Source organism: Amycolatopsis sp. NPDC114503, from assembly GCF_055633655.1.
Genome location: NZ_JBVKDT010000007.1, coordinates 344,130 through 399,626 on the forward strand (window position 1 = coordinate 344,130; position 55,497 = coordinate 399,626).

53 protein-coding genes and 1 pseudogene (1 of these 54 cut by a window edge) are annotated in these 55,497 nt (G+C 69.5%); 32 read left to right on the plus strand and 22 right to left on the minus strand.

From position 1 onward, the window contains the following. Positions 1 to 118: 118 nt before the first annotated feature. The gene (locus tag ACZ7OI_RS29770; protein ID WP_470267436.1) at positions 119 to 466 is read right to left on the minus strand and encodes a dihydrofolate reductase family protein; all 348 of its coding nucleotides are present in this window, start codon (positions 464 to 466) and stop codon (positions 119 to 121) included. Positions 467 to 741: 275 nt separating this feature from the next. On the opposite strand from ACZ7OI_RS29770, the gene icmF reads away from it, so the two are divergent. Then, entirely contained in the window at positions 742 to 3,981 is a 3,240-nt protein-coding gene (icmF, locus tag ACZ7OI_RS29775) for a fused isobutyryl-CoA mutase/GTPase IcmF (protein WP_470267437.1), read from the plus strand. 4 nt (positions 3,982 to 3,985) lie between these two features. On the opposite strand, the gene ACZ7OI_RS29780 is transcribed toward icmF, so the two are convergent. Further along, positions 3,986 to 4,690: a class I SAM-dependent methyltransferase gene (locus tag ACZ7OI_RS29780; protein WP_470267438.1), complete on the minus strand. Its 705-nt coding sequence runs from the start codon at positions 4,688 to 4,690 to the stop codon at positions 3,986 to 3,988. Positions 4,691 to 4,797: 107 nt separating this feature from the next. Here ACZ7OI_RS29780 and ACZ7OI_RS29785 point away from each other — a divergent pair, with 107 nt between their 5' ends. Further along, positions 4,798 to 5,634: an LLM class F420-dependent oxidoreductase gene (locus ACZ7OI_RS29785; protein WP_470267439.1), complete on the plus strand. Its 837-nt coding sequence runs from the start codon at positions 4,798 to 4,800 to the stop codon at positions 5,632 to 5,634. Between the two features lie 49 nt (positions 5,635 to 5,683). On the opposite strand, the gene ACZ7OI_RS29790 is transcribed toward ACZ7OI_RS29785, so the two are convergent. Beyond that, entirely contained in the window at positions 5,684 to 7,684 is a 2,001-nt protein-coding gene (locus ACZ7OI_RS29790) for an acyl-CoA dehydrogenase family protein (RefSeq protein WP_470267440.1), read from the minus strand. Between the two features lie 159 nt (positions 7,685 to 7,843). Here ACZ7OI_RS29790 and kstR point away from each other — a divergent pair, with 159 nt between their 5' ends. From kstR to ACZ7OI_RS29820, 6 genes are all read left to right on the plus strand, one after another. After that, positions 7,844 to 8,482 (plus strand): cholesterol catabolism transcriptional regulator KstR, encoded by a 639-nt coding sequence (gene kstR / locus ACZ7OI_RS29795; RefSeq protein ID WP_470267441.1) that lies wholly within the window; start codon positions 7,844 to 7,846, stop codon positions 8,480 to 8,482. 269 nt (positions 8,483 to 8,751) lie between these two features. Further along, positions 8,752 to 11,487, plus strand: coding sequence for a DEAD/DEAH box helicase (locus ACZ7OI_RS29800; protein WP_470267442.1), 2,736 nt, complete (start codon positions 8,752 to 8,754; stop codon positions 11,485 to 11,487). Further along, positions 11,487 to 12,641, plus strand: a complete 1,155-nt coding sequence (locus tag ACZ7OI_RS29805) for an SWIM zinc finger family protein (RefSeq protein WP_470267443.1) — start codon at positions 11,487 to 11,489, stop codon at positions 12,639 to 12,641. Before ACZ7OI_RS29800 ends, ACZ7OI_RS29805 begins: the two co-directional genes overlap by 1 nt. Before the next feature lie 170 nt (positions 12,642 to 12,811). Continuing rightward, positions 12,812 to 13,633 (plus strand): SDR family NAD(P)-dependent oxidoreductase, encoded by an 822-nt coding sequence (locus tag ACZ7OI_RS29810; protein WP_470267444.1) that lies wholly within the window; start codon positions 12,812 to 12,814, stop codon positions 13,631 to 13,633. Between the two features lies 1 nt (position 13,634). Then, positions 13,635 to 14,183 (plus strand): TetR/AcrR family transcriptional regulator, encoded by a 549-nt coding sequence (locus ACZ7OI_RS29815; protein WP_470267445.1) that lies wholly within the window; start codon positions 13,635 to 13,637, stop codon positions 14,181 to 14,183. Between the two features lie 10 nt (positions 14,184 to 14,193). After that, positions 14,194 to 14,535, plus strand: coding sequence for a hypothetical protein (locus ACZ7OI_RS29820; RefSeq protein ID WP_470267446.1), 342 nt, complete (start codon positions 14,194 to 14,196; stop codon positions 14,533 to 14,535). On the opposite strand, the gene ACZ7OI_RS29825 is transcribed toward ACZ7OI_RS29820, so the two are convergent. Next, positions 14,524 to 15,231: a helix-turn-helix transcriptional regulator gene (locus ACZ7OI_RS29825; protein ID WP_470267447.1), complete on the minus strand. Its 708-nt coding sequence runs from the start codon at positions 15,229 to 15,231 to the stop codon at positions 14,524 to 14,526. The genes ACZ7OI_RS29820 and ACZ7OI_RS29825 overlap by 12 nt on opposite strands. Positions 15,232 to 15,372: 141 nt before the next feature. Between ACZ7OI_RS29825 and folE the strand changes: the two genes are divergently transcribed. Next, positions 15,373 to 15,975, plus strand: coding sequence for a GTP cyclohydrolase I FolE (gene folE, locus ACZ7OI_RS29830; protein WP_470267448.1), 603 nt, complete (start codon positions 15,373 to 15,375; stop codon positions 15,973 to 15,975). On the opposite strand, the gene ACZ7OI_RS29835 is transcribed toward folE, so the two are convergent. Further along, complete coding sequence (locus ACZ7OI_RS29835; RefSeq protein WP_470267449.1) at positions 15,939 to 17,192, minus strand: alpha/beta hydrolase; 1,254 nt, start codon at positions 17,190 to 17,192, stop codon at positions 15,939 to 15,941. The two genes, folE and ACZ7OI_RS29835, sit on opposite strands and share 37 nt — an antisense overlap. 59 nt (positions 17,193 to 17,251) lie before the next feature. Between ACZ7OI_RS29835 and ACZ7OI_RS29840 the strand changes: the two genes are divergently transcribed. Further along, positions 17,252 to 18,646 carry a WS/DGAT/MGAT family O-acyltransferase gene (locus ACZ7OI_RS29840; RefSeq protein WP_470267450.1) on the plus strand — a complete coding sequence of 465 codons (1,395 nt, stop codon included), beginning with the start codon at positions 17,252 to 17,254 and terminating at the stop codon, positions 18,644 to 18,646. Here the strand turns inward: ACZ7OI_RS29840 and ACZ7OI_RS29845 are convergent. Beyond that, on the minus strand, positions 18,643 to 20,286 hold the full coding sequence (locus ACZ7OI_RS29845; protein WP_470267451.1) for a TIGR04141 family sporadically distributed protein: 1,644 nt from the start codon (positions 20,284 to 20,286) through the stop codon (positions 18,643 to 18,645). The genes ACZ7OI_RS29840 and ACZ7OI_RS29845 overlap by 4 nt on opposite strands. Before the next feature lie 491 nt (positions 20,287 to 20,777). Between ACZ7OI_RS29845 and ACZ7OI_RS29850 the strand changes: the two genes are divergently transcribed. Further along, positions 20,778 to 21,320, plus strand: coding sequence for a Uma2 family endonuclease (locus ACZ7OI_RS29850; RefSeq protein WP_470267634.1), 543 nt, complete (start codon positions 20,778 to 20,780; stop codon positions 21,318 to 21,320). A gap of 34 nt (positions 21,321 to 21,354) precedes the next feature. On the opposite strand, the gene ACZ7OI_RS29855 is transcribed toward ACZ7OI_RS29850, so the two are convergent. Then, on the minus strand, positions 21,355 to 22,335 hold the full coding sequence (locus tag ACZ7OI_RS29855; RefSeq protein WP_470267452.1) for an alpha/beta fold hydrolase: 981 nt from the start codon (positions 22,333 to 22,335) through the stop codon (positions 21,355 to 21,357). Positions 22,336 to 22,423: 88 nt separating this feature from the next. Here ACZ7OI_RS29855 and ACZ7OI_RS29860 point away from each other — a divergent pair, with 88 nt between their 5' ends. From ACZ7OI_RS29860 to ACZ7OI_RS29880, 5 genes are read left to right on the plus strand one after another with little or no spacing between them, the layout of a single operon-like run. Continuing rightward, the gene (locus ACZ7OI_RS29860) at positions 22,424 to 23,491 is read left to right on the plus strand and encodes an acyl-CoA dehydrogenase family protein (protein ID WP_470267453.1); all 1,068 of its coding nucleotides are present in this window, start codon (positions 22,424 to 22,426) and stop codon (positions 23,489 to 23,491) included. 2 nt (positions 23,492 to 23,493) lie between these two features. After that, entirely contained in the window at positions 23,494 to 24,666 is a 1,173-nt protein-coding gene (locus ACZ7OI_RS29865) for an acyl-CoA dehydrogenase family protein (RefSeq protein ID WP_470267635.1), read from the plus strand. Continuing rightward, the gene (locus ACZ7OI_RS29870) at positions 24,663 to 25,571 is read left to right on the plus strand and encodes a bifunctional MaoC family dehydratase N-terminal/OB-fold nucleic acid binding domain-containing protein (protein WP_470267454.1); all 909 of its coding nucleotides are present in this window, start codon (positions 24,663 to 24,665) and stop codon (positions 25,569 to 25,571) included. Before ACZ7OI_RS29865 ends, ACZ7OI_RS29870 begins: the two co-directional genes overlap by 4 nt. Beyond that, positions 25,568 to 25,966, plus strand: a complete 399-nt coding sequence (locus ACZ7OI_RS29875; RefSeq protein ID WP_470267455.1) for a MaoC family dehydratase — start codon at positions 25,568 to 25,570, stop codon at positions 25,964 to 25,966. The genes ACZ7OI_RS29870 and ACZ7OI_RS29875 overlap by 4 nt, the downstream gene beginning before the upstream one ends. Further along, a complete protein-coding gene (locus ACZ7OI_RS29880; protein WP_470267456.1) occupies positions 25,963 to 27,135 on the plus strand; it encodes a lipid-transfer protein in 1,173 nt (390 codons plus the stop codon). The genes ACZ7OI_RS29875 and ACZ7OI_RS29880 overlap by 4 nt, the downstream gene beginning before the upstream one ends. Here ACZ7OI_RS29880 and ACZ7OI_RS29885 read toward each other — a convergent pair. Continuing rightward, complete coding sequence (locus ACZ7OI_RS29885) at positions 27,123 to 27,686, minus strand: dihydrofolate reductase family protein (protein ID WP_470267457.1); 564 nt, start codon at positions 27,684 to 27,686, stop codon at positions 27,123 to 27,125. The genes ACZ7OI_RS29880 and ACZ7OI_RS29885 overlap by 13 nt on opposite strands. A gap of 159 nt (positions 27,687 to 27,845) precedes the next feature. Between ACZ7OI_RS29885 and ACZ7OI_RS29890 the strand changes: the two genes are divergently transcribed. Continuing rightward, complete coding sequence (locus ACZ7OI_RS29890; RefSeq protein WP_470267458.1) at positions 27,846 to 28,403, plus strand: DUF5134 domain-containing protein; 558 nt, start codon at positions 27,846 to 27,848, stop codon at positions 28,401 to 28,403. A gap of 352 nt (positions 28,404 to 28,755) precedes the next feature. On the opposite strand, the gene ACZ7OI_RS29895 is transcribed toward ACZ7OI_RS29890, so the two are convergent. Genes ACZ7OI_RS29895 through kstD form a run of 6 tightly spaced genes read right to left on the minus strand, consistent with a single transcriptional unit; the run spans position 28,756 to position 34,252 of the window. Continuing rightward, a complete protein-coding gene (locus ACZ7OI_RS29895) occupies positions 28,756 to 29,223 on the minus strand; it encodes a riboflavin kinase (protein ID WP_344267730.1) in 468 nt (155 codons plus the stop codon). Between the two features lie 27 nt (positions 29,224 to 29,250). Further along, the gene (locus ACZ7OI_RS29900; protein WP_470267459.1) at positions 29,251 to 30,111 is read right to left on the minus strand and encodes a MaoC/PaaZ C-terminal domain-containing protein; all 861 of its coding nucleotides are present in this window, start codon (positions 30,109 to 30,111) and stop codon (positions 29,251 to 29,253) included. An 11-nt stretch (positions 30,112 to 30,122) separates the two neighbouring features. Next, on the minus strand, positions 30,123 to 31,148 hold the full coding sequence (locus tag ACZ7OI_RS29905) for a 2Fe-2S iron-sulfur cluster-binding protein (RefSeq protein WP_470267460.1): 1,026 nt from the start codon (positions 31,146 to 31,148) through the stop codon (positions 30,123 to 30,125). Beyond that, positions 31,141 to 31,407, minus strand: coding sequence for a hypothetical protein (locus ACZ7OI_RS29910; RefSeq protein WP_237598713.1), 267 nt, complete (start codon positions 31,405 to 31,407; stop codon positions 31,141 to 31,143). The genes ACZ7OI_RS29905 and ACZ7OI_RS29910 overlap by 8 nt, the downstream gene beginning before the upstream one ends. Next, positions 31,404 to 32,579 (minus strand): Rieske 2Fe-2S domain-containing protein, encoded by a 1,176-nt coding sequence (locus ACZ7OI_RS29915; RefSeq protein ID WP_470267461.1) that lies wholly within the window; start codon positions 32,577 to 32,579, stop codon positions 31,404 to 31,406. The genes ACZ7OI_RS29910 and ACZ7OI_RS29915 overlap by 4 nt, the downstream gene beginning before the upstream one ends. Continuing rightward, positions 32,576 to 34,252 (minus strand): 3-oxosteroid 1-dehydrogenase, encoded by a 1,677-nt coding sequence (gene kstD / locus ACZ7OI_RS29920; protein ID WP_470267462.1) that lies wholly within the window; start codon positions 34,250 to 34,252, stop codon positions 32,576 to 32,578. The genes ACZ7OI_RS29915 and kstD overlap by 4 nt, the downstream gene beginning before the upstream one ends. 100 nt (positions 34,253 to 34,352) lie before the next feature. On the opposite strand from kstD, the gene ACZ7OI_RS29925 reads away from it, so the two are divergent. The 5 genes from ACZ7OI_RS29925 to hsaB are packed head-to-tail and all read left to right on the plus strand — an operon-like array spanning position 34,353 to position 39,478. Further along, complete coding sequence (locus ACZ7OI_RS29925) at positions 34,353 to 35,939, plus strand: FAD-binding protein (RefSeq protein WP_470267463.1); 1,587 nt, start codon at positions 34,353 to 34,355, stop codon at positions 35,937 to 35,939. 32 nt (positions 35,940 to 35,971) lie between these two features. Beyond that, a complete protein-coding gene (gene hsaA / locus ACZ7OI_RS29930; RefSeq protein ID WP_470267464.1) occupies positions 35,972 to 37,150 on the plus strand; it encodes a 3-hydroxy-9,10-secoandrosta-1,3,5(10)-triene-9,17-dione monooxygenase oxygenase subunit in 1,179 nt (392 codons plus the stop codon). Beyond that, complete coding sequence (gene hsaD, locus ACZ7OI_RS29935) at positions 37,150 to 37,995, plus strand: 4,5:9,10-diseco-3-hydroxy-5,9,17-trioxoandrosta-1(10),2-diene-4-oate hydrolase (RefSeq protein WP_470267465.1); 846 nt, start codon at positions 37,150 to 37,152, stop codon at positions 37,993 to 37,995. The genes hsaA and hsaD overlap by 1 nt, the downstream gene beginning before the upstream one ends. Further along, positions 37,995 to 38,894, plus strand: coding sequence for an iron-dependent extradiol dioxygenase HsaC (gene hsaC, locus ACZ7OI_RS29940; RefSeq protein ID WP_470267466.1), 900 nt, complete (start codon positions 37,995 to 37,997; stop codon positions 38,892 to 38,894). The genes hsaD and hsaC overlap by 1 nt, the downstream gene beginning before the upstream one ends. Further along, positions 38,891 to 39,478: a 3-hydroxy-9,10-secoandrosta-1,3,5(10)-triene-9,17-dione monooxygenase reductase subunit gene (hsaB, locus tag ACZ7OI_RS29945; RefSeq protein ID WP_470267467.1), complete on the plus strand. Its 588-nt coding sequence runs from the start codon at positions 38,891 to 38,893 to the stop codon at positions 39,476 to 39,478. Before hsaC ends, hsaB begins: the two co-directional genes overlap by 4 nt. 19 nt (positions 39,479 to 39,497) lie before the next feature. Here the strand turns inward: hsaB and ACZ7OI_RS29950 are convergent, their stop codons facing one another. Continuing rightward, entirely contained in the window at positions 39,498 to 39,752 is a 255-nt protein-coding gene (locus tag ACZ7OI_RS29950; RefSeq protein WP_009075408.1) for a Smr/MutS family protein, read from the minus strand. Positions 39,753 to 39,831: 79 nt separating this feature from the next. On the opposite strand from ACZ7OI_RS29950, the gene ACZ7OI_RS29955 reads away from it, so the two are divergent. Continuing rightward, on the plus strand, positions 39,832 to 40,425 hold the full coding sequence (locus ACZ7OI_RS29955) for a PadR family transcriptional regulator (RefSeq protein ID WP_470267468.1): 594 nt from the start codon (positions 39,832 to 39,834) through the stop codon (positions 40,423 to 40,425). Further along, positions 40,422 to 41,600, plus strand: a complete 1,179-nt coding sequence (locus tag ACZ7OI_RS29960) for an FAD-dependent oxidoreductase (protein WP_470267469.1) — start codon at positions 40,422 to 40,424, stop codon at positions 41,598 to 41,600. Before ACZ7OI_RS29955 ends, ACZ7OI_RS29960 begins: the two co-directional genes overlap by 4 nt. Here ACZ7OI_RS29960 and ACZ7OI_RS29965 read toward each other — a convergent pair. The 5 genes from ACZ7OI_RS29965 to ACZ7OI_RS29985 all read right to left on the minus strand — a co-directional run bounded on the left by ACZ7OI_RS29965 (position 41,597) and on the right by ACZ7OI_RS29985 (position 45,655). After that, positions 41,597 to 41,833: a hypothetical protein gene (locus ACZ7OI_RS29965; protein WP_470267470.1), complete on the minus strand. Its 237-nt coding sequence runs from the start codon at positions 41,831 to 41,833 to the stop codon at positions 41,597 to 41,599. The two genes, ACZ7OI_RS29960 and ACZ7OI_RS29965, sit on opposite strands and share 4 nt — an antisense overlap. Beyond that, positions 41,815 to 42,864, minus strand: coding sequence for an MBL fold metallo-hydrolase (locus tag ACZ7OI_RS29970; RefSeq protein ID WP_470267471.1), 1,050 nt, complete (start codon positions 42,862 to 42,864; stop codon positions 41,815 to 41,817). The genes ACZ7OI_RS29965 and ACZ7OI_RS29970 overlap by 19 nt, the downstream gene beginning before the upstream one ends. Positions 42,865 to 42,874: 10 nt before the next feature. Next, positions 42,875 to 43,909, minus strand: coding sequence for a fatty acid desaturase family protein (locus ACZ7OI_RS29975; RefSeq protein ID WP_470267472.1), 1,035 nt, complete (start codon positions 43,907 to 43,909; stop codon positions 42,875 to 42,877). 263 nt (positions 43,910 to 44,172) lie between these two features. Next, positions 44,173 to 45,054: an NAD(P)-dependent oxidoreductase gene (locus ACZ7OI_RS29980; protein WP_470267473.1), complete on the minus strand. Its 882-nt coding sequence runs from the start codon at positions 45,052 to 45,054 to the stop codon at positions 44,173 to 44,175. Positions 45,055 to 45,088: 34 nt separating this feature from the next. Then, a complete protein-coding gene (locus ACZ7OI_RS29985) occupies positions 45,089 to 45,655 on the minus strand; it encodes an NADPH-dependent FMN reductase (RefSeq protein WP_470267474.1) in 567 nt (188 codons plus the stop codon). A gap of 92 nt (positions 45,656 to 45,747) precedes the next feature. On the opposite strand from ACZ7OI_RS29985, the gene ACZ7OI_RS29990 reads away from it, so the two are divergent. From ACZ7OI_RS29990 to ACZ7OI_RS30010, 5 genes are all read left to right on the plus strand, one after another. Then, positions 45,748 to 46,212 carry a MarR family winged helix-turn-helix transcriptional regulator gene (locus ACZ7OI_RS29990; protein ID WP_470267475.1) on the plus strand — a complete coding sequence of 155 codons (465 nt, stop codon included), beginning with the start codon at positions 45,748 to 45,750 and terminating at the stop codon, positions 46,210 to 46,212. A gap of 279 nt (positions 46,213 to 46,491) precedes the next feature. Next, on the plus strand, positions 46,492 to 46,689 hold the full coding sequence (locus tag ACZ7OI_RS29995; protein ID WP_470267476.1) for a hypothetical protein: 198 nt from the start codon (positions 46,492 to 46,494) through the stop codon (positions 46,687 to 46,689). A gap of 2 nt (positions 46,690 to 46,691) precedes the next feature. Beyond that, a complete protein-coding gene (locus ACZ7OI_RS30000) occupies positions 46,692 to 48,125 on the plus strand; it encodes a sodium:solute symporter family protein (RefSeq protein WP_470267477.1) in 1,434 nt (477 codons plus the stop codon). Next, positions 48,122 to 49,324, plus strand: coding sequence for a metal-dependent hydrolase family protein (locus ACZ7OI_RS30005; protein ID WP_470267478.1), 1,203 nt, complete (start codon positions 48,122 to 48,124; stop codon positions 49,322 to 49,324). Before ACZ7OI_RS30000 ends, ACZ7OI_RS30005 begins: the two co-directional genes overlap by 4 nt. 34 nt (positions 49,325 to 49,358) lie before the next feature. Beyond that, entirely contained in the window at positions 49,359 to 50,528 is a 1,170-nt protein-coding gene (locus tag ACZ7OI_RS30010; RefSeq protein ID WP_470267479.1) for a low temperature requirement protein A, read from the plus strand. 114 nt (positions 50,529 to 50,642) lie between these two features. Here the strand turns inward: ACZ7OI_RS30010 and ACZ7OI_RS30015 are convergent, their stop codons facing one another. Beyond that, positions 50,643 to 51,458 (minus strand): alpha/beta fold hydrolase, encoded by an 816-nt coding sequence (locus tag ACZ7OI_RS30015; RefSeq protein ID WP_470267480.1) that lies wholly within the window; start codon positions 51,456 to 51,458, stop codon positions 50,643 to 50,645. 82 nt (positions 51,459 to 51,540) lie between these two features. On the opposite strand from ACZ7OI_RS30015, the gene ACZ7OI_RS30020 reads away from it, so the two are divergent. Then, positions 51,541 to 52,029, plus strand: a complete 489-nt coding sequence (locus ACZ7OI_RS30020) for a pyridoxamine 5'-phosphate oxidase family protein (protein ID WP_470267481.1) — start codon at positions 51,541 to 51,543, stop codon at positions 52,027 to 52,029. 560 nt (positions 52,030 to 52,589) lie between these two features. Further along, positions 52,590 to 52,967: pseudogene (locus tag ACZ7OI_RS30025) on the plus strand (VOC family protein); the annotation flags it as partial. 200 nt (positions 52,968 to 53,167) lie between these two features. Here ACZ7OI_RS30025 and ACZ7OI_RS30030 read toward each other — a convergent pair. Further along, on the minus strand, positions 53,168 to 54,298 hold the full coding sequence (locus ACZ7OI_RS30030) for a steroid 3-ketoacyl-CoA thiolase (RefSeq protein ID WP_470267482.1): 1,131 nt from the start codon (positions 54,296 to 54,298) through the stop codon (positions 53,168 to 53,170). 255 nt (positions 54,299 to 54,553) lie between these two features. Between ACZ7OI_RS30030 and ACZ7OI_RS30035 the strand changes: the two genes are divergently transcribed. Beyond that, positions 54,554 to 55,497, plus strand: the 5' portion of a protein-coding gene (locus ACZ7OI_RS30035; protein WP_470267483.1) for a cytochrome P450. It continues 283 nt past the right edge of the window; the window shows 944 of its 1,227 coding nt (coding positions 1-944); the start codon lies at positions 54,554 to 54,556; the stop codon falls past the right edge of the window.

Here is a 55,497-nt window from a genome sequence, read left to right on the forward strand (position 1 = left end):
GCGAGGGTGTACGCGGGGCGGTGGTCGGGGGGGAGGTGTGTGTCTCGCGCGGGCGCACCGAACACCCCCCCCCCCCCCAACCCCCGACGCGATCCCGCGGTTGGGTCGGGTTGAGTGGTCAGCGCTTCGTGCGGTGATGCAGCAGGACGACCGTGTGGTCGAAGGTGCGGGGTTCGATTAGCTGTAGTTCTGTGCGGTCGGTGTTTTCGGTGAAGGGGCGTTTGTCTCCGCCTCGGATTACTGGGTGGATGCAGGTCAGGTACTCGTCTATGAGGTTGCGGCGGCCTCGTTCTGCGGCTAGGGCGTAGCCGTCTATCAGGACGATGTCGCCAGCTGCGGCTGCTTTGTGTTTGGTGACTTCTTCGGTTAGGTCGCGGCGGCGATTTGGGTGTTCCAGGCGGCCGTAGGCGAACATTCCGGCGCGGTTGGACAGTTCGTTCGCGTAGTCCGAGAGTTCCGGGCCCATGTGGGGCCAGTCGAATTCTCCGGCGGGGCTTCGACGCAGCCGTCCAGCGACGTGTGGGCGAGGTAGATCAGGTCGGCCATGGCGGGTTGCTTTCGTGTGGGTGAGGGTCACCAGGGGGGTCGGAGCGGGCCTGGTGGGCTGGGCATAGGGCGCGGAAATTTTCACTGGACCAGGGCGGGTCCGAGCAGGGGGAAACCAAGTGGGCGGGCAGCCTGAGAGCCGGGTCACTTCGGGCTCGGGTTTCCAATAGTAGGAAGTCCTAGTAAATTGAGAGGATGAGCGGCAGCGATCTGTACCGTCCTGCGAACCCGGTCCGGTTCGTCACGGCGTCCAGCTTGTTCGACGGCCACGACGCCTCGATCAACATCATGCGCCGGATCCTGCAGTCCCAGGGCGCGGAGGTGGTCCACCTCGGCCACAACCGCTCCGTCGACGAGGTGGCCACGGCCGCGATCGCCGAGGACGTCCAGGGCGTCGCCATCTCCGCTTACCAGGGCGGGCACGTCGAGTACTTCAGCTACCTCGTGGAGCTGCTGAACGAGCGCGGCGCGGGGCACATCAAGGTGTTCGGCGGCGGCGGTGGCGTCATCGTGCGCGAGGAGATCGACCTGCTGCATTCCCGTGGTGTGGCGCGGATCTTCTCGCCGGAAGACGGCTACGAGATGGGCCTGCCGGGCATGATCAACATGATGATCAAGGCCTGCGACAGCGACCTGTCCGCGCAGCCGCCCGCCTCGGTCGAGAAGCTGCTGTCGGGCGACGTGCCTTCGCTCGCGCGGGTGATCACCCAGCTGCAGCGCGAAAACCTGCCTGCCGAATGGCTGTCGGCGATCACTGAGGCCGCCGGGAAGAAGCATGTGCCGGTGCTGGGCATTACCGGTACCGGCGGGTCCGGCAAGTCCTCGCTGACCGACGAGCTGATCCGCCGTTTCCGGCTCGACCAGGAAGACAAGCTGCGCATCGCGGTGCTCGCGGTGGACCCGTCGCGGCGCAAGGGCGGCGGTGCGCTGCTCGGCGACCGGATCCGGATGAATTGCCTTGACGGCTCGCCGGTGTACTTCCGCTCGCTGGCCACTCGTACCACCAGCGGCGAGATTCCGGCGGGGCTGAGCGAGTCGATTCTCGCCTGCAAGGCGGCCGGGTTCGACCTGGTGATCGTGGAGACGCCGGGCATCGGCCAGGGCGACGCGGGCATCGTCGACTACGTGGACGAGTCGCTGTACGTGATGACGCCGGAGTTCGGCGCCGCGTCGCAGCTGGAGAAGATCGACATGCTCGACTTCGCCGATGTGGTCGCGATCAACAAGTTCGAGCGTCGCGGCGCCGAGGATGCGCGGCGTGACGTCGCGCGTCAGATGGTGCGCAACCGCGAGGCTTTCGGCTCCGCGCCGGAGGAAATGCCGGTGTACGGCACGAGCGCGGCGAAGTTCAACGACGACGGCGTGACCGCGCTGTACCAGCACCTGCGCGATATGCTCGCCGACCGCGGGTTGTCGGTGTCGGCCGGTACGCTGCCGGCGGTGTCGGGCAAGGTCTCGACGGACGCCAGCACGATCATCCCGGGCAACCGGGCGCGCTACCTCGCCGACATTTCCGAGACGGTGCGCGGATACCACGAGCAGACCGAGAAGCAGGTCGCCGCGGTCCGCAAGCACGAGCACCTGGCCGAGGCCAAGGCCGCGCTGTCCGAAGTGGACGCGAACACCGATGCGCTGGACGGCCTGCTCGCCGCCGCGGAGTCCGATGTGGACGGAGAATCGACAAAGCTCCTCGAACGGTTCCAGGCGCTCGCCGCGGAATACCGGCAGGACGAGCTGGTGGTGAAGATCCGGGACAAGGAGCTGCACACCCAGCTGTGGCGGGAAACCCTGTCCGGCAACCGGATCCCGCGCGTGGCACTGCCGCGCTACACCGAGTCCGGCGAGCTGCTTTCCTTCCTGCGCAGGGAAAACCTGCCCGGCTACTTCCCGTACACCGCGGGCGTCTTCCCGTTCAAGCGCGAGGGCGAGGATCCGGCGCGGATGTTCGCCGGCGAGGGCGACGCGTTCCGCACCAACCGCCGGTTCAAGCTGCTGTCAGCCGATTCCGAGGCCAAGCGGCTGTCGACGGCGTTCGACTCGGTCACCCTCTACGGCCACGACCCGGACACCCGCCCGGACATCTACGGCAAGGTCGGCACCTCCGGCGTCTCCATCGCGACGCTGGACGACATGAAGGCGCTCTACGACGGCTTCGACCTGACCGCGCCGAACACCTCGGTGTCGATGACGATCAACGGCCCCGCGCCGACGATCCTCGCGTTCTTCCTCAACACCGCGATCGACCAGAAGTTCGCCGCGTTCCGCGAGGAGCACGGGCGCGAGCCGTCCGCGGCCGAGGCCGCCGAAGTGCGCGAGTGGGCGCTGAAGAACGTCCGCGGCACCGTGCAGGCGGACATTCTGAAGGAAGACCAGGGCCAGAACACCTGCATCTTCTCCACCGAGTTCAGCCTCCGGATGATGGCCGACATCCAAGAGTGGTTCATCCAGCACGGGGTGCGCAACTTCTACTCGGTGTCGATCTCGGGCTACCACATCGCCGAGGCCGGGGCGAACCCGATCTCGCAGCTGGCCTTCACGCTCGCCAACGGGTTCACCTACGTCGAGTCGTACCTGGCGCGCGGCATGGACATCGACGATTTCGCGCCGAACCTGTCGTTCTTCTTCTCCAACGGGATGGACGCGGAGTACTCGGTGCTCGGCCGGGTCGCGCGGCGGATCTGGGCCGTGGCGATGCGCGAGCGCTACGGGGCGAACGACCGCTCGCAGAAGCTCAAGTACCACGTGCAGACCTCCGGCCGCTCGCTGCACGCGCAGGAGATGAGCTTCAATGACATCCGCACCACGCTGCAGGCGCTGTGCGCGCTGTACGACAACGCGAACTCCTTGCACACCAACGCGTTCGACGAGGCGATCACCACGCCTTCGGAGTCCTCGGTGCGCCGTGCGATGGCCATCCAGATGATCATCAACAAGGAGTGGGGCCTGTCGAAGAACGAGAACCCGCTGCAGGGTTCGTTCGTGATCGACGAGCTGACCGACCTGGTCGAGGAAGCCGTGCTCACCGAGTTCGACCGGATCTCCGAACGCGGCGGCGTGCTCGGCGCGATGGAGACCGGCTACCAGCGCGGCCGGATCCAGGACGAATCGCTGCTGTACGAACGCAAGAAGCACGACGGCTCGCTGCCGATCATCGGCGTCAACACCTTCCGCAATCCGAAGGCGGGGGAGGACGACGTCGAGGTGGAGCTGGCCCGCGCGACCGAGGACGAGAAGCAGTCCCAGCTGCGCCGGCTCGCCGAATTCCAGCAGGGGCACCGCGAGGAGGCCCAGCAGGCGCTCAAGGCGCTGCGCGACGCGGCCACCCGCGGCGGCAACCTGTTCGACGTGCTGATGGATGCCGCGCGGGTGTGCTCGCTCGGTCAGATCACCGAGGCGTTCTTCGAGGTCGGCGGCCAGTACCGGCGCAACGTCTGACGCCTCACGCGCGCCGCGCGGCCAGCCGCCACATCGGGACGAGGACCCGGCCCTGCTCGTCGACGTCCAGCGCGTCGAGCGCGGTCGGGTCCGGCTGTTCGTCCTGGGAGACGGCGGCGACCGCGGCGATGAGGCCCTCGCGGCTCATCGCGGTGGTGTAGACGGCCGGTTCGAGCACGGTGATCGTCCAGCCGTTGCCGACCGTTTCGCGCAGATTCTGCTCGGTGATCCGGTACGGCACCGGGAAATTCGCCGGCACCGCGTCGGAGAAGCAGAACACGTTCAGCTGTGCACCGGGCTTGGTCGCGCGCACGAGCGCTGCCACGTACGCGCGCCGCTGTTCTTCGTCGAGACAGTGGTAGAGCGCGCTGTCCAGGACCGAGTCGAAACGGTCTTCGTACCCCTCGAGCCGGGTTGCGTCCGCTTGGTCGAAGGTGAGGTCCAGGCCTCGCTTCGCGGCAGTTTCGCGGGCCCGCGCGAGTGCGGACGGCGCGCCGTCGAGACCGGTCACGCGGTGCCCGCGAGACGCGAGGTACATCGCGTTTTCGCCGAGGCCGCAACCGATGTCGAGCACGTCGCCGTGGAATCCGCCGTCCGCTTCGAGCGCGACCACCGCGGGCTGCGGGCCCTCGATGTCCCACGGAACCTTCTCCCCGATCGGGGTCTTGCCCTGGTACATCTCCTCGAAGTCGACGTCCGTCACGTCCATCCGGGGCCTCCTATTCAACGGGTGATGATTTAACGCTAGCGGACGAGGCCGGTGATCTGTCAACCGTCCGCGGGAATACTTGCCCGATCCGCGGAGTAGAAGGAGGCATGGATTTCGGCATCTCGACGTTCGTGACCGACGAAGGCATCCGGCCCGACGTGCTCGGCGAGGCGGCGGAGGAGCGCGGCTTCGCGTCCCTCTTCCTCGCGGAGCACTCGCACATCCCGACGAGCCGCGAAACGCCGTACCCCAGCGGGGGCGAGCTGCCGCGGGTCTACTACCGCACGCTTGACCCCTTCGTGGCATTGACCGCCGCCGCGGTGAACACCTCGAACCTGGTGCTGGGCACCGGTGTCGTGCTGCTGATCCAGCGCGACATCATCCACACCGCGAAGGAGGTGGCCTCGCTCGACCTGGTGTCGCGCGGCCGGTTCTCCTTCGGCGTCGGGGCAGGGTGGAACCGGGAGGAAATGGCCAATCACGGCACCGACCCGAAGACCCGGGGCGCGCTGCTGAACGAGCAGATCGCCGCGCTGAAGGCGATCTGGACGCAGGAGGAGGCCGAGTTCCACGGCAAGCACATCGACTTCGACCCGATCTTCGCGTGGCCGAAGCCGGTGCAGACGCCGCATCCGCCGATCCTGGTCGGCGGCGCGAGCGACGCGGCGCTGAAGCGGCTGATCGAGCACGGCGACGGCTGGATCCCGAACCCCGCGGTGTCGCCGGACGGGGTGCGCCGCGTGCGTCAGCAGCTCGCTGAGGCGGGGCGCGGGGACATGCCGTCGACGCTCTTCGGCGGACCGGCCGACGCGGACGCGATCAAGCAGTACGCCGACGCCGGACTGGACCGGTACGGGTTCATGCTGCCGACGCTGCCGGAGGCGGAAACGCTGGCGCTGCTGGACGAATACGCCCGCCTCGCCGCCGCTTTCCGAGCCGAATAACGTTCCGTGAGGGGAGCCCGGAGTCCTTCGGGTTCCCCTCACGGACTTCTCAGCGCGGCAGGCCGAGCACGCGTTCCGCGGCGGCCGACAGCAGGACTTGCGTGGTGCCGCCCGCGATGGACAGGCAGCGGGTGAGCAGGAACTCTTGCGCCGCCGGGGTTTCCGCGACCAGCTCCGGGGCGAGGTCGAGGGCGAACTCGGCCGTTTCCTGCCGATGCCGGACCCCGAGCAGCTTCGCCACCGACGATTCCGAGCCTGGCCCGAGTCCGTCCAGTCGCCGCAGTGTCGCTCGCAGGTCGAGCACCGAACACGCGCTGCCCTGGCCGATCAACGCACCGAGCCGGTCGCGATCCACGTCCTCCGGTGCAGATTCCAGCAGCGCTTCGACGTTCTCGCCCACCGCCGAACCCCGGCCCAGCGCGACGCGTTCGTTGGCCAGCGTCGTGCGCGCCAGCTTCCAGCCCGCGCCGGGTTCGCCGACGACATCAGCGTCCGGAACGAACACGTCGTCCAGGAAGACCTCGTTGAACACGCTCCGCCCGGTGATCTCGCGCAACGGCCGCGTGGTGATTCCGGCCGCGCGCATGTCGACCAGGAAGTACGTGATTCCCTTGTGCTTCGGCACGTCCGGGTCGGTGCGAGCGAGGCAGATCGCCCAATCCGCCTCGTGCGCGAGCGACGTCCACACCTTCTGCCCGGTCAGCAGCCAGCCGCCGTCGGTCCGGCGCGCCACCGTGCGCAGCGATGCGAGATCCGAGCCGGCACCGGGTTCGGAGAACAGCTGACACCACGTCACCTCGCCGCGCAGCGTCGGCTTGGCGAAGCGTTCACGCTGGTCGTCGGTGCCGTGCGCGAGAATCGTCGGCACCGCCCAGCCGCCGATCACCAGGTCCGGCCTCCGGAGGTCGGCGGCGGTCAACGCGGCGTCGATCCGCAGCTGCGTCGCCGCGTCCGCGCCCATGCCGTACGGCTGGGGCCAGTGCGGGGCCAGCAAACCCGAGTCCGCGAGCGCGGTGCGCCGGTTTTCCTCTGGCAGCGCGGCGATTTCCGCGACCAGCCGGGTCACCTCGGCGTCCTCGCCGACGTTCACCCCGAGCGTCCGCCGCTTCCCGGCCAACGCCAGGTCCGCGGCCCGCTTCCGCCACCGCTGCGAACCGCCGAGCCACTGCCGCAGCGCCAGCGCGCGCCGCAGGTACAGGTGCGCCTCGTGCTCCCAGGTGAACCCGATCCCGCCGAGCACCTGGATGCAGTCCTTCGCGTTCTCGACGGCGGCGTCCAGCGCCACCGCCGCCGCGCTCGCGACGGCCAGCGGATCGCCTGCCGACGAAGCCGCGTCCCAGGCCAGCGCCTCGGCGGCTTCGGTGCGGCACAACATCTCCGCGCAGAGGTGTTTCACTGCCTGGAAAGCGCCGATCACCTGTCCGAACTGTTCCCGGACCTTGGCGTACTCGACGGCTGTCGTCAGGCACCAGCGCGCGACGCCTGCCGCCTCCGCGACCGCGAGCGTCGCCGCGAGATCGCGGACGTCCGGCAGGTCGAGGACCTCGCCCGGCAGTTCGGGCTTGACGCGGCCCAGCGACCGGGAAAAGTCGAAGGGGGCCAACGGTTCCACCGCTGCCCCCGGCGGTACCAGGACGTACTGCTCGCCCCGGCGCGCGAGCAACCACGACCCAGCGTCCGCGCCGGGTACGGTCGCCGATTCGTCCAGTTGCACCGCGACCTGCGCGGTCCCGTCGGCGATCTCGGCGGCGAGTTCTTTCGAGTGCTCGGCAAGCAGGAGCCCGGCCAGCGCGGTGCTCAGCAACGCCCCCGGCACCAGCGCTTCCGCCGCGGCGGCGAGCCCGGCCGCGAGGTCCGCGACAGTCCCGTCCGCCCCGTTCACCGACGCGGGCAGCGCGATGCCGGTGAGGCCCAGCGCCGCGAATCCGTCGGGCAGGCTGGCGCCTGTGGTTTCGGCCGCGCGCACGGCGGCGACCGGATCGTGTGCCGCCGCCCAGTCCCGCACGGCGGCGGCGAGCGCGGTTTGTTCCTCGGTGAGCGCGACCGGCATCGGTCTCCTCCTCGCGGGGTACAGAGCTACTGGCGAGTGTAGAACGTGTTACAGTTTTTCCGCCAGGCGGTCGAGAGTTGAACCTTTCTCCAGGGCAGGTACGCTAAGCCGGAAACTGGAACGAGTTCCGCAAGGCTGCTTGCGCGACGACAGAGGGGAATGGCGATGCCGGGGAAGGCGAAGACGCCGGCGGCGAAAACGCGGGCGAACGGCCTCGGCGCGATGGGCGAGGAACTGGGCTCCGCGGCCCAGCGGGACCGCCGCCGCCGCATCATCGACGCGACACTCTCGCTGGCTTCCAAGGGCGGCTACGACGCGGTGCAGATGCGCGCGGTCGCGGAGAAAGCCGACGTCGCGCTGGGCACGCTGTACCGGTATTTCCCGTCGAAGATTCACCTGCTCGTGTCGGGTCTGGCGCAGCAGTTCGAGGCCGCGCACGAAAAGATCCAGCGCAGCGCGATCCCCGGCGAAACCCCCGCCGAGCGCTTGATGTTCGTCCTGGGCCGCAACACCCGCCTCATGCAGCGCGATCCGCACCTCACCGAGGCGATGGTGCGCGCGTTCATGTTCGCCGACACGTCCGCGGCCGCCGAGGTCGAACTGGTCGGCAGGCTGATGGAGGACATGTTCGCGAGCGCGATGGGCATCGACGACCCGACCGAAGCGGACCGCGACATCTTCCACGTGGTCGCCGACGTCTGGATGGCGAACCTGGTCGCCTGGGTGACCCGCCGCGCCTCCGCCGCGGATGTGGCCAGCCGCCTGGAACTCTCCGTCCACCTGCTCCTGGACAAGTAGCCGTCCGTGAGGGGAACCCTCACGACCACTCACCCGTCAACCCGCAGCCCGCGCACTCAACAATCGAGGCACCCAGCCCTTCCCCCGCACCCCGATACGAAGCCTCCCTGCGGTTCGGGGGTGCTTGTCAAGGCATCTTTCCCGCCTTGACAAGCACCCCCGAACCGTCAGCACAATCAAGCTTCGGGGTGCCCCACGCAACCGACCGGCCGCAATGTCGCCGCCAGGCGACGAGCAGAACTGTCAGACCCGCGCGTTACCGTGCCCAAGTGGAGTTCGACCAGACCACCCAAGCCACCTACCTCCCCTCGGATCCCCCGCGAGAGGGAGTTCTGGCGCTGTGGGGCGACGAGATCGAGGGGGACACCCCGATCCAGCTAGTCCTGCCCGGCGGCGGGAAATTCGCCCGCACCGAGGTAGTAGCGCGGCTCGTACCACTGGCGAACGCCATCCCCCGCCTGCTCGTCGTGCCGGACGAAACCAGCCCGGCCCTCGCAGCCTGGTCGGCAGTGGTCAACGCCGGAGTCAACCTCGTGGCGCGCGGCCGATTACGTCCAGCGTCCACCCCGAGCGGCCTCGGCACCTGGCGAGTCGGCCCCCTCGACGCAGCCGACGAGGAACTCCTGCGCGGGCTCGCCGCAGCTCTGCCACCCGAAGCACACGCACTCCCGCTGTCCGGCGTCAAACGAATCCGCCTGCATTCCCCGGAATCACTAGTGCGCGCAGTATGGGACGCAGCAGCGGACGTCCTGGTCCGCAGCCCAGCTGCAGCAGTCGGTTCCGGCGGGGCGGCGTTCGCGGAATCGCAGCCCACCCTGCTGGATCCGGACGGCGCGGCGTGGCTCACCGAACTGGAAGCCCGACGTCCGGACGGTGCGCAACTGCTGCTGAGGATCGAAGCGACCGACGAGGAATTCGCCGGGGTCCTAGCCGTTCGTTCCACTCTCGAACCGAGCCTGGTGGTCGAAGCAGCCACCCTCTGGGACGCTCCCGAAGCAGTCCTGCACCGGCTCGGCGACCAGGTGGAAACGCAGCTTCTGCTGGGGCTCAGGCGAGGCGCGCGAGCCTGGCCGCCGCTGGGCCGGGTCCTGTCCGAACCGGCGCCCACCTCGCTCCCGCTGTCCGACGACGACGTAGTCGACCTGCTCGGAGCCGGTGCTCGGGACCTGGGCGGCGCGGGGATCGAAGTCTTGTGGCCCAAGGATCTTTTCTCCGGAGAGGTCCGGGCGAAGGCGAGCGTCACGCAGGCCCCGGCGAGCGAATCCGGTCCCGCGTTCCCGCTCAACGGCCTGCTGGAATTCCGCTGGCGGCTCAGCCTCGGCGGCAGCGAACTCACCGACGAGGAAGTGGCGGCGCTCGCGGAGGCGAAACGCCCGCTGGTGCGGTTGCGCGGCCAGTGGGTGAAACTCGACCCCGCGTTGCTGGCGCGAATGCGGGCCCGGCGTTCGCGCCTCACCGGGGCCGAAGCGCTGGCCGCCGCGCTGACCGGCGAGCTGGAGGTCGACGGCGAACGAGTCGAGTTCGCTCCGCAGCCGGCGTTGTCCGGGCTCGCCGAACGCCTGCGCGAACGGGATCCCGCGCCGGTCGAGGAACCGGCGGGACTCACCGCCACGCTGCGTCCGTATCAACGGGCCGGGCTGGGCTGGCTCATCGCCATGACCGAGCTCGGACTCGGCGCCTGCCTCGCCGACGATATGGGGCTGGGCAAGACAATCCAGCTCATCGCCTTGCACCTGCACCGCCGGGCCCAGGCTGCCGGGCCGACGCTCGTGCTGTGTCCGACGTCGTTGCTGGGCAACTGGGAACGAGAGTTCGGCAAGTTCGCGCCGGACGTGCCGGTGCGCCGGTTCCACGGCGGCGGCCGGCATCTCGACGACCTGGCTCCGGACGAGGTCGTGCTCGCCACGTACGGAGTGCTGCGCCGAGACCGGGAGCTGCTGTCCGAAGTGGACTGGGGAATGGTCGCCGCGGACGAGGCGCAGCATGTCAAGAACCCGTTGTCCGCCACGGCGAAAGAGTTGCGGCAGGTGCCCGCGGCGGCTCGCGTGGCGCTCACCGGAACGCCGGTCGAGAACCGGCTCACCGAGCTGTGGTCGCTGCTCGACTGGACCACGCCGGGCCTGCTCGGCCCGCTGGAGAAATTCCGGCGCACCGTGGCGCGGCCGATCGAACGGGACCGGGACGAGACGGTCACCGGACGACTGGCCGCGACGGTCCGGCCGTTTCTGTTGCGCCGCCGCAAAACCGACCCGGACATCGCCCCGGAGCTGCCGCGCAAGACCGAGACGGACCGGTACGTCCCGCTGACCGCCGAGCAGACCACGCTGTACGAGGCGGTCGTGCGGGAGAACCTCGCGCAGATCCGGGAGGCGCAAGGGGTGCAGCGGCGCGGCCAGGTGCTGAAGCTGCTCACCGAGCTCAAGCAGATCTGCAATCACCCGGCGCATTACCTCAAGGAAAGCACCGGCGTGCTGAGCGGACGGTCGGGCAAGCTCGCGGCGTTCGAGGAACTGCTGGACGTCATCCTCGACGAGGGCGAGAGCGTGCTGGTGTTCAGCCAGTACGTGCGGCTGTGCCGGTTGCTGGAACGGCGGCTCGCCGAGCGCGGGCTGCCCACCGCGCTGCTGTCCGGCGAGGTCGGGCCCAACCAGCGCGACGAGATGGTGGCCGCGTTCCAGTCCGGCGAGGTGCCGGTGTTCCTGTTGTCGCTCAAGGCGGGCGGCGTCGGGCTCAACCTCACCCAGGCCACGCACGTGATCCACTACGACCGCTGGTGGAACCCGGCGGTGGAGGACCAGGCCACCGACCGCGCGTACCGGATCGGGCAGGACCGGCCGGTGCAGGTGCACCGGCTGATCGCCGAGGGTACGCTGGAGGAACGCGTCGCCGCCGTGCTGGAAACCAAGCGCGGGCTGGCCGACGCGGTCGTCGGCGCGGGGGAGGACTGGATCACCGAGCTGTCCGACGACCAGCTCGCCGACCTCGTCCGGCTCGGGAGCGGCTGATGCCGCCGCGGCGGACGTTCGGGCGCCGGTGGTGGGGCCGGGCGTGGGTGGAAGCGCTGGAGCAGCGCGCCAAGCTGGACCCGAACCGGCTGCCGCGCGGGAGGACGTACGCGCGCAAGGGCGTCGTGGACCAGCTGGCGATCAGCGCGGGCGAGATCACCGCGTGGGTGCGGGGGAGCCGCCCGGATCCGTACCGCGTCGCCATCCGGATGCGCGAGTTCAGCGCGGAGGAATGGGACAAGCTGCTCGACGTCGCGGGCCGCCGGCTCGGGCACGCCGCCGCGTTGCTCGACGGCGAACTGCCGGAGGAGCTGGCCGTCCAGTCCCGCGAAGCCGGTGCCGATCTGCTGCCCGGCCCCGGCGATCTTCGGCCGCGCTGTTCCTGCCCGGACAGCGCGAATCCGTGCAAACACGTGGCGGCGGTGTACTACCTGGTCGCCGACGAGGTGGACGCCGATCCGTTCGTGCTGTTCACCCTGCGCGGCCGCGGCCGGGACGAGGTTTTGGCTCAGCTGCGCGAATTGCGGACCCCCAGCGCCGCCCGGCCCGCTCGCGCGCCGGACGTCGGGCTGACGCCGAAAAAGGCGTACTCGCGGCGGATCGCGCCGTTGCCGCCGCTGCCCGCGATCCCCGGCGAACCCGGTCCGCCCGCCGTGCTCGACCTCGATCCGCCCGCCCGCACCGGCCTGACGTCCGCCGCGCTCACCGCTCTGGCCGCGGACGCCGCGTCGCTCGCGCTCGATCTGCTGCACACGCGGGATGCCTTGGCGGACTTGACTTTCTCCGAAGACCTGGCCCGCCGCGCCGCCCGGCCGGGGGCGGACGTGTTCGGGCTGGCCGCGGCTGCCGAGGTCGCGCCGTCGGAGCTGATCGTGTCCGCGCAGGCGTGGCGGGAAGCGGGCCGGAGCGGGCTGGCGGCGCTGCGGGACGTGTGGAGTCCCGGGCCCGGGCCGCTGGCGGTGGCGCGCGCGGAACTGGCGGAGTTGCCAGGGGAGGTGAAGGTGTGGCGCAACCGGGTGACGGCCGGGCCGGTGCAGCTCCGGTACGGACGGGACAGCCGGTGGTACCGCTTCGTGCGGGTCGCGGGCCAGTGGTGGCCGGACGGGCCTCCGGCCGAGCAGCCGGTCGATCTCGCCTACCCGGCGGAGGGCTGAATCGCTGACGCCGGTCGATCTCGCCTACCCCCGCCGAGGGCTGAATCGCTGGCGCTCAGCAAAACGAGACGGTCCGTGACGCTCGGCGAAACGCTTACCCGGCGGAGGCCTGAATCACCGACGCTCAGTGAAACGAGACGATCCGTCTCGTTTTGTGCTACCGTCGCGGCATGACGAGAACCTGGGTGATCACCGGAACAAGCCGCGGCCTGGGCCGGGTGTTGGCGATCGCCGCCGCGGAAGCGGGAGACCGGGTGCTGGCCACCGTCCGCACGCCGGGCAGCGCGCCGGAGCACCGGAATGTCGTCGAGCACGTGCTCGACGTGCGTAACTCGGCTGCGGCGCGGGAAACCGTGGACCGGGCAGTGGCCGAATTCGGCCGGCTGGACGTCGTGGTGAACAACGCCGGGTACGGGCTGGTCGGCATGGCCGAAGAAGTAAGCGAGGACGAGGCGCGAGACATCCTGGAGACGAACCTGCTGGGCGCGTTGTGGCTGACCCAAGCCGCGCTGCCGGTGCTGCGCGAGCAGCGGTCGGGCCACGTCGTGCAGATCTCTTCGGTCGGCGGCGCCGGTTCGGTGCCGGGATTCGGGCTTTACAGCGCGAGCAAATGGGGGCTGGAGGGAATGAGCGAAGCGATCGCGCAAGAGGTCGCGGAATTCGGCGTGCGGGTGAGCATCGTCGAGCCGGGCGGGATGGACACCGAATGGGCCACCGGCAGCATGCGGTTCGCCGCCCCGAACCCGGCGTACGACGGGCTGCGCGAGCGGATGTTCGGCACGACGGCCGTTCCGTGGGCCACGACCGGCACCGGCGGCGGCACCCCTCCCGCGGACATCGCCGCCGAAATCCTGCGCCACGTCAACGACCCTGCCGACCAACGGCTGCGCGTACTGGCCGGTGCCGATGCCCCCGCGATGGTCGCGACCGCGCTGTCGGGACGCCTGACGGATTACCGTCAGGACAAGCGTTTCTCCGACGCGGAGATCTGACATGGCACGCGCCAGCACCCGAGCCCGCGTGCACGCCGCGGTTCTCTCCCTGGCCGCCGAGGCAGGTTTCGGCGGCCTGACGATGGAGGGCATCGCGGCCCGCGCGGGCGCCGGGAAGCAAACGCTGTACCGCACGTGGTCGTCGCCCGCCGCGGTTCTGCTGGACGCGCTGCTGGAGCAAAGCCTGGACGCTTCCGGCGAAGTCGCCATCCCCGACACCGGTGATCTGCGGGCGGACTTGGAAACGTTGGTCCGCGGCATGATCGCGGACCTGACGGATCCCGCGACAGACCGCCTGCTCCGCGCGGTGACCGCTGAACTGCAAACCGATCCGGCCATCGGTTCCGAAGTCCTGGACCGCCTGCTGGGCCCGCAACTGCGCGCGATCGCCGACCGCCTGGCCCGCGCCGGGGTCGAAGGTCCCGAGGACGGCGCGGAACTGTTGCTGGGTGCGGTTTTCCACCGCTGGCTGCTGCGCACCCGGCCGTTCGCGGAGAACTGGCCGGCGGCCCACGTGGAGCGGGTGCTGCGCGCGGTTTCGTTCGGCTAGCTTTGCGAACGTGGCAAGAAAGACTGCGCGACCCGATCCGGGCCTGTGGGCTCGGCAGCGCCCGTTCATGCTCGACCTTTGCCGAGTCTGCAAAGCCGATTTGGAAGCCCGCGTCCCGGCGCGAGACGTCGTCGTGGAGCTGCACCCGGAGTCGGTACCGGCACCGACCACCCCTTGGAACTGGTTTCTCGCCTTCGACCTCGACGGGACTGAATTCGAAGCCTTCGTCGCCCACGATCTCTCCACCGCCGCCTTCGAAGACGACACCGGCGTCTTCGACGATCACGTCAAGCTCGAAGAAGTCCCCGCCTACCTCGCTCGCAGGCTGAACCAGCCCCGGTCACCCGGCTGACTCGGTGCCTCGAAGCTCCACGCAACACCCGCCGTCGCGAGGCGCGACCCGGGCCGTCGACACCCCCGGCACCTCCAGCCCCTCCACGACCCCGGTCAGGAACCGGTCCGCCATCCCGCACACCAGCTCCGGCGCGCGCCCGGCCAGCGGCTGGAACGGGCAGTTGCGCATCCGCAGGCACACCGGCGTCTCGCGGTTCGGCTCGAAACCGTGCCGGGCCAGGACCGCGCTCGTCAGCGTCAGGCCGCGTTCGGTGCCGAGCCGGCCGGGGCGGGAGCGTTCGCGCTCGGCCGCGCCGGCCGCGGCGCCGTGCTGCCCGGCCTCGCGCAGGGCGGCGTCCCAGGCCGGCTCCCCGGGGGCCGCCGAGGCGACCGCGTCCACCAGGATCGCGGCCAGGACGTCCGGATGCCGGGGCGGGATGGTGATCGCGAAGTCGGTCGCGGCGGGCTCGTAGACCTTCGGGGCGCGGCCCACCTTGCGGACGCCGCCGACTGTCTCGTAGCGGGCGCGCAGGAGGCCGGCCGTCACGAGTTTGTCCAGGTGGAACGCCGCCAGCTTGCGCGAGATGCCGACCGCCGAGGCCGCTTCCTCGCGCGTCACCGGACGGCCGGCGCCGCGGATGAAGGCGTACATCCCCCGGCGCAGGTCCTCGTCCAGCGCCGCTACCGCGCGGATGGTCGCCAGGTCACTCGTCACACATCCACGATAACGCCCAGCGAGGTTCTCCGAACCCGCTACCCGGCTTGTTCACCTGGTCACATTGACTCCGCCGGGCGATAAGACCAAGATTTGTAGGCGAAAACCGTCCTGCCAGCTCCGACCGCCCGAGGATCGCCCATGCAGTCGTCCGGAACCGCCCTCCGCGTCGTCCACGAGCCCGATCCCGGGTTGGACCTGGCCGCGGCCGAAAGCGCGGCGGGGGACTTCCTGCGCGCGCTCGGCGTCAGCCTCGACTCGGAGAGCCTGCGCGGCACTCCCGGCCGGATGGCCCGCGCGTACGCCGAGCTGTTCACGCCCCGCGAGTTCGACCTCACCACGTTCCCCAACGACGAGGGCTACGACGAGCTGGTGCTGGCCCGCGACATCCCGGTCCGGTCGGTCTGCGAACACCACCTGCTGCCCTTCATCGGCGTCGCGCACGTCGGGTATCTGCCGGGCGAGCGGATCCTCGGGCTGTCGAAGCTCGCGCGGATCGTCGAATACTTCTCGTGCCGTCCGCAGGTGCAGGAGCGGCTGACGAAGCAGATCGCGGGCTGGCTCGGAGACCAGCTGGCACCGAAGGGCGTCGGTGTGGTGATCGAGGCCGAGCACACTTGCATGACCCTGCGCGGCGTGCAGGCGACCGGCTCGTCCACGGTGACGTCCGCGCTGATGGGCACGCTCCGCGAGGACGCCCGCTCGCGTCAGGAGTTCTTCTCGCTGACCGGGGTCAACGCCTGAGCGCGAGCCCAGTCGAACCGGGCCCAATCGAGAAAATGCTCGACGCCGCGCACCACGTGCGTGCTGCGGATCGACGGGAACACGTCGAACGCGTGCTGCGCGCCGGCGAGTTCCGCGTAGGCCACCGGATGGGCGGATTTGGCGCGCAGCCGGGCGACGAACTCCCGCGCCTCGGCGACCGGCACGAGCGAATCGTGCTTGCCGTGGATCACGAAGAACGGCGGCGCGTCGTGGGCGACCCGGTCCATCGGGGACGCCGCGAGGTAGTCGTCCAGCCGGTGTTCCGGGGCGAACACCCGCCGCGCCATCAGGCTTTCCAGCCGGTACCGGCTTTCCTCCTCGCCGGTCGACGCGGCGACGTCGTACACGCCGTAGTGCGGCACGCAGGCCTGCACGCTCGTGTCCGCCTCCTCGAAACCGGGCTGCAGCGCCGGGTCGTTCTGGCTCAGCGCGAGCAGCGCGGCCAGATGCCCGCCCGCCGAACCGCCGGTCACCGCGACGAAGCGCGGGTCGCCGCCGTACTCGGCGATGTGCTCGCGGATCCAGGCGAGCGCTTGCTTGGCCGCGACGATGTGCGCGGGCCAGCGCGACGCGGGGGAGAGCGGGTAGTTGATCGCCACGCAGACCCAGCCGCGGCTGGCGAGGTGGCGCATCAGCGGCAGGCCCTGCTGTTCCTTGTTCCCGATCGTCCACGCGCCGCCGTGGATCTGCAGCAGCACCGGCGCGTCTCGGACGGTCTCGCGGGGACGGTAGACGTCCAGCAGGAAGCGTTTGCCGCCAGGGGCGTAAGCGACATTCCGGTCGCGCACGACGTCCGGTTCGTGGATCCGGAACGGCATCAGCAGCCGTCCCCACGGTGTCGAGAAGTCCGACGGGTTCGCGAGCTGGGCGGCGTAGTCCTCGCCGAGTGCCTCGGTGAGCGCGGACTCGACCTCGACGCGCGCCTTCTGCGAGGTCGCGATCAGGGAGGCGAAACCGGCCGCGGACAGTGCCGCCAACGCCAGCCCGGCGCGGTCGCGGCGACTGTGCAATCCGTGGCGCGCGACGTGCTGCACGGTGTCGGCCGCGGTGAGGGCGAGCAGGTGCGGCGCGAGCTCGCCGGTGAGCCAGCCGGCGAAGAACACCGGGATCGAGGTCGGCCGCGGTTTCGGCGGCCGCAGCGCGAGCGCGGCGAGGCCGAGCTGCGCCGCCCGGCGGGTCACGAAGTCCGGTTTCACCTGCCCGATGCTACCTCCGCCGAGCGCCCCGGCCAGGGTTCTGCCTTACGCTGGCAGGCATGCAGCGACTGAGCGGGCTGGACGCGAGCTTCCTCTACCTGGAGACGCCCTCGCAGGTCCTGCACGTCTGCGGCCTGTTGACGCTGGACGGTTCGACCATGCCCGGCGGCTACACGTTCCCCGAGTTCAAGCGCCGGCTCGCCGAACGCGTCGCGCTGATCCCGGCGTTCCGCCGCAAACTCCACAATCCACTCTGGAACCTGAACCATCCGGTGTGGGTCGAGGACGAGGATTTCGACCTCGACAACCACGTGCACCGGATCGGCCTGCCCGCGCCGGGCGACGACCGCGAACTCGCCGAGATGTGCGCGCACATCGCCGGGCAGCGGCTCGACCGCGCGCATCCGCTGTGGCAGTGCTACGTGATCGAGGGCCGGTCCGACGGACGGCTGGCGGTGCTGCTGAAAATGCACCACGCGAGCGTCGACGGCGTCGGCGGAGCCAGCCTGATCGGCTACCTCGCCGGGCTCGAACCCGACGCGCCGCTGCCGGAGCTTCCCGCGGACGAACAGCACAACGACGGCCTGCCCACCCGGCTGCGATTGCTGCGCGAGAGCGCGGATTCGCTGCTGCACCGGCCGTTCGAGGTCGCCCGGCTGCTGCCGGAGCTGCTTGAACTGGTCCCGCGATGGCTCGGAAAAGCGTTGCGCGGCAAGGGAATGCCGGTGCCGTTCACCGCGCCGCGGACCTCGCTGAACGGCACGATCACCGGACACCGTTCGGTCGCGTTCGCGCAGCTGGACCTTGATGCGGTGAAGCAGGTGAAGGACGCTTTCGGCGTCACCGTGAACGACGTGGTGCTCGCGCTGGTTTCCGGCGCGCTGCGGCAATTCCTGCTCGGCCGCGGCGAGTTGCCGGGCGACCCGTTGGTCGCGACGGTTCCGGTGTCGGTGCACGAACGCACGGAACGCGATCATGGCAGCAACCGCGTGTCCGCCTTTTTCGCTTCGTTGCCAACGCATCTGCCCGACCCGGCGGCGCGCGTGTTCTTCCTGGCCGAGGCGAACCGGCGGGCGAAGGACCACCATTACGACATCGACGCCGACATGCTCGCCGACTGGGCCCAATTCTCCCCGGCGACGATGTTCGGGCTGGGCGTGCGCGCGTATTCGGCGCTGCGACTGGCCGAACGGCATCCGGTGGTGCACAACCTGATCATTTCGAACGTTCCCGGGCCGCCGATGCCGCTGTATTTGCTGGGCGCGCGGATCACCGGGCTGTATCCGCTGGGGCCGGTGTTCCATGGCGCGGGGCTCAACATCACGGTGTTGTCGAATGACGGCAAGGTGGGCGTGGGGTTGTTGGGGGCCAAGGAATTGGTGAAGGATTTGTGGCCGCTGGCGGACGCGTTGCCGGAGGCGCTGGACGAGTTGAGCAAGGCCTCGCCGGTCTAGCGGCGCACCGCCCGGGCTTTCTTTTTCCGGGTATGCGGAATGTCCGCGAATCGCAACTCGGCCCGAAGGCCGCGCACCGCTCGGTCCAGCCGCAGCAAGGCGACCTGGGAGAGCGTGAACAACTCGTCCGCGTTCCACGCCCGTCCGGCGGCCGCGAGCACGACGGTGTCCGGCGCGCCGCCCAGCATCCGGCCAGGGTCCAATGCAGACACCTTCCCGGCCAGCTGAGCCAGCGCGTCGGGTTCGTCGTGCAACGCTTCCGCCGAAACCAGGGCCTGCGTGTAAAGGTGGCTGGCCGCGGTCGCCCGGCCGAGCCATTTGACGTGGATCAGCTCGTCGTCCGGCCCGAGCAGATCGCACAGCTCGAACCGGGGATGCAGCGGCGTGCTCGCGAAATCCTTGTCCAGGCACAGGTATCCCGGCGCGTGGGCGGCGACCAGCTTGCAGTACCGGTGTTCGTCGTCCGGCTGGCCGCTCGGTTTCCACGTGAGATCCGGCCACTTGTGCTTGCGCGCCAGCAGATCGCTTACCTGCTCCCGCATCTGCGCGACATAGCTCTCGCCGATCCGGTACCAGCGCGACTGGTGGAAGACATACCGGGTGTGCTCGACAGTCGTCTCGAACACCAGCCAACGCGCGGCGGGCAGCTGCGCGCCGGTCGGTTCGACCCCGGCGTCGTCGGCGCAAGTGGTGATCCGCCCGGCGCGCAAGGCTTTCAGTCGCCGCTCCGCCGGGATCCCGGCCAGCCGCGCGGTCAGGTGTTCCAGGTCCAGCCGGCCGCGGACGAGCAGCGGACCGCCCGGACCGAGGCCGACGATCCGGAACGAACCGGCGTTTTCCGCGTCGTTCGCGGCGCTGGACGGCCAGGCCAGGCCGAGCGCGTCGCTGCCGCCGAGTGCTTCGGCCAGTTGCCGTTCCAGCTCGGGCACGAGCGGATGGTGCCGGTCCATCGGGCGGGTCTGGGCGATGAAGCGCAGCGCGGAATCCGCGTCCGGTTCGTCGACGACGGCGCCGACGGCGTCGAGATCGGCCAGGAACGCTTCGGGATCCTTCGCCAGCGGTGCCCACAGCGAGGTGCCGACGCGGATGCGGTAGCGCTTGCCGGTCACCCGGCCGTACGTGAGGTCGGCGAGATCCGCCGAACCGGCGAGGCGGTGCACGAGATCGCCGTACGGTTCGAGCCGGAACGCGGACAGTTCGCCGCCGCCCGGAATCGAAATTTGCGTGGCCCGCGCGGAAACGTCCAGCGCGGCGCTCGCGACGAGCCCGAGATCGAACGGGTCGAGACGGCGGATTCCGAAGCGCAGCCCGAAACCCTGCTCGACGTGTTCGTCGTTGAGCACGAGGTGTCCCGCGCCCCAGGTGACCGCGTACGTCCACGGCGGGCGCGGCACCAAGAGCACCGCGAACGGCAGCGTCGAGGGCAGGTCGAGCGGGCCGCCGCCGAGGGCTTCGGCGTGCTGCAGCCATTGCGGGGCCTCGGTGCGGAACGCGCCGGCGACCAGTCGCGCGCGGGCGCCGGGCAGGTCGACCGGGCGGTCGGCGCTGATCTGTTCGGGGGACAGCGAGGTCAGCAGGTCGGTTTCCGCCGCGGAGCCGTCGAGGCGGAAGAGGGACGCCGGACGGCTGGGGGCAGGCATGACCACCACCGGAGGAGGAGAATTCGAGGACGTCCGATCAGCCTAGGCGGCGCATCGGTCCGGCCGGTTAATCACGGAGCGCGAATGGCGTGCGGAATGGTGAAATTCCGCTGAATCACCCATTCACGGGACGCGGGCACGGCTGATGATAGGGTTTCCTTGGCGGATGTGCCACGGCGGGTTTTCCGAGGCCAGGCAACGGGCAGGTGATCCCGTGATGGCCGTTTACCGGACGCGGAATTGCGGTTTCGATAAATCGTCCGGCTTCCGCGAAAGAACCTGTTCGCTGGGCACGACTGCGCTGTCCGGGGCGGTGTCTCCGCGTTTCGGTGACTCACGGTGAGCGATTCGCCGGACGAGCCCCGCGGCGAATGGGCTAGCCGGGTCGGCGACCCGCCGCGGGACGGTTCGCGCTGCCGCGCGTGCCCGACTACCCTGGCCGAGTCGTTTCCGGTCGGCCCGCCTGCGGGGGCAGCATGATGACAGTCCCGATGTTCGCGCACGGCGACCGTCTCACGCGTCGGGACCTGGAGACGATCTCGGATGAACGCCGCCGGTACGAGCTGGTGGACGGGACGCTTCTGGTGAGCCCGTCCCCGCGTCCGCTGCACCAGCGGGTGGTCGCGCGCCTTCTCGCCGCGCTCACCCCGGTGTGCCCTGCCGACTGCGAGGTCCTCCCCGCGCCGGTGGACGTGGTGCTCGACGAGTTCACCGTGATGATCCCGGACGTCGTGGTCGGGCTGCGCGAGACGTTCACCGAACGCGCGCTGGTCGGCGTCCCGGTGCTGGCGGTCGAGGTGGTCTCGCCGTCGAGCAGGCACATCGACCGCTTCCTCAAACCGGCCCGGCTCGCGCTCGCGGGCTGCCCGTACTACTGGGTGATCGAGCCGACCGAGCCGACGCTGAGCTGCTTCCGGCTGTCCGACGGCGAGTACGTGCTGGACGGCGAGGCGACGGGGGACGACGTGGTGCGGCTGGAGGCGCCGTACCGGCTGGAGCTTCGGCCCGCGGATCTGGTTTCGACGTACTCGTGAGTGTTCCGGCATCAACACTCACGAGAACCCGGTCCTAAGCCGAATCCGCGATCTCCGCCGCCCGCTCCTGTCCCGAAATCGCCGCCTCGACCGACGTGCACGCCGCCATCAACGCTGCCACGAACTGGTCCGCCGCGAACACGCACGCGGTATGCCCAGCCGGGATTTCATACGTCGCCGCTCCCGGGATCCGCCGCGCCAGGCTCCGCTGATGCGCCGGAGCGATGAACCCGTCCCGGGAAGTCACCACGACCGCCGCGGGCAGGTCCAGCGTGTGCAGCCACGGGGTCGAATCGAAGCGGCCGATCTCGTCCAGCGCGACCGCGATCGCCCACGGGCTCGTCGAGCGGAATTCCTCGAGCGCCCACCGGTGGTCCTCCAGCCGGGCGAGGCGTTCGCGGCGGGGTTCGCCCGGGACCAGGCCGATGCGGGCCTGGTCGCGCAGCAGGTGCAGGGTGCGGCCGAATACGTCGAGCGCGACGCGTTGCCGGAGGCCCCGGCGGAAGTTGCTCGCTGTCGAGCACAGCACCAGGCCGGTGACGCGGTCCGGGAAGCGGCGGGCGGCCAGCTGGCCGACCATGCCGCCCATCGAGTAGCCCGCGACCAGGAACTCGTCGATCCCCAGCGCGTCCGCGACCGCCGCCACGTCGTCCGCGCAGTCGTCGAGGCTGAACTCGTGCGAGCGGATGCCCTGGCCGTGCCAGCGCTGGTCGAACACGACCACCCGGTGGTTCCTGGACAGCCGCTCCAGCGCGGGATACCAGGTGAGCAGGCCGGTGCACGCCACCGAGTGCAGCAGGATCACCGCGGGCGCGTGCCGCGGGCCGACGTCGACCACGACCGTCTGGCCGCGGCCGGGCAGGGACAGCGGCTTCGGGTCGGGCACGCCCGCGGTGGGCGGGATGGTCGCGAGCTTCCTCGTTGCTTGCCAGCCGACGTCGCCCAGCGCTGATTTGAGAACTTGTTCCGCACCCACGTCGGCGTGCCGCCCCTCTCCGCTTCGCGGTCGATCCACTGCCCGGACCCCGGGTCCTGGGGGTTGCCGAGCCAGCCCATTCCGGCTAAAAATAGAACGTGTTCCACCTAGGTGGAGGGAGACCGGAGTGGACTTCACCCCCGACGATACGCAGGGCGAGATCACCTCGCTCGCCGCGCAGGTGCTCGGGAAGGCCGACGAGCCCGCGGACCAGTGGCGAGCGCTGGCCGACGCGGGCCTGCTCGCGCTGCCCTTGCCCGCCGACCTCGGCGGAGACGGGCTCGGCGTCGACCACGTCGCCCCGGTGCTCGCCGAGGTGGGCCGGGCCGCGGCGGCGGTGCCCGCGTACGCCGTGCTGGCGCTCGGCATCCTGCCGATCGAAGCATTGGGCACCCCGGCGCAGCGCGCCGAGTTCCTGCCGCCCGCGGCAGCGGGAGAGAGCATTCTCACTGCCGCCTTGCACGAGCCGTCCGCACCGCTGACCTCCATCCCCGGGACCAGCGGTGCGGCGGCGGACGGCGCGTGGGCGGTGACTGGCGTCAAGACGCACGTGCCGTACGCGGCGGAGGCGACCCGGATTCTCACGCCGATCGCGTTGCCGGGCGGCACCGGTGTCGCGCTGGTGGATCCAAATGCCGACGGCGTCGAAGTGCTGCCCGCGTACAACGCGACCGGGACGCCCGAATACACCGTGCGGTTCGATGGCGCGAGGGTGAGCGAAGCGGACTTCCTGCGCGACCGCACGGCGGGGCATGCGTTGCAGACGCTGCACCGCTACGCGTTGGCAGGCGCGCTCGCCCTCGGCGACGGACTGCTCGCCGGGGCGCTGGCGTTGACAGCCAAGCATGTTGGCGAGCGCACGCAATTTGGCCGTCCACTTGCGACTTTCCAAGCGGTGGCTCAGCAAATCGCGGACGTCTATGTCGCCTCCCGCACCGTGCACCTTGCCGCGCTTTCGGCGGTGTGGCGGCTTGCGTCCGGTTTGGACGCCGACACCGAGCTGGACATCGCGGCGTACTGGCTGACCGAGGAAGCGCCGTCCGCGCTGGCGATCTGTCATCACTTGCACGGCGGCGTCGGCGTCGACCGCACTTATCCGCTGCATCGGTATTCCTCGGCGGTGAAGGACCTCGGCCGCGCGGTCGGGGGAGCGGCGCACCGGCTCGGCCGGCTGGGCGAACGAGTGGCGGGATGAGCATGCACATCGAACTGACGGCCGCGCAACAGGAACTGCGGGCGCAGCTGCGCGAGTACTTCGCGGGCCTGCTGACCGCCGACGAGCGCCGGGCGTTGCTGCGGGAGCGGCACGGCCAGGTGTACCGCGACGTCGTGCGCCGGATGGGTCGCGACGGGAAGCTCGGCGTCGGCTGGCCCAAGGAGTACGGAGGCGGCGGTTTCGGCGAGATCGAACAGCACATCTTCGTGGACGAAGCCGCCCGCGCGGACGTCCAGCTGCCGTCGGTGACGCTGCAGACGGTCGGGCCGACGTTGCAGGCATTCGGCACCGAGGAACAGAAAGCCCTGTTCCTGCCGAAGATTCTGGCCGGGGAAGTGCACTTCGCCATCGGCTACACCGAGCCGGAAGCCGGGACGGACCTCGCTTCGCTGCGCACGCGCGCGGTCCGCGACGGCGACGATTACGTGATCAACGGCCAGAAAACCTTCACCACCGGCGGCCACGACGCGGACTACGTGTGGCTCGCCGTGCGCACCGATCCGGACGCGCCGAAGCACAAGGGCATCTCGATCCTCATCGTCGACACCCGCGACCCCGGCTATTCGTGGACGCCGATCATCACCTGCGACGGCGCGCACCACGTCAACGCGACCTTCTACGAGAACGTCCGGGTTCCGGCGAACATGCTGGTGGGCGAGGAAAACCGCGGCTGGCGGCTGATCACCACGCAGCTCAACCACGAGCGCGTGATGCTCGGACCGGCCGGGCGCATCGGCGGCCTGCACGACCGCGTGTGGGCGTGGGCGGCGGCGCGCCGGACCCCGGACGGCGCGGCGCTGCTCGATCTTCCGGACGTGCGCGCGGTGCTGGCCGAAACGTTCGCGGTCGCGCGGGTCAACGAACTGCTCAACTGGCAGGTCGCGGCGGCAGCGGCGCACGGGTCGGTCGAGATCGCCGACGCTTCGGCGACGAAAGTGTTCGCCTCCGAGCGAATCCAGCGGATCGGGAGGCTGCTGGAGGAACTGGTCGGGCGGCACGGCGATCTCGCCGACCCGGACACCGCCGAACTCGCCGAATGGCTCGACGTGCTGGCGAAACGAAACCTGGTGCTGACGTTCGGCGGAGGCGTCAGCGAGATCCAGCGCGAATTGATCGCCTCCGCCGGACTGAAACTGCCGAGGGTGCCGCGATGACGATCGAGGAAGCCGCCGCGAAAATCGCCGCACAGGGCGAAAGCGCGCCGAGGTATGCGCGCGATCCGGTGAACCAGGCGATGGTGAACAACTGGGTCGAGGCGATCGGCGACGCCAATCCGGTCTACACCGACGCGGAGTTCGCCGAGACGAGTGTCCACAAGGGACTCGTCGCGCCGCCCGCGATGGCGCAGGTGTGGACCATGCCGGGGCTGCACGGCGTGCGCGGGGACGACGACCCGCTCGGCTTGATCCTGAAGGTGCTCGACGACGCCGGGTACACGTCCATCGTGGCCACCAACTCCGAGCAGACCTACCACCGCTACCTCCGGCCCGGCGAGCACGTGTCGACCACGAACGTGCTGGAGGACGTCACCGGCCCGAAGCGCACCGGGCTCGGCGAGGGCTGGTTCGTGACGACTCGGACGAATTGGTACGTCGGCGGGGAACTGGTGGCGGACATGGTGTTCCGCGTGCTGAAGTTCCGTCCGCGCGAACCGGAACCGCCGCCGTCGCCCGTGCTGCGGCCGGTGATCAGCCATGACACCAAGTTCTTCTGGGACGGCCTGCGCGAGGGCGAACTACGCATCCAGCGCTGGGGCGACGTGCTGCGGCATCCGCCCGGCCCGATGCCGCCGGACGGATCGCTCGACACGGTTCCGGACTACGTCGTCGCCAGCGGACGCGGAACGGTCTACAGCTTCGTCGTGCACCACCATCCGGCGGTTCCGGGCAAGCGGCTGCCGTTCGTGGTCGCGCTCGTCGAGCTGGAGGAAGGCGTGCGGGTGATGGCTGAGCTGCTGGACGCCGAACCGGACGAGGTCCACATCGGACTTCCGGTGACCGCCGCGTTCGTGCGCGTGGACGACGATTTGACCCTGCCCGCGTGGAAGGTGGCGCGATGACTGCCGCAGTCGGGACCGAACTGCCGCCGATGGTGCTCGAGGCGACGCCGACGTTCGTGATCAGCACCGCGCTGGCGACCCGGGATTTCCAGGACGTGCACCACGACCGGGACGCCGCGGTCGCGCGCGGTTCGAAGGACATCTTCCTCAATATTCTTACTGATACCGGCCTCGTGCAGCGGTACGTAAGCGAATGGGCCGGTCCGCAGGCGCTCATCCGCTCGATCAAGATCCGGCTCGGCGTGCCGTGTTATGCCGGGGACACGCTCACCTTTTCCGGCCGGGTCACTGCCCGCGACGGCAACGACATCGAGCTTGAAGTGTCCGCTGTGGACAGTCTAGGTGCGCACGTGACCGGCACGGTTTCGCTGACGCTGCCGGAGGAGGACGCATGACGTTCACCGGAACCACCGCCATCGCCGGGATCGGCGCGACGGAGTTCTCCAAGGACTCCGGACGCAGCGAGCTGAGGCTGGCGGCCGAGTGTGTGAGCCACGCGCTTGCCGACGCCGGGCTGAAACCGTCCGATGTGGACGGCATGGTGTCGTTCACCATGGACGGCAACGCGGAGATCGCGCTCGCCCGAGAACTGGGCATCCCGGAGCTGACCTTCTTCAGCCGCGTGCATTACGGCGGCGGCGCGGCAGCGGCGACCGTGCAGCAGGCGGCCATGGCGGTCTCCAGCGGGATCGCCGACGTCGTGGTCGCGTACCGGGCGTTCAACGAGCGCTCCGGAATGCGGTTCGGCCGCGTGTCGGCGGCCGCGGCTCAGCAGGTGAATACGTCCGGTGTGGACAATGCGTTCCACTACCCGATGGGCATCGCGACCCCGGCCGCGACGGTGGCCATGGTCGCGCAGCGGTATCTGCACGAATACGGGGCCACCAGCGAGGATTTCGGCAAGATCGCGGTCATCGACCGGGCGCACGCGGCGACCAACCCGAACGCGTGGTTCCACGGCAGGCCGATCACGCTGGAAGAGCATCAGGCTTCGCGCTGGGTCGCGGAACCGTTGCACCTGCTCGATTGCTGCCAGGAAAGCGACGGCGGCGTCGCGCTGGTGATCACCAGCCTCGAACGCGCGCGCGACCTCCGGCAAGCGCCGGTGGTGGTGTCGGCGGCGGCGCAGGGGAGCGGGCCGGACCAGTACGTGATGACCAGCTACTACCGCGACGATCTCGCCGCGCTGCCGGAAATGGGCGTGGTCGGCCGGCAGCTGTGGAGCCAGTCCGGGATCGGACCGTCCGATGTGGACGTCGCGGTGCTGTACGACCACTTCACCCCGTATGTGCTGATGCAGCTGGAGGAACTGGGGTTCTGCGGTCGCGGCGAGGCGAAGGACTTCATCGCGGGCGATACGTTGACTCTCGACGGGAAGCTGCCGCTCAACCCGCATGGCGGCCAGCTCGGCGAGGCGTACATCCACGGCATGAACGGCATCGCGGAGGCCGTCCGGCAGCTGCGCGGCACGGCGGCGAATCAGGTCGCTGACGCCGGTACGGCGGTGGTCACGGCCGGAACCGGCGTCCCGACGAGCGGGCTGGTGTTGACTCAGGCCCGCTGAGGAGTCTTCGGCACATAACGCGTCGCCACGGCGCCGGAAGCGAACTCCCGCCGGTCCACGGGCTTCAGATCGAGGTGCTCCGGCAGCCCGGCGAACAAGGTCGGCCCGTGTCCCGCGATCCGGGGATGCACGACGAACTCGTATTCGTCGATCAGCCCCATCGCGGCGAGCGCGAGCGGCAGCTGCACGCCGCCGGTGTACAGCCCCTTGCCGGGCTGGTCTTTGAGCCGCAGCACCGCTTCCCGCAGGTCGCCGCGCACGAGTTCGGCGTTCCAGTCGACGCGTTCGAGCTTGCTGGACACGACGTACTTCTTCGCCGCGTCGATCGTCCGGGCGAACGGTTGCATCCAGTCCGGCCGCTCCGCGGATCGAGCGGACGGCCGCCACGCCTCTTCCATCATTTCGTAGAGAACGCGGCCGAACAGGAGAGCGTCGGCGCGCGCGAGGATTTCGGCCGAGTGCAGGTGCATCTCCTCGTCCGGGGCAATGCCGGCGCGGTGGTCGACGCAACCGTCCAGCGTGACGTTGACGGAGTAGCGGAGAGGGCGCATCGACCGAGAGTAGCGGCCTGAGCTGGGCTTGTCGGCCCGCGCATAGCCCTTGTGGGTCAACGCGGATCACCTCATTGCTGGCTGGTGCCTCCCGCCTCGCGCGTGTCACGGTGGTAAGGCCCGTGTGACGCAGCGTGTCCGGAGGAGTGAGGTGCCGAGGTGAGTGTCCCGCTGGCCTGGCTGTTCACCGCGCTGTTCGCGTTGCTGGCGCTGCCGTGCGTGCTGCGGCTGGTGAAACTCGACTACGTCAGCCTCGGCCATCGGGTGCGCAACGGCGACCTCGCCGAACTGCTGCTGGTGGTGGCGATGGTCGCGATGCTGTCCCCGGTCGGCGGCCCGATCCCGGCCGCGGGCTGGCAGGCGGTGCTGGTGCTGACCGCGGGCTGGTTCGCCTTCTCTGCCTGGCGAGGTCGCGCCGAGGGGCACAGCTGTGCGCACCACGCACTGTCGGCGGCGGCGATGCTGTACATGGTCACCGCGATGCCGCACGGCGGCATGGTGCACGGGCCGTGGCTCACGATGTCCACAATGGACACACGGCTGGCGTGGCCGGTGGTCGCACTGGCCGCGGCGGCGTACTTCGCGCTCGACGCGGTCCGCTCGGGCGTGGTGGCGATGCGGTCGCGCGGCACGGCGGTGCCGGGGCACGCGTCGCGCACGCTGTGCCGCGCCGCGATGGGTGCGGGCATGGGGGTCATGCTGCTCGCCGCGGTGTGAGCTGCTTCGCTGTCTGGTGGGAGAGCGTCGTGACGGGCGCGGGAGTTGGGTTGCTCGCCGTGGTCTGACTCGACCCGGCGAATCAAACCCGGCGCGTCGGCCAGCGCAAATCAGCCCGGTGAACCAGCCAGCGTGACTCGAACCCGGTGGAATCAGCCCGGCGAATCAGCCCCGGCGGAATCAGCTTGGTGGAGGAGCCCCGGCGAATCAGCCCGGCGAATCAGCTCGGTGGACGAGCCCCGGCGGAATCAGCCGAGCCGCTGGACTTCGCCGTCCGGCGGCAGTTTGGCGAGTTTCTGCAGTGCCTCCGTGGCGAGGTCGCCGTCCAGCGTGTCACCCGCAGTGGTGCGAGTCAGCCCAGCCGCTGGACTTCGCCGTCCGGAGGCAGCTCGGCCAGCGTCGGCAGCGCGTCCGCCGGATGCGCGGCGACCCACTCGCGAGCCGCGGCGACGTCCCGGCCCAGTGCGTCGATCAGCTCCTGCGCGGAACCGAAACCCTGCTGGTCGCGCAGGTGCTTGCCGAGCCAGACGGTGAGGCGTTCGCCGTACAGGTCGCCCTCGAAGTCGAGCAGGAAGGCCTCGACCAGCCGGTAGCCGTCGGCCCCGTAGTAGGTCGGGCGGCGGCCCACGGACACCGCGGCGGCCACGCGCGTGCCGTCCGCGCGCTCCGCCCAGCCGGCCCACACTCCGTCGCCGAGTTCGCCGCGCTGGTCGCGCAGCGCGATGTTCGCGGTGGGGAAGCCCAGCTCACGGCCGCGCTTGTCGCCCGGCTCGACTGGCCCGCGCACCACGAAGAAGGTGCCGTCTCGCTCGTCCGCCATGGGACAACCGTATAACGGTCCCGATGCTCAGCGGGGCGTCAGCACTGTGTCGGCCAGCACAGGCGCGTCGTCGCGCTCCGGCGCGGTGGTCGTGACCAGCAGACGTCCGTTTTCGCGCCACACCCGCACGCGCAGGTTTTCGCCGGGGAACACGACTCCGGCGAACTTCGTCCCGAATGCCGAGACACGCTCGGGATCGCCGTCGAGGAACGCGTCGACCACGGCCTTCGCGACCACCCCGTACGTGCACAGCCCGTGCAGGATCGGCCGGTCGAACCCGGCGGCCTTGGCGAACGCCGGGTCGGCGTGCAGCGGGTTGCGGTCGCCGCACAGCCGGTACAAAAGCGCCTGCTGCGGCAGCGTCGGCACGTCGAGCACGGCGTCCGGTTCGCGGTCCGGCCACTCGATCTTGTCCGACGGCCCGCGTTCGCCGCCGAAGCCGCCCTCGCCGCGGGCGAAGATGCTGGACCGGGCTGTCCACAGTGGAGCGCCGGACTCGTCGGCGACCTCGGTTTCCTGCACCAGCACCGCGGCCTTGCCCTTGTCGAAGACGTCGGCGATCCGGGTCCGCGCGACCGCCTTGCCCTCGACCGGGATCGGCCGGTGCAACTCGATCTCTTGCTTGCCGTGCAGCACTTTCGCCAGGTCGACGTCGACGCCGGGGAACTTCAGCGCAGGCGGCTCGAAGGTGCGCAGGTTCGCCGCGACGGTGGCGAAAGTCGGCAGCACGCGCAGGTCGCGCTCGTAGGTGTAGCGCAGTTCGCGCTCGGCCACCGGATCCGCACCCGCGCCGACGGCCAGGTGGTACAGCAGCACGTCGGACGGCGTCCAGGCGAAAGCGACCTCGCCGAGATCGGCTCCGATCGCGACCGCGGGGTCGATGGGCACGGGCTCTCCACTCACTCGTAGCTGACGGACACCTCGTCGGTCAACGGTACCGACTGGCAGGCCAGCACGATCCCCTCGGCGATGTCGTCGGCGTCCAGCACCTCGTTGTTCAGCATTTTCACTTCGCCGGAGACGATGCGGCACGCGCACGCGCTGCATTGGCCCTCGCGGCAGGAATACGGCGCGTCGAGGCCCTCGGCAAGCAGGTGGTCGAGCAGCTTCCGCTGCCGCGGCCAGGTGATCTGCCGGGTCTCGCCGTCGAGGTCGACGGTGAGCGCGGTGGTCTCGCCGCCGGTGTCCTCTTCTGGTTCGGGCTCGTCCGCGAAGGGATTTCCGGTGAGCGAGTGGAACTTCTCCACGTGCACGCGTTCCCGTGGTGCGCCTAGTTCGCGCAACGCGTCCTGCGCGGCGGCCATGAACGGTGCGGGGCCGCAGAGGAACGCTTCATGGCCCGCGTAAGGCTTGGCTAGTGCTCGCAACGCGGTGACGGTCGGCAGTCCCTGCAGGCTTTCCAGCCAATGCACCACGGTGAGCCGATCGCCGAATCGCTCGGCCAGTTCGCGCAATTCCGCGGCGAAGATCACCGACTGCTCGTCGCGGTTGGCGTAGACCAGCACCACGCGCCCGTCGCCCTTTTCCAGCGCGGACTTGAGGATCGACATCACCGGCGTGATCCCGCTGCCCGCGGCGAACAACAGGAAGTCCGAGTCCAAAGAGGACGGACAAAACACGCCGGACGGCCGCAGCACGTCGATCGTCGTGCCCGCCCGCAGTTCGTCGCACACCCAATTCGAGCCGTAGCCGTCGACAGTCCGTTTCACCGTGACCTGCACCCGGCCCTCGTGCGGTGCGCTCGACAGCGAATAGCACCGCGCGACGGAACCCGTTTGGTCGCTGGGAATCCGCAGCGTGAGGAATTGCCCGGGGGAGTAGGCGAACCGCGCGGCGTGTTCTTCCGGGACGGTGAACACAATGGACCGGGCGTCCGCGGTTTCCTCGATCACCTCGGCGACGGTGAGCGTGACGACGTCAGTCATTGCGCACCTGCCCGAAATTTCCGTCCCGCACCGCGCTGTCGATGCTGTCCGCGAGTTTCTCGCAGGTGTCCAGCAACGCGGTGTTGCCGCCGGAAGCGGCGTGCGCGGCGAAGACCGGACAGCTGGTCGCGGCGTCGGTGGTCCACTGGATGCTGGTGTGCTTCAGGCTGTTTTTCTTGACCAGCACACAGGTTCCGCAGCTGCGGCATTCGTGCGGCCGCAGCCCGGAGGTGAGGAATTCGGTGGCTTCAGCGGTCACACCCCAGCCTCCTCCGACTGAGCCGCCGCCTCGGCCTCCGCCCGCTGGCGCGCCAGGTTTTCCTGCACCTCGGCCGCCCACACCTCGTTCGCCTTCGTGGTGTCCACTTCGAACTCGAACCGGCGCGTCATGTCCTCGGTGACGTCCGCGGCGTCCACGTAGAACTGGTCGTACCAGCGGCGCAGCTGGTAGACGGGGCCGTCCTCCTCGCACAGCAGCGGGTTGTCGATCTTGGTCTTGTTCTTCCAGATCTCCACGTCCTGCAGGAATCCGACGCCGATGCCCTTCGCGAGCTTCTGGGCGATCTTGTCCGCGTGCTCGTCGGAGATCCCGGGCATCTTCTTGACCATGATGCCCCACTGCAGCACGAACGACGTCGGCGAAACCGGATAGTGGCAGTTGATCAGCACGTTCTCGATTTCGAAGCCCTGGAAGGAGTTCACCAGCCAGTTGATCATGTAGGAGGGGCCGAAATACGACGCCTCCGAGCGGAGCAGGTTTTCCTCGCCGCCGTAATTGGACGCCATGCCCATGTCCGGGCGGCCCTTGGTGTTGAGGTACTGCGTGGCGATGTGGCCCTCGAACACGTTCTTGAAATACGTGGGGAAGGCGTAGTGGATGTAGAAGAAGTGCGCCATGTCCACCACGTTGTCGATGATCTCGCGGCAGTTGGCGTTCTCGATCAGAATCGAGTCCCAGGTCCAGTTGCTCCACTCGTCGCTGAACGCGCCCTCGACGCGCGGGATCACGACGTTCTCGGGCGGCGGGTTGCCCTCCGGATCGTGCCAGACGAACAGCTGCTTGTTCTCCTCCAGCACCTGCCACGCCCGGGTGCGCGCCCGCAGCGGGACCCGCTTGGCGTAGGGGATCGACTTGCACTTGCCGTTGCCGCCCCATCGCCAGTCGTGGAACGGGCAGGCGATCTCGTCGCCCTTCACCGAACCCTGCGTCAGGTCGCCGCCCATGTGCCTGCAGTACCCGTCGAGCACGTTCAGCTTCCCGGCGGTGTCGGCGAACACGACCAGCTTCGTGCCGAACGCCTGCACCGCGTGCGGCTTGCCGTCGCGGAAGCTGTCGGCGAGCCCGAGGCAGTGCCAGCCGCGGGCGTACCGCGCCGGGGGCGCCCCGGCGTCGATCGTGCGGATCTCGGATCCATCGGTCTTCGGCGTCACTGCCTGCCTCCCGTGCCGGTCTGATCTTCGTTCGCCAGCGCCTGTGCCGCAAGGTAGCCGAACACCATCGCCGGGCCGATGGTCGCGCCCGGTCCGGCGTAGGTCCGGCCCATCACCGGCGCGCCGGTGTTGCCCGCCGCGTAGAGGCCGGGCACGACCGTGCCGTCCTCTCGCAGGACGCGAGCGTTTTCGTCAATCCGCAGCCCGCCCTTGGTGCCCAGGTCGCCGGGCACCACGCGGACCGCGTAGTACGGGGCCTTGGCCAGTTCGCCGAGGCTCGGGTTGGGTCGGTTGCGCGGGTCGCCGTAGTAGTGGTCGTAGGCGCTGAGCCCGCGCTGGAAGTCGTCGTCGACGCCCTTGCGCGCGAAGCCGTTGAACCGTGTGACGGTCTGTTCCAGCGCTTCGGCGGGCACGTCGATCTTCTCGGCGAGCCCGGCCAGCGTCGCGGACTTCGCCACGATCCCGGCCTTGTACCAGCGCCCGGGCAGCGGCTGCCGCGGGCCGAGGCCGGTGAACAGGTAGCGGTCGCGGTAGCGCTGGTCGAACACCAGCCATGCGGGGACGTGCTTGCCCGGGCCGTCGCCGTCGCCGTACATCGCGTGCACGGCCTCGACGTACGGCGCGGATTCGTTGACGAACCGCGTGCCGTCGGCGTCGACCATCAGGCAGCCGGGCCGCGAACGCTCGGCGAGCGCGAACCACGGGCCGCCGGTGAGCGGGAACGACGGGCCCCACCAGGCGTCGTCCATCAGGTCGGTCGCCGCGCCGAGCTTGAGCCCGGCGTTGATGCCGTCGCCGGTGTTCGCCTCCGCGCCGACGGTCCATTCGGTGCCGATCGGCGCGCGCTGGTACTTGGTGCGCATCTCTTCGTTGTGCTCGAAGCCGCCGCAGGCCAACACCACGCCGCGGCGCGCGCGGAACAGTGTCTCCTCGCCGTCGCGGCGGGCCACGATGCCGGTGACGACGTCGTTTTCCACCTGCAGATCGACCAGCGGCGTGTCCAGCAGGACCTCGACGCCCGCGTCCCGCAGACCCTTCCGCAGCCCGGCCGCAAGCGCTTGCCCCATGGACAGCGGCTGCTGTCCGCGAACGCGTCCGACCAGCCATTTCATCCCGAGCGACAGCATCCGGGCGAAGCCGCGCGGATGCCGGGCGATCAGGCTCAGCCAGCGGTAGTCCGACTGGGTGATCGGAACGCCGAGCGGCGGCGCGCTGTAGGGCGGTTCGAGCCGCGCGAGGTCGTCGCCGAGGAGTTTGCCGTCGAGCGGCTTCGGCTCCACCGACCGGCCGCCGGGACGCCCGCCGGGTGCTTCGGGGTGGTAGTCGCTGTATCCGGGCACCCACTGGAACTTTAGCGGCGTGTTCCGCGTGACGAACTCCAGCACCTCCGGGCCGTGGTCGAGGAAGGTCGTGCGCAACTGCTCCGGCACGACGTCGCCGACGATCGATTCCAGGTACTGCCTCGCCCGTTCGGGGGGTTCTTCGATGCCCGCGGCCCGCAGCGCGTGGTTGCCGGGCAGCCAGACGCCCCCGCCGGAGCGGGCGGTCGAACCGCCGAAGCAGGCTGCCTTTTCCAGCACCACCACGGAAAGGCCGCGATGGGCGGCGGCGAGCGCGGCGGTCATCCCGGCGGCGCCGCTGCCGGCCACCACCACGTCGTACTCGTCCGACATGCCACCTCACATGCAACGTGTTATCGGCTAAAGCTGGCCTGCTCGGGGCCACTTCCGTCACCATAGACGAGAACGTGTTCCAGTTCTAGGGTGGCGGACTATGGACGAGCTCGGGGCGGACGTCGTGATCATCGGAGCCGGCGCGGCCGGCGTGTGCGCGGCCATCGAAGCGGCCGACGCGGGCGCCGAAGTGCTGCTGGTCGACCGGTTCTCCGGCGGCGGTGCCAGTCGCGTGAGCGGCGGCGTGGTCTACGCCGGGGGAGGGACGCCGCAGCAGTGCGCCGCGGGTGTCGACGACAGCGTGGACGCGATGTACGCGTACCTGCGGATGGAAACCGGCGACGTCGTGTCGGAACGGACGTTGCGGCGGTTCTGTGAGGAAAGCGTCGACATGGTGGCCTGGCTGGAACGGCAAGGCGTGCCGTTCGAGGGCAGCATGTGCGACTACAAGACCTCGTATCCCAGCAACAAGCACTATCTGTATTACTCCGGCAGCGAACTGTCCGGCGGCTTCCGCGATGTGGCGAAGCCCGCGCCGCGCGGACACCGGGTCAAGGGGCCGGGTACTTCCGGGAAGCTGCTGATGAAGCAGTTGCTGGCGGCGGCTCGCGAGCGCGGGGTGAAGGTGCTGCCGCAGACGCAGGCGATGAACCTGATCACGGATGACTCCGGCACGGTCACCGGGGTGCTCACGCACAGTTTGCGGGACGCGCCTTCGTGGGTGCGGGCGCGGCATGCGCGGCTTGCGGATTGGGCGGCCAAGCCGGGTATTTACGTGCCGCCGATGCGGCGGTCGCTGCATCGGCGGGTCGAGAGGATTGAGCGCAAGCACGCGCGTGAGCTGCGGATCAGTGCGCGCCGGGGTGTTGTGCTGGCGGCGGGCGGGTTCATCGTGAACCGGGCGATGGTGCGCGAGCATGCGCCCGCGTATCGAGGCGGTCTGGATCTCGGGACCTCCGCCGATGACGGTTCCGGCATCCGGATGGGCGTGGAGGTCGGCGGGCGTACGGCTGAGCTGGACCGGGTGTCGGCGTGGCGGTTTCTGACGCCCCCGTCGGCGTTTCTCGGCGGGCTGCTGGTGGACGCGGACGGGCGCCGGATCATCGACGAATCCCGGTACGGCGCGGCGATCGGCGAGCGCATGATCGCCGAGCACGGCGGACGCGGCTGGCTGCTGGTCGACGAGCCGATCGTCTCCGAAGCCCGGCGCGACGGGCGAAAACAAGGCCAATGGTTCGCGACGCTGCAGCTGCGCTACCTGCTGGGCAAAGGCCGGGTGACCGCCGGGACGATCGAAGAAGTGGCCATGCGCGCCGGAATCGACCCGGACGGGCTGGCGGTGACTTGCGCCGAATACCAGCGCGGCCCGGACCCAGCGGGCAAGCCCGAGGACTTCGCGCGACCGTTGGACACGCCGCCGTACTCGCTGATCGACGTGTCGGTGAAACCGAACCTCGGCTACCCGTGCCCGATGCTGACTTTGGGCGGTCTCGTGGTGGACGAGGACACCGGCGCGGTGGCCGGCGTACGCGGTCTTTACGCCGCCGGACGCACCGCGGTAGGAATCTGTTCCAGGTCGTATGTGAGCGGCCTTTCGCTGGCCGACTGCGTGTTTTCCGGCCGCCGGGCGGGATTGCACGGCGCGCGTGGGGAAGGCCGCGTCGACAAAAACGAGAACGTGTTCTAGTCTTGAGCGTGTCGAGCGAGAGAGGACGGCCGATGAGCGAGCTGGCTGCCGTGATCGCGGGGGTGCGCGACCTTCTTCCCGTGCTGCGGGAACGCGCACAGGAGACCGAGGACGCCCGTCGGATCCCCGCCGAATCAGTGAAAGCGCTGCAGGAGACCGGATTTTTCCGCCTGCTGCAACCGAAACCGTACGGCGGCTTGGAAGCCGACCCGGTCACCTTCTACACCGCGGTCAAGATGATCGCGAGCGCCTGCGGGTCCACCGGCTGGGTCGCGTCGATTCTCGGCGTGCACCCGTGGCACGTCGCGTTGTTCGACGCGCAAGCCCAGGAGGACGTGTGGGGCGAGGGCGGTGAGGGCCGCGACGTGCGGATTTCTTCTTCGTACGCGCCGATGGGCAAGGCGACTGTCGTCGAGGGCGGCTACCGGCTGTCCGGGCGATGGAGCTTCTCGTCCGGAAGCGACCACTGCACGTGGGTGCTGCTGGGCGGGCCGGCGTTCGCCGACGGCAAGCCGGTGGACTTCTGCACGTATCTCGTGCCGATCTCGGACTACTCCATTGTGGACGTCTGGGACACGGTCGGGCTGCGCGGCACCGGGTCCAACGACATCGTCGTCGAGGACGTGTTCGTGCCGAAGCACCGCGCGCTGAGCTTCATGGCGACGTCGAAATGCAAGACCCCGGGCCAGGAAGTCAACCCGGGTCCGCTGTACCGGCTGCCCTACGGCTCCGTGCACCCGAGCACCATCACCGCGCCGATCATCGGGATGGCGCAGGGCGCGTACGACGCGCACGTGGAGCACCAGGGCAAGCGGGTGCGGGCGGCGTACGCGGGCGAACAGTCCAAAGAGGACCCGTTCTCGAAGGTGCGGATCGCGGAAGCGAGCAGCGAGATCGACGCGGCCTGGCTGCAGCTGACGCACAACATCGACGAGCTGTACCAGCTGGCCTGCAAAGGCGAGAAGCTGCCGTTCAGCACGCGGTTGCGGGTGCGCCGGGACCAGGTGCGCGGCACCGAGCGGGCGATCTCCGCGATCGACCGGCTTTTCGAGAACTCCGGCGGCCGCGCGTTGCAGCGAGGCACGCCGATCCAGCGCTTCTGGCGCGACGCGCACGCGGGCCGGGTGCACGCGGCGAACGACGCGGAGCGCGCGTACGTCATGTTCGGCACCGGCGAGTTCGGCTTGCCCGTCGAGAATGCGATGGTCTGATGGCACCCGAAGGTTCCTATGTAGACACTGCGGGCGGCCTTCGCCTGCACTATCACGAGGCAGGCGCGGAAAACGCCGAGACAGTGCTGTTGCTGCACGGCGGCGGCCCCGGTGCCTCGGCGTGGAGCAACTTCGGCCGGAACCTGCCGGTGTTCGGAAAGTCTTACCGCACACTGGCGATCGACCAGCCGGGCTTCGGCCGGTCCGACAAGCCGACTGAGCACCCGCAGTACTTCCGGCACAGTTCGGACGCGGTCGTCGGCCTGATGGACCGGCTCGGCATCGAGAAAGCGCACATCGTCGGCAACTCGCTCGGCGCGGGCGCGGCGGTCCGGCTCGCGCTGAACCATCCGGGACGCGCGGGGCGGCTGGTGCTGATGGGCGCGGGCGGGTTGAGCGTCAACCTGTTCGCCCCGGATCCGACCGAAGGCGTGCGGCTGCTGTCCAAGTTCGCCGGGGATCCGACCCGGGAGCGGATGGAAGCGTTCCTCCGGATCATGGTGCACGACCAGGCTTTGGTGACCGACGAGCTGATCGACGAACGCTTCGAGATCGCGCGTTCGCCGGAGTCGCTCGCCGCGATGCGGGCGATGGGCAAGTCGTTCAGCCTGCCGGATTCCTTCGAGGAAGGCATGTTGTGGCGCGAGGCTTACCGCCTGCGCCAACGGGTCTTGCTCGTGTGGGGCCGGGAGGACCGGGTCAACCCGCTCGACGGCGCGTTGCTGGCGCTGAAGACGATTCCGCGTGCGCAACTGCACGTGTTCGGCGGCTGCGGCCACTGGGCGCAGCTGGAGAAGTTCGACGAGTTCAACCGACTCGCCCTCGACTTCCTCGGGAGTTCGTGATGGCTATCCGTTCGCTGGGCTATCTGCGCATCGAGGCCACGGACATGGACGCCTGGCGCGTCTACGGGCTGAAGGTGCTCGGCATGGTGGAGGGTTCGGGCACCGACCCGAACGCGCTTTACCTGCGCATGGACGATTTCCCGGCGCGATTGGTGATCGTGCCGGGGGAGAAGGACCGCTTGGCGGTCGCGGGCTGGGAAGCGGCCAACGCCGCGGAACTGGACGAGGTCCGCACCAGGCTCGACGCGGCTTCGGTGCCGTACAAGGAAGGCGCGCCCGAAGAGCTGGCCGACCGCCGCGTCGCGGAAATGATCAGCTTCACCGATCCGTCCGGCAACACCCTGGAGGTGTTCCACGGCGTCGCGCTGCAGCACCGGCGGGTGGTGAGCCCGTACGGCCACCGCTTCGTCACCGGCGAGCAGGGCCTCGGCCACGTGGTTTTGTCGACCCACGACGACGAGGCCGCGCTGAGGTTCTACCGGGACGTGCTGGGCTTCCGGCTCCGCGACTCGATGCGCCTCCCGCCGCAGATGGTGGGCCGTCCGGCCGACGGCGACCCGGCGTGGCTGCGGTTCTTCGGCTGCAACCCGCGCCACCACAGCCTGGCGTTCCTGCCGATGCCGACGCCGAGCGGGATCGTGCACCTGATGGTGGAGGTCGAGGAGACCGACGACGTCGGGTTGTGCCTGGACCGCGCGAAGCGCAAGAACGTCCCGATGTCCGCGACGCTGGGCCGGCACGTGAACGACCTGATGCTGTCGTTCTACATGAAGACCCCCGGCGGCTTCGACGTCGAGTTCGGCTGCGAGGGCCGTCAGGTCGAGGACGAGGACTGGATCGCGCGCGAAAGTACCGCGGTTTCGTTGTGGGGTCACGATTTCTCGGTGGGATCACAATGACAGCCGCCGTTCCGGAGGCAGTGCCGGACCGGTTTCGCGAGGTGCTGGGCCACTTCTGCACCGGCGTAACCGTGGTGACCGGCTTTGTCGAGGGCTCCGCCAGCCTGGCCGATTACGCCAGTTCGCCCGCGCCGACCGGACCGGTGGGTTTCGCCTGCCAGTCCTTCGCGGCGTTGTCGCTGGACCCGCCGCTGGTGCTGTTCTGCGTCGCCCGGACGTCGCGCACCTGGCCCGCGCTGGCCGCGGCGGGCACGTTCGCGGTGAACGTGCTCGCCGAAGACCAGCAAGCGGTCTGCGCCGAGTTCGGCCGCCGCGGCGGCGACAAGTTCTCCGGAGTGTCCTGGCGGCCCGCCCCCTCGGGCGCGCCGCTGCTGGACGGAGCCCTGACCTGGGTCGACTGTGAAGTGCAGGCCGTCCATCCGGCCGGGGACCACTACGTGGTGGTCGGCCGCGTGACCGCGCTGGGCGAGACGTCCGACGCCCGCCCGCTGCTGTTCCATCGCGGCCGGTACACGGTCACCGAACCGGTGCCGGACGCGCTCACCGCGCTCATGCCCTGGCCCCGCCCGGACGACTGGCTCTGACTTCGCGCGGGTGTTCGTGCTACTTCCAGCGGAAGTGCACGAACACCCGCCCGAAGTTGTCTTTGTCCTTCTCGACGCGGTGGTAGAGCGCCTTGACGTCCTTGCGCTCCAGAAATCGCAGCACATGCTTCTTCAGCTGCCCGGACCCCTTGCCCGGGATGATCTCCACGAGCGGCGCCTTCTTCGCGACCGCCTCGTCGATGACCGCGCGCAGCGCCCGGTCGATCTCCCCGCCGCGGTTGTAGATGTCGTGGAGGTCGAGCTTGAGCTTCATGCCTTCTTCCTACCCCATGCCCTCATAGTCGACATCGACTACTCTTCTGCGTATAGTCGATCCTGACTAAGGAGCTGTGGTGAAGCGACGCGTGGTGGGGAATCCGCTCGGGCTGGCCGTGCTGGCGGGCTTGCTCGAGGAGCCGATGCATCCGTACGAGATGGCTCGGCGGCTGGTGGAGTACGGCAAGGAGCGGGATTTCAAGTACACCCGCAGCTCGCTGTACATGGTGGTCGGGCAGTTGGAGAAGGCCGGGTTCATCGCGGCTCAGGAGACGCTGCGCGATTCGGCGCGTCCGGAGCGGACGGTCTACGCCATCACGCCCACCGGCCGGCTCGAGCTGTTCGACTGGATGCGCGAACTCGTCGCCGAACCGGCCGCCGAATACCCGTTGTTCGGGGCGGCGCTGTCGCTGTTCATGGTGCTGCCCGCGGACGAGGTCCGCGAGCTGCTCGGGCAACGGCTCGCCGCGCTCGACGCGATCGCCGAGGACATCCGCGCGGCGATCGAACGCGGGCGCGAGCAGGGGCTCGCCTGGTGGTTCCTGGTCGAGGAGGACTACCGGCTGGTGAAAGCCGAGGCGGAGCGCGGCTTCGTCGAACGGCTCGCCCAGTCGGTCGCCGGGGAGGACTACCGGCAGGTGCGGGAAACCTATTTCAAGGGGAGAACATGAACGTATTAGTGATCGGCGGCGGCATCGCCGGCGCGACGACCGCGATGGCCTTGCAACGGGCCGGAATCGGGGCCGTCGTGTACGAGGCTTATCCGAAGGCGGCGGACGGAATCGGCGGCGCGCTGACGCTGTCTCCCAACGGCCGCAACGCTTTGCGCCAAATCGACGCGGACGACGCGGTGGCCGCGGTCGGCGTCGAGGTGCCCGGAATGGTGATGCAGAACCACAAAGGCCGCGTGGTCGGAAGATTCGACGGGCTGCCGGGCCTGCCGTCGAGCCTGCTGCTGCGCCGGGACCGGCTGTACCGCGCGCTGATGGACGAAGCGCTGAGCCGGGGTGTCGCGGTTGAATTCGGCAAACGCCTGAAGTCCGTCGAGAACAAACCGGACCAGGTGATCGCGCATTTCGCGGACGGTTCCTCCGCGGCAGGCGACGTGCTGATCGGCGCGGACGGCATCAACTCGGCGGTCCGGTCCGCTTTGGACCCGGCAGCGCCCGCGCCGCGCTACGCCGGGTTGCTCGGGCTCGGCGGCTGGATCCGCAACCCGGGCTTGCCGGTCACCGGGAACTATCAGCATTTCGCCTTCGGCAAGCGGGCGTTTTTCGGCTACTTCATCGACGCGGACGAGATTCTCTGGTTCAGCAACGTCCCCGCCGCCGATCCGGCCGAGGCGAAGACAGCCGCTCCGGGACACTGGCTCTCGGTGCTGCGAGAACGGCACGCGGACGACACCCCGGCGCGGGACATCATCGCCCTGCTGAAGCCCGAAGACGTTCTCCAGCCCGGGATCCTGGAATCCATCCCGACGGTGCGGACCTGGAGCCGCGGCCGGGTCGTCCTGGTCGGCGACGCCGCGCATCCGACGTCGCCGAGTTCCGGGCAGGGAGCTTCGCAGGCGATCGAGAGTTCGCTCGAACTCGCTCGCGCTTTGCGGGACTCTCCGGACGTGGCAACGGCTTTCGCCCAGTACGAGGTGGCCCGGCGGGAGCGGGTCGAGCGGATCATCGCCCAGGCGGCGAAGACCAACAACGACAAGGCGGCGGGCCCGGCGGCGCGGATTGTGCGCGACTTGCTGATGCCCGTGATGATGAAGACGGTGATGACGCCGGAGAAGATGTTCGGCGACCTGCATCGGCACCGGATCGAGTTCGCGTCCTCGCGCACCTCGGTCTAGCGGAGGCACGCGAGCGCGGACCGGCGCACGCGGTCGGTGCGGTCGAGCAATCCCAGCACGGTCAAGGCATCCGGGGGACCGCCGGTCCGGATTACCCGGAGCTGGGTCTGTTCGGACGCGCGCAGCAGATCGTCGGCGCGCCAGTCGGGTCCGTGCGTGACGGCGTGGACGAGCGCGGCCGGGTCCTGACGCTGGCGGACGGGGAGACCGTCCGTCAGCCCAGGGTCTGCCACCACCCGTCCACGGGCGGCGGGGCGGACGCGTCGATCCGCTGCCCTGGCTTCGGGATCGCCAGCGCGAGGTCGTTCGCCTTGGCCTCCCGCCACACCCGGTCCGCGGGATCCGACCAGCTGTGCGTCGCGAGCGTGAACGTCGCCCAGTGCACCGGGACCAGCAGCCCGCCGCGCACGTCCAGGTGGGCGGCGACGCCTTCCTCCGGCGTCATGTGGATGTCCGGCCAGTGCGGGGCGTACGCGCCGACCTGGACGAGCGTCGCGTCGAACGGGCCGTACTTCGCGCCGATCTCGGCGAAACCGCCGAAATACCCGGTGTCGCCGCTGTAGTAGACGCGATGCTCCGGACCGGCGAGCACCCACGACGCCCACAGCGTGCTGTCGTTCGCGAGACCGCGGCCGGAGAAATGCTGTGCGGGAGTGGCGACGAACCGGATCTCGGCCACGAACGCGTCCTCGTGCCAGTCGAGTTCGATGATCCGCGAGGCCGGGACGTGCCACCGCTCGAGGTGCGCCCCGACGCCGAGCGGAACGAGAAACGGCGCGTCGGTCAGCGCGATCAACGCGCGGACGGTGGGCAGGTCCAGGTGGTCGTAGTGATCGTGGGAGATCACGATCGCGTCCAGCCTGCCCAGCTCGCGCAGCGAAACCGGGGGAGCGTGCAGCCGCCGCGGCCCGGCGAAGGCGGCGGGCGAAACCCGGTCGCCCCACACCGGATCGCACAGCACCCGGGCGCCGTCGATCTCCACCAGCGTGGACGCGTGCCCGTACCAGGTGAGGAAAAGACCGTCGTCCGAGGACGCGGCCGGCGAGGAGACCAAGGGGACCGCACCGCCCGGCCGGCGGCGGGCACGGTCTTCGCCGAAGAGGTATTCGCGCACGAGCCCGCCGGGGGAGGAGGGCGTCGCGCGAGTGGAGGCGGCGTTGTGGAACACGCCGTCGGCGTACTGCGGAGACTGGCGCATCCGCTCCGCACGTGCTCCGGCCGCCTTCGCGCCGAAGGCCGCCGGAGTCAGTGCTTGGAACGTCATGCCACCAAGTCTACGAAGCCTTCCTGAGAGGTGCCCCAGCTTCGTGCAGGTGCCGCAGCGTCTGCCGATACGAAGACACCAGGCCCGTCCGCAGGTACGAGATGCCGATTTCGGCGCAGTACGCCTCCACCATCGGCTGAGCCCGGCGCAGGTGCACCGACGGCATGCTCGGGAACAAATGGTGCTCGATCTGGTGGTTGAGGCCGCCGAGCAGGACGTCGATCACCGGTCCGCCCGCGACGTTGCGCGAGGTGAGCACCTGCTTGCGCAGGAAGTCCAGCTCCGTTTTGCCGGTCAGCGTCGGCATGCCCTTGTGGTTCGGCGCGAAGATCGAACCCATGTACACGCCCCACAGCCCCTGGTGAACCGCGAAGAACAGCAGCGCGAGACCCGGCGGAAGGACGATGAACAGCGCGGCGAGGTACACCGCGATGTGGGTGAACAGCAACGCGGCTTCGAGCCCGCGGCGGCGCAGGCCCGGGCGCGCGACGGCGCGGATGCCGGAGACGTGCAGGTTGAGGCCTTCGAGGGTGAGCAGCGGGAAGAACAGCAGCGCCTGATGACGGCCGATGAACCGGGGCACGCCGCGGGCTTCGCGGGCCTGGCGCTGGGACCAGACGAGAACGTCCGGGTCGACGTCCGGGTCCAGCTCCTCGTGGTTCGGGTTGGCGTGGTGGCGGGTGTGCTTGTCCATCCACCAGCCGTAGCTCATGCCGATGCCGAGGTTCCCGGCCAGCCGCCCGGCGATCTCGGCGGAACGGCGGGTCCGGAACACCTGCCGGTGCGCCAGGTCGTGCGAAAGCAGGGCGATCTGCCCGAACATGAACGCCTGGAACGCGGCCACGGCGAGCTGCCACCACGAGTCGCCGAGCAGCGCGAACGCGACCCAGCCTCCCGCGAACAGCACGGTCACGAGCGCGATTCGAGCGGTGTAGTAGCCGGGGCGGCGGTCGAGCAGACCGGCGTCGGTGATCCGGCGGCAGAGCCGGGCGAAGTCGCTTCCCGGCCGTGGGGGCGAGGGGAGGGCGAGTTTTTCGGTGGTCACGGGGGGAGTATTGCGGCGCGGCGCCCCGGCGGGAAACCTGCAGGCCCGACGAATCGTGCTGGGGTTGCCCCCACCCCCCGCCTGTGCATCCCCGAAGCAGTGCAGTTCAAGCAGGTGGCGGGCCCCCGGACGGCCTTCCCGGGCCCCGGAATTTCACCGGCGCAACACCCTCCGAACGGCCTATGGCGCCCGGCAACCGGCCCAACGCCCCGTACGGCCGGTTGCCGGTATCCCGCCGCGGTCCGGTTTGCCTCCAGATGTCCTCAGTGCGGCTCGCCGCCGGACCGCCGCCGGGTCACCTCCGCGATGCTCGCCCAGTCCAGATCCGCGCCGACCTGCTCGACCGCGGTGGCGAAGACGTCCCGCAGAACCGGTCCGGCGGGCAGTTCGACGCCCAGCTCGCGGGCGGTGCCGAGCGCGAGGTCCAGGTCCTTCAGGCCGAGCGCGGCGGTGAACCCCGGCGGGGTGTAGGAGCTGGCGGCGATGGCGTCCCCGTAGCCTCGGTAAACCGCGCCGGGAAAGACGGAATCGGTGATCATGTCGACGAACCGCCCGGCGTCCAGCCCGGAGTGCTGCAGCATGGTGATCGACTCGGACAGCGCCTGCAACGCGTGAATGATCAGATAGTTCACCGAGATCTTCGCCGTCGGCGCGGCGTCCACGGAGTCGCCGAACTCCCAGACCCGCCGTCCGATCGCGGCGAGCATCGGCGCCGTTTCGGCACGGACGTCCGCGTCGCCGGAGACCAGCACGGCCAGCTTCCCGGCCGCCGCGGCTTCCGGGCGGCCGACCACCGGCGCACTGAGGTATCGCCCGCCCAGCGCGGCGAACTCGCGGGCGGCCGCCGGGCTGATCGTCGCGTGGTTGACGTGGACGAAGCCCTCCGGAGCGGAGCGGATCCGCTCGGCGGTGAACACCTGCCGCACCGCGTCTTCGTTGCTCAACATGGAAAAGACGGTCCCGGTGGCGATCGCGTCCTCGGGAGTCGCGCCCACGGTCGCGCCTCGCGCTGCCAGGTCGTCCGCTTTGCCCGCGCTGCGGCTCCACACGGTGACGTCGTAGCCCGCGTCGAGCAGGCGTCCGGCGATGGCGGTGCCCATTCTCCCGAGCCCGATGAAACCTGCCCGGCGGGATGGTTCAGCCATGGTCATTCCTCCGTAATCCGGTTCGTAATCCGGTTCATTGACGGTTCAGCGCTTCGGTCATTTCCTCGTCGATCTCGCGCAGCAGCGCACGATTCGGGCGCAGCGTGCCGTCGAGGTCGAGCAGTTGCCCGTTGTCGTCCACGTCCGCGTCGGTGATGACGGCTTCGACGTGCGTGTCCAGCACTCGCATGTGCAATCCGTGCAGGACGCCGACGAACTGCTCGGCGGCCTTGCCTCCGCCGTGGGAGCCGTAGGTGAGCAGGCTCGCGGGCCGATCGCGCCACTCCTGGTAGAGAAAGTCCAGCGCGTTCTTGAGCACCCCCGGATAGCCCCAATTGTATTGCGGGAAAACGAAAACGAAGCCGTGGTAGCTCTGCACGAGCTCGCTCCAGGCCCGCGTGTGCTCGTGCTCGTACTGCTGCGCCGCGGCCTTGACGGGCTCGTCCAGGAACGGCAACGCGATCTCCGCGAGATCGATCAATCCGTAGCCAAGTTCGCTGTCCTCCTGCAAACGGGAGCGCGCCCAGTCCGCGATACCCCCGCAAATCCGGGACGGCCGAGTGCTGCCCACGACGACAGCAACGCGTTTCTTGCCTGTCACAGGCGCATTCCCCTTGGTTCGTCTCACGGACTGTTGGTGTCACGAACCAAAATAGTTGGTGTCACGAACTAAGTCAAGCTAACCTGACCCCCGTGACCGCTTCCCCGCCCGCAGACGCCCCGCCGCCGGAACTGAACCTGACCGACGCCCTAGTCCAGCTGTCGTTCATCGTGCAAGCCGTCCTGGGCCGCCTGGCCGGAGAACAAGGACTGTCAGTCACCCAGCTGCGCATGCTCGCCGTCCTGGACGACCGCGAGATCGGCATGCGGCAACTGGCCGGAATCCTGGAACTGGAAAAGTCCAGCGTCACCGGCCTGGTAGACCGAGCCGAACGCCGAGGCCTGGTCCAACGAACCGCAGTCCCCGGCAACCGCCGCGCCGTACACGCAACAGTCACCCCAGCCGGCCGAGCCGTAGTGCACCGAGTGCGCGACGCGATCGACACCGAACTGGGCCAACTGGCGGCAACCCTGAGCGACACCCGCCAAGACACCTTCCGCCGCACCGTCGAGTCGCTAATCCACCACTACACAACCCAACACGCCATCCCCCTCTAGCTCACACCCCCCGCGCACCCAGACCCACTTCGCCGCGCCCCCCTTTCCCGACCCAGCCGCGGGATCGCGTCGGCGTGAGGAGGGGCAGTGTGCACGGCCCCCAGGGCCGGGCGCACTGCCCCTCCTCACGCCGACTTAAAGGCGATCCCGCCCGCGGCGGCGGAGCCGACGCCATCAAACACAGCCCTGCCGCACCACCAACCCCAAGCCGCCCCATCCCCCCTCCCACTCCACCCTCCGAACACTGCCAACCCTCCCTCCTTCTGACACCGTGTCCCCATGCGCAGCTACTACCTCCCCCCAATCGTCCCCGTAGTCGCTCTCGTCCTGATGCCGTTCCTCCCCTTCGTCAACTCCTCCGGCCTCTGGCTGGGCCTTCCGAAGATGATGGTCTGGGGCGCCTTCTGGTGCCTGATGTTCACCCCGGCCCTGCTGGTGTCGGAACGGCTCATGTCCCGCCGCGGACAGGAGGATTGACGATGATCCTCGCCTTCACTCTCGCCGGCATCGTGCTGATCGGCGTGCTCGGTTTCGTCGGCCGCCGCCGTCCCGCCGCGGACCTCGCGGAATGGACCGTCGGCGGCCGCAAGTTCGGTGCGCTCACCATGTGGTTCCTGCAGGCGGGCGAAGTCTTCACCACCTTCACCTTCCTCGGCATGGCCGGGCTCGCGTTCTCCGGCGGCGTGGCCGCGATGTACGCGCTGCCGTATGTGCCGATCGCTTACGTGGTCCTGTTCTTCCTCGCCAAGCGGATCTGGCGGATGGGCAAGGAGCGCGGCTACCTGACCCAGGGCGACTTCCTCGAAGACCGGTTCTCCAGCCGCGCGCTCGGCACGGTGTCGGCGATCCTCGGCGTCGTGTTCGTGCTGCCGTACCTGCAGTTGCAGATCACCGGGCTCGGGCTGATCGTCCGGCTCGTGACCGGCGACCACGCGTCCGGCACGCTCAGCATGGTCGCCGGCAGCGTGCTGGTGGTCGCGTTCGTGCTGTGGGCCGGGCTGCGCGGCGTCGCGGCGACGTCGTATTTCAAGGACGCGATCATGCTCGTCGTCCTGGTGGTGCTGATCATCGCGGTGCCCGCGCATTTCGCCGGCGGCGTGTCCGGGGTGTTCCACAAGATCGACCAGCTGCATCCGGAGAAGCTGTTCGTGCACGCCGGGGCCAATGACCACACGTGGTTCGTCACGAGCATGCTGGTGAGCGCGATCGGCGTCGGGCTGATGACGCTGCCGCACACCTGGCCCGCGCTGATGTCCGCGCGCGATCCGAAGGTGCTGCGCCGCAACTACACCTGGATGCCGGTGTACGAGCTGTGCCTGCTGCTGCCGATGATCATCGGGTTCGCGGCGATCCTGGTGGTGCCCAAGGGAAGCGACCCGAACGGCGTGCTGCTGACGCTGAGCAAGGACGCGCTGCCGGGCTGGGTGACCGGGCTGGTGGTCGTCGCCGCGACGGCCACCGCGATGGTGCCCGCGGCGGGGATCCTGATCGGCATTTCTTCGCTGGTGGCCCGCAACATCGCCCGGGTGCGCAGCGAACGCAAGCAGTTCTGGATCAATCACGGGACGGTCGTGCTGGCCAGCGCGCTCGCGCTGGTGCTCGGCATCTTCCGGCCGGATCTGCTGGCGAACCTGCTGCTGCTCACCTATTCCGGGTCGGTGCAGCTGGCCCCGGCGAACCTGCTGGGCTTCCTGAAGAAGGTCCCGGTCGGCAAGGCCCCGGTGTTCGCCGGGCTGCTGGCGGGCGAGGTCGTGGTGATCTGGCTGACCTTTGTGGACACCAAGCTCGTCGGCACGGTCAACGTCGGGCTGGTCGGGCTGGCGGTTAACGTGGTCGTGCTCGCGATCGCGGCAGCCATCGAACGGGCCGTGACCCGGTCCGGAGATGTCGTGCAGACAGGAGAACCGGTATGACGCGGACCCTTTTCGCCGGCGGCACGGTGTTCGACGGGACGGGCAGCCCGCCCGCGCCCGCGGACGTCGTGGTCGAGGACGGCCGGATCGTCGCGGTCGGCACCGGCCTCGACGGCGACCGCGCGGTGGACTGCACCGGCGCGATGCTGCTGCCCGGGATGTTCGACTGCCACGTGCACGTCACGGTGTCGGATCTCGGGTTGCTGCAGCGGGTGCAGAAGCCGTTCTCGTACCAGTTCTACGAGGCGGCCCGGAATCTGTGGACCACGCTGAAGCTCGGCATCACCACGGTGCGCGACGCCGCCGGGGCCGACCTCGGCATCAAACAGGCGGTCGCGGACGGCCTGATTCCCGGGCCCCGCCTGGAAATCGCGGTCGGCCTGATCAGCCCGACCGGCGGGCACGGCGACGGCTGGATGCCGTCCGGGCATTGCGTTCCGCTGTCGCTCCCGCATCCTGGCCGCCCGAGCGCACTGGCCGACGGCCCGGACGAGATGCGCCGGGTCGCGCGCACCCTGCTGCGGGCCGGGGCCGACGTGCTGAAGGTCTGCACCACCGGCGGGGTGCTGTCGCCGCGGGACGATCCCCGGCATTCGCAGTTCACGCCTGAGGAATTGGACGTCCTGGTCGCCGAAGCGACCATGCAGGGGCGGGCGGTGATGGCCCACGCGCAGGGCTCGGAGGGGATCAAGAACGCCGTCCGCGCCGGGATCCGGTCGATCGAACACGGCATCTACCTCGACGACGAGGCGATCGAACTGATGCTCGCGCGCGGCACGTGGCTGGTCCCGACGCTGGTGGCTCCGGTGAACGTCATCCGCGCGGCGGCCGCGGGCGCGGCGCTGCCGGATGCGGTGGTGCAGAAGGCGAAAGAGGTCGCGGAGGTGCACCTGGATTCGGTGCGCCGGGCCGTCGCGGCCGGGGTCCGGATCGCGATGGGCACCGACAGCGGCGTCGGCCCGCACGGGACGAACCTCGAAGAGCTGGAGCTGATGCGCTCGGCCGGGATGAGTCCCGCGGACGTGCTGGTCGCCGCCACGTCGTCGGCCGCCCGGCTGCTGGGCAAGGACGCCGAACTCGGCAGGCTGGCTCCGGGGTACCGCGCGGACCTCGTGGTCGTTTCGGGCGATATCTACGATTTCCCGTCTTTGGCGGGGAACGTTAGGGAAGTGTGGCAGGACGGAGCGCGCGCGGTTTAGGTGGCGGTTTCATGATCACGGCATACTGTGCGCCGTGATCGTGAAAACCGAGGAACGCCACGCGTCCTGGCTCGAGCTCTTCTTCGACCTGGTCGCGGTCGCCGGCGTCGCCCAGCTCTCGCACCTCGTGCGCGGAACGACCTCCTGGAGCGACGCCGGCCTCTACGTCGTGTGCTTCCTCGCGTTCTGGACCGCGTGGATGTGCTTCACCGTGTACGGCAATGTCACCGGTACGGCGGCCCGCACCATGCCGCTGCTGCTCGCGATGGCCGGGCTGGTCTTCATGGCCGGCTCGGTGCATGACATCGGCGAGCACGCGCAGGGGTTCGCCATTGCTTACGTCGCGGTGCGCGGCCTCGCGAGCCGGGTGTGGGAAGGCCGGGAAAACACGCGGATCATCGTCGAATGGCCGATCGTGCACGCCGGGCTGGGCGTCGTGCCGTGGTTTGTCTCGTTCTGGGTCGACGCGCCGTGGAAGTACGCGCTGTGGGCGCTCGGGCTGGGGATCGACCTGGTGGCCGGGCTGACCATGTCGGGGGAGCAGATCGCGGCCAAGGTGGCGGAACGGGCGACCCAGTCGAAGCGGCCGGTGCCCGGGCTGGCCTTCGCGCATCTGGATCTCGCGCATTTCGGCGAGCGGCTGGGGCTTTTCACGATCATCGTGCTGGGCGAGGGCGTGCTGACGGTCACCGACGCGATGACGGAGATCTCGGACTGGGATTGGTCGTTGCTCTCGACCGTGCTCGGGGTTCTGGCGCTGCTGGCGGCTTTGTGGGGAGCGGCGCTGTTCCAGGGGTTCGGCGGGATTCCGTATCTGTCCCAGACCGCTTGGGGGCCGAGGGTTTTGCTGCCGATGCACTGTCTGGTGGCGGGTTTGCTGGCCGCGTCGGCGGCGGGGTTCGGGGACGTGGTGGAGTCCGTCGCGCACGGCCACGTCGCCGCCGGGACGAGGTGGTTGCTGTGCGGCTGCGTCGCGGCGTTCACGGTGGTGGGCGTGGTCGCGCGGGTGGCTTCCGGGAAGTGGAAGCGGTGGGATTTCGTCGGCGCGCTCGCCGGGTTGGGGATTCCGGCCGCGCTGGGACTCGCCGGCGAAGCGCTGACTCCGGCGCGGTTCTTGTGGTTGCTGCTCTTGGCGCTTCTCCCGGGTTTGGTGCGGGAGTTCCCGCGGCGGAGGCAGGCTGCTGCCGCAGCTTCCGCTTCCTGAAGACCTCCGCGTCCGTGAAGGTTCCCCTCACGACCTCGTAGGTCGTGAGGGGAACCCTGAGGGAATCAGATTCCCTGAAGGTGGCCCTCACGGACGTCTACTGCTTCACGGCTTTCAGTCGTTGGCGAGGAGATCCTTGAGCGCGGCAGCGAATTTCGCCGGATTGCGTTGCGGCGCCAGGTGCGCGCCCGGCGTCTCGGTGAACGGCAGCCCCAGTTCGAGGGCGAGGATTTTGGCGGGCTGGTAGTGGTACCGGCCGCGGCTGGCCTCCCCGGCGACCGGCACGATCTCGGTGTTCGTGCGGCGCAGCGCGCGCAAGTCCGGCAGGTAGTCGAAGAACTCGGTCAGCTCGCGGTCGAACAACCGGAGCCAGTCGCTTTCGTTCGGCAACCGCAGATGCGGCAGGTCGGGCAGAGCGGCTCCGGCGATGCCGTCCGCGAACCGCGTGACCGCGCCCATCAGATCACCTGAACGGGCCAGCCGAACCTGCGCCGCCGCGGCCTCCAGAATCCCCGCGGCGTCCGGCATCAACTGGATCGCGGGCGGTTCGTGCGCGACGAACGTCGTCACCCGATCCGGATACCGCGCGACGAGATCCAGCCCGATCAGCGCACCGGCGCTGGTCCCGAACATCGAAACCGGCCCGCTCCCGCCGACGTGGTCGAGGACAGCGAGCGCGTCGTCCGCCTGCAGGGACACCGGGACCGGCCCGGTCGTGGTGTCGGTGCTGGCGAAATGCCCGCGACGGTCGTAGGCGATCACGGTGAAGTCGGTGCGCAAAAGCTTGACCAGCGCCCGGAATGAGTCCGCCGCGCCGGTCCCGCCGGGGACCAGCAACAGCCGCGGTCCTTCGCCGGTCGTGCGGACGGCCAGTTCGCCGCCCTCGACCGGACAGCGATGCTCGGCAGTCTCCGCATCTTCCGCGATCATGCCGAGAGTCAAGCACAACCCGGGTCACCCGATCGCTTCCGGGACGCCGGTTTTTGTCGGTGGCGGGTGCGAAACTCCGGGAATGACGAGTTGGGATGAGTTCAGTGCCGCCGCCCCGTCGCTGGCCTCGCGCGTACGAGCCCGCTTCGCCGCCGCGGATTCGCACGTCCTGGCCACCCTCCGAAGCGACGGTTCGCCACGGGTAAGCGGTTCGGAGATCGACTTCCGCGACGGCGAGGCCTACATCGGATCGATGCTTGACGCGCTGAAGGCCCGCGACCTCCAGCGCGACGACCGCTTCGCCCTGCACGCCTACCCCGGCATCGAGGAGGGCGGCGACGCGAAAATCGCCGGCCGCGCGGTGGAGATCACCGACCCGGCGGAGGCAGCGCGGATCCAGGAGGGACAGGAGAGCCACCTGTTCCGGCTGGACCTGCGGGAGGCAGTGGTGACGTGGGTGGAGGACAACACGCTGTGGATCGAATCGTGGCACCCGGGGAGCTGGGTGCGCTTCGCGAGGCCGGACAACGGTCCGGCGGTGCGGACGCAGCTGGAGTTGGAGCTGGGGTGATGGTGAGGGTGCTCGGTTGAGGCGGGTCTGCCGGGTCGCGTGGTGGGGCGCGGCGCGGTCGGAGGTGAAGGCAGCGCTGGGCAACCGGAGCACGGCTTGACGGAGGCGGCGGGAACGGAGAGCCGGGAAGCTCGAGAGCGGTCTGGCTGGGGTGAAGGGGAGGGGAGGGGACGGGTGGCTTGAGGAGGTTGGCTGGTCAGGCTGGTTGGCGGGGGCGGTGAGGTTCGTTGGGGCTCGTCGCCTGGGGGCGACGTTGCGCCCGGGGTGGTTGCGTGGGGCACCCCGAAGCTTGATTGTGCTGACGGTTCGGGGGTGCTTGTCAAGGCGGGAAAGATGCCTTGACAAGCACTCCCGAACCGCAGGGAGGCTTCGTATCGGGGTGCGGGGGAGGGGCTGGGTGCCTCGATGGTTTGGGTGCGCGGGGTGCGGGTAGGGGCTGGGTGCCTCGATAGTGAGTGCATCGGCCGCGAGTTGCCGGGTGGGTTGGCGGGGGTGGTGCGGGGGAGCCTGCCTGGGCAAGGCGGGGCGGCCGGGCCTGGCTTGTCGAGCGAGTTGATCGGATGCGCTCGAGAGCCGAGCAGCCGGGAGCGGCGCTGAGCCTGACCGGCTCGGACGAACCGGCCGAAGCTCTAACCTGGGCTGATGAAACTCACGTCCACCGTGCTCGACGCACCCGAACCCGGGCGCTGGCCGAGTTCTACGGGGCGCTGCTCGGGTGGCCGATCGGCGCCGACGAGCCGGAGTGGGTCACCTTGCGTCCGCCCGGAGGAGGGCCGGGGCTGTCGTTCCAGGCGGAGACCCAGTACGTGCCGCCGACGTGGCCAGCCGGTCCCGGGGAGCAGCAGATGCAGCTGCATCTGGACTTCGAGGTCGACGGGCGCGCGGCGTTGGAGGACGCGGTCGCGAAGGCGGTCGGTGCGGGGGCCCGGCTGGCGGAGTTTCAGCCGCAACGGGACGTGCGGGTGTTGCTGGACCCGGCCGGGCATCCGTTCTGTTTCTGGACTGACGACCGGCCCTGGCGACCGGCCCTGACGAGCCCGGCCGGGTCAGCGGCCACCGGAGAACTTCCGCGAGATCACGCCGGGCGCGGTGTCAGCACGGCGAAAACCGGCCCGGATCCGAGACCCGGGCCAGCAGCTCAGATCCGTTCCAAGATCGTCGCCGTAGCCATCGCCCCGCCGGCGCACATCGACACCAGCGCCGTCGTCTTGTCCTGGCGTTCCAGTTCGTGCAGCGCAGTCGTCAACAGCCGCGCCCCGGTGCTCCCCACCGGATGGCCGAGAGCGATCGCTCCGCCGTTGACGTTCACCCGCGACTCGTCCGGATTGTGCATGCGCTGCCACGAAAGCACGACCGACGCGAACGCCTCGTTCACCTCGAACAGGTCCACGTCGCCGATCTTCATCCCGGCCGCGTCGAGAACCCGCGCCGTGGCCTGGACCGGGCCGTCCAGGTGGTAGTACGGCTCCGCTCCGACCAGTGCCTGCCGCCGGATCCGGGCGCGCGGGCGCAGGCCCAGCGAGCGGGCCAGCGAGGCGTCCATGATCAGCACCGCCGCGGCGCCGTCGGAGATCTGGGACGACGATCCGGCCGTGTGGATTCCGTCCGGCACCACCGGCTTCAACCGCGCCAGACCCTCCATTGTGGTCTCTCGCAGTCCCTGATCCCGGTCCACCACACCGGCTTCCGTCGTGACCGGCACGATCTCCCGGGAGAAATGCCCGGCCGCCCAAGCCGCCGCGGCGTTGGCCTGGGAGCGCACCCCGAAAGCGTCGACGTCCTCGCGCGTGATGCCCCGGCGGGCCGCGATCCGTTCTGCCGCACCGTATTGGTCCGGCATGTCGATCGACCACGCGTCCGGCTTGGGGGAGCCGACGCCCTCGCCGCGGTTCGCGCCGAGCGGCACGCGGCTCATCGCCTCGGCGCCGCACGCCACTCCGACGCTGATCGCGTCCGCCGCGATCAGGCCGGCGACCAGATGCGCGGCCTGCTGCGCCGAACCGCATTGCGCGTCGATCGTCGTGGCCCCGGTCGATTCCGGCAGGCCCGCGTGCAGCCACGCGGTGCGGGTCAGGTTGCCGCACTGCTCGCCCGCCTGCGTGACCGCTCCGCCGATCACCTGCTCCACCTGGGCCGGGTCGATGCCCGCCCGGTCGACCACCCCGCGCACGGCCGCGCCCAGCAGTTCGGCAGCGTGCAGGCCGGACAGCCAGCCGCCGCGCTTGCCGATCGGCGTGCGTGCCGCGGCCACGATCACCGGTTCGCCCACGAGTGTCCCCTTTCCGAGCTCCGTACCTCGCAAAACTAGAACACGTTCCTGTTCAACACAAGCGGGCCCATGAATAAGCGGAAGTCGATCACCGGAGTCTGAGCAAGCGCTCACCTGCGTCAATTGGTTCTGGAACGGTAAAGTAAACAGGTTTCACTCAAGCGGGTTCCGTTGGTTAACACCGTATGCTCTACTGGGGTCATAGAACGCGTTGCAGTTGGGTATCACCGCCGATCCCGCGCAGGAGGCCAAGCCGTGGCAGCCCCGCTTTTGCCCGCCGGTTTCGACTTCACCGATCCGGACCTCTACGCCAGCCGGCTGCCCCTGGAGGAGTTCGCCGAACTCCGCCGCACGGCGCCCGTCTGGTGGAACCCGCAGCCGCACAACACCGCCGGATTCGGCGACGACGGCTATTGGGTCGTCACGCGACACGCCGACGTCAAGGCGGTCTCGCGCGACAGCGAGCTCTACTCGTCGAGGGAAAAGACCGCGATCATCCGGTTCGACGACCAGATGACCGCCGAGGGCCTCGACGCCAACCGGCTCGTCCTGCTGAACATGGACGCGCCGCAGCACACCAAGCTCCGCCGGATCGTGTCGAAGGGGTTCACCCCGCGCTCGATCGCGAAGCTCGAGGACACTTTGCGCGACCGCGCCGAGCGAATCGTCCACGAGGCCAAGAAAAAGGGCTCCGGCGATTTCGTCACCGACGTCGCGTGCGAGCTGCCGCTGCAGGCGATCGCCGAGCTGATCGGCGTGCCGCAGGAGGACCGGCTCAAGATCTTCGACTGGTCCAACCAGATGATCGCCTACGACGACCCGGAATACGACCTCGAGCCGATCGCCGCGTCGGCGGAACTCGTCGGCTACGCCTGGAACATGGCCGAGGACCGCCGCCGCTGCCCGATGGACGACATCGTCACGAAGCTCGTCCAGGCCGACGTCGACGGCGAATCGCTCGGCTCCGACGAGTTCGGCTTCTTCGTGATCCTGCTGGCCGTCGCGGGCAACGAGACCACCCGCAACGCCATCACGCACGGCATGAAGGCGTTCCTCGACCACCCGGAGCAGTGGGACCTCTTCAAGGAGAAGCGCCCGAAGACCGCTCCGGACGAGATCGTCCGCTGGGCGACGCCGGTCGTCGCGTTCCAGCGCACCGCGACCCGCGACACCGAACTGGGCGGCGCGCAGATCCGCAA

Excerpts from the sequence above, each read along its gene's own strand:
- ACZ7OI_RS29815 (WP_470267445.1), top strand. The coding sequence starts at position 13,635 with ATGGCACGCGCCAGCACCCGAGCCCGCGTGCACGCCGCGGTTCTCTCC.
- ACZ7OI_RS29995 (WP_470267476.1), top strand. The coding sequence starts at position 46,492 with ATGCGCAGCTACTACCTCCCCCCAATCGTCCCCGTAGTCGCTCTCGTC.
- ACZ7OI_RS29850 (WP_470267634.1), top strand. The coding sequence starts at position 20,778 with ATGTTCGCGCACGGCGACCGTCTCACGCGTCGGGACCTGGAGACGATC.
- ACZ7OI_RS30000 (WP_470267477.1), top strand. The coding sequence starts at position 46,692 with ATGATCCTCGCCTTCACTCTCGCCGGCATCGTGCTGATCGGCGTGCTC.
- ACZ7OI_RS30015 (WP_470267480.1), bottom strand. The coding sequence starts at position 51,458 with ATGATCGCGGAAGATGCGGAGACTGCCGAGCATCGCTGTCCGGTCGAG.
- ACZ7OI_RS29840 (WP_470267450.1), top strand. The coding sequence starts at position 17,252 with ATGCAGCGACTGAGCGGGCTGGACGCGAGCTTCCTCTACCTGGAGACG.
- ACZ7OI_RS29870 (WP_470267454.1), top strand. The coding sequence starts at position 24,663 with ATGACGATCGAGGAAGCCGCCGCGAAAATCGCCGCACAGGGCGAAAGC.
- ACZ7OI_RS29865 (WP_470267635.1), top strand. The coding sequence starts at position 23,494 with ATGCACATCGAACTGACGGCCGCGCAACAGGAACTGCGGGCGCAGCTG.
- ACZ7OI_RS29905 (WP_470267460.1), bottom strand. The coding sequence starts at position 31,148 with ATGACTGACGTCGTCACGCTCACCGTCGCCGAGGTGATCGAGGAAACC.
- ACZ7OI_RS29960 (WP_470267469.1), top strand. The coding sequence starts at position 40,422 with ATGAACGTATTAGTGATCGGCGGCGGCATCGCCGGCGCGACGACCGCG.
- ACZ7OI_RS29895 (WP_344267730.1), bottom strand. The coding sequence starts at position 29,223 with ATGGCGGACGAGCGAGACGGCACCTTCTTCGTGGTGCGCGGGCCAGTC.
- ACZ7OI_RS29970 (WP_470267471.1), bottom strand. The coding sequence starts at position 42,864 with ATGACGTTCCAAGCACTGACTCCGGCGGCCTTCGGCGCGAAGGCGGCC.
- kstR (WP_470267441.1), top strand. The coding sequence starts at position 7,844 with ATGGCGATGCCGGGGAAGGCGAAGACGCCGGCGGCGAAAACGCGGGCG.
- ACZ7OI_RS29790 (WP_470267440.1), bottom strand. The coding sequence starts at position 7,684 with ATGCCGGTCGCGCTCACCGAGGAACAAACCGCGCTCGCCGCCGCCGTG.
- ACZ7OI_RS29770 (WP_470267436.1), bottom strand. The coding sequence starts at position 466 with ATGGGCCCGGAACTCTCGGACTACGCGAACGAACTGTCCAACCGCGCC.
- ACZ7OI_RS29980 (WP_470267473.1), bottom strand. The coding sequence starts at position 45,054 with ATGGCTGAACCATCCCGCCGGGCAGGTTTCATCGGGCTCGGGAGAATG.
- ACZ7OI_RS30005 (WP_470267478.1), top strand. The coding sequence starts at position 48,122 with ATGACGCGGACCCTTTTCGCCGGCGGCACGGTGTTCGACGGGACGGGC.
- ACZ7OI_RS29780 (WP_470267438.1), bottom strand. The coding sequence starts at position 4,690 with ATGGACGTGACGGACGTCGACTTCGAGGAGATGTACCAGGGCAAGACC.
- hsaD (WP_470267465.1), top strand. The coding sequence starts at position 37,150 with ATGGCACCCGAAGGTTCCTATGTAGACACTGCGGGCGGCCTTCGCCTG.
- ACZ7OI_RS29845 (WP_470267451.1), bottom strand. The coding sequence starts at position 20,286 with ATGCCTGCCCCCAGCCGTCCGGCGTCCCTCTTCCGCCTCGACGGCTCC.
- ACZ7OI_RS29950 (WP_009075408.1), bottom strand. The coding sequence starts at position 39,752 with ATGAAGCTCAAGCTCGACCTCCACGACATCTACAACCGCGGCGGGGAG.
- hsaB (WP_470267467.1), top strand. The coding sequence starts at position 38,891 with ATGACAGCCGCCGTTCCGGAGGCAGTGCCGGACCGGTTTCGCGAGGTG.
- hsaC (WP_470267466.1), top strand. The coding sequence starts at position 37,995 with ATGGCTATCCGTTCGCTGGGCTATCTGCGCATCGAGGCCACGGACATG.
- ACZ7OI_RS29785 (WP_470267439.1), top strand. The coding sequence starts at position 4,798 with ATGGATTTCGGCATCTCGACGTTCGTGACCGACGAAGGCATCCGGCCC.
- ACZ7OI_RS29880 (WP_470267456.1), top strand. The coding sequence starts at position 25,963 with ATGACGTTCACCGGAACCACCGCCATCGCCGGGATCGGCGCGACGGAG.
- folE (WP_470267448.1), top strand. The coding sequence starts at position 15,373 with ATGCAGTCGTCCGGAACCGCCCTCCGCGTCGTCCACGAGCCCGATCCC.
- icmF (WP_470267437.1), top strand. The coding sequence starts at position 742 with ATGAGCGGCAGCGATCTGTACCGTCCTGCGAACCCGGTCCGGTTCGTC.
- ACZ7OI_RS29810 (WP_470267444.1), top strand. The coding sequence starts at position 12,812 with ATGACGAGAACCTGGGTGATCACCGGAACAAGCCGCGGCCTGGGCCGG.
- hsaA (WP_470267464.1), top strand. The coding sequence starts at position 35,972 with ATGAGCGAGCTGGCTGCCGTGATCGCGGGGGTGCGCGACCTTCTTCCC.
- ACZ7OI_RS29885 (WP_470267457.1), bottom strand. The coding sequence starts at position 27,686 with ATGCGCCCTCTCCGCTACTCCGTCAACGTCACGCTGGACGGTTGCGTC.
- ACZ7OI_RS29925 (WP_470267463.1), top strand. The coding sequence starts at position 34,353 with ATGGACGAGCTCGGGGCGGACGTCGTGATCATCGGAGCCGGCGCGGCC.
- ACZ7OI_RS29805 (WP_470267443.1), top strand. The coding sequence starts at position 11,487 with ATGCCGCCGCGGCGGACGTTCGGGCGCCGGTGGTGGGGCCGGGCGTGG.
- ACZ7OI_RS29875 (WP_470267455.1), top strand. The coding sequence starts at position 25,568 with ATGACTGCCGCAGTCGGGACCGAACTGCCGCCGATGGTGCTCGAGGCG.
- ACZ7OI_RS30020 (WP_470267481.1), top strand. The coding sequence starts at position 51,541 with ATGACGAGTTGGGATGAGTTCAGTGCCGCCGCCCCGTCGCTGGCCTCG.
- kstD (WP_470267462.1), bottom strand. The coding sequence starts at position 34,252 with ATGTCGGACGAGTACGACGTGGTGGTGGCCGGCAGCGGCGCCGCCGGG.